General features: G+C 51.8%; 54 protein-coding genes, 2 tRNA genes and 1 pseudogene (1 of these 57 running past the window's edge). 31 read left to right on the top strand and 26 right to left on the bottom strand.

The window, feature by feature from the left end; translation table 11 throughout:
• The 11 genes from IPH59_10865 to bcp form a co-directional block, all read right to left on the bottom strand.
• Positions 1 to 1,272: the 5' portion of a lamin tail domain-containing protein gene (locus IPH59_10865; protein MBK7092197.1), read on the bottom strand. The gene continues 867 nt to the left of window position 1, outside the view; only the first 1,272 of its 2,139 coding nucleotides appear in the window; its start codon is at positions 1,270 to 1,272; the stop codon falls past the left edge of the window.
• A complete protein-coding gene (locus IPH59_10860) occupies positions 1,269 to 2,423 on the bottom strand; it encodes a lamin tail domain-containing protein (protein MBK7092196.1) in 1,155 nt (384 codons plus the stop codon). Before IPH59_10860 ends, IPH59_10865 begins: the two co-directional genes overlap by 4 nt.
• Positions 2,424 to 2,550: 127 nt before the next feature.
• A complete protein-coding gene (locus IPH59_10855; GenBank protein ID MBK7092195.1) occupies positions 2,551 to 4,128 on the bottom strand; it encodes a hypothetical protein in 1,578 nt (525 codons plus the stop codon).
• A 16-nt stretch (positions 4,129 to 4,144) separates the two neighbouring features.
• Positions 4,145 to 5,407: a sigma-54-dependent Fis family transcriptional regulator gene (locus IPH59_10850; GenBank protein MBK7092194.1), complete on the bottom strand. Its 1,263-nt coding sequence runs from the start codon at positions 5,405 to 5,407 to the stop codon at positions 4,145 to 4,147.
• Positions 5,408 to 5,413: 6 nt separating this feature from the next.
• Positions 5,414 to 7,579, bottom strand: a complete 2,166-nt coding sequence (rnr, locus tag IPH59_10845; GenBank protein ID MBK7092193.1) for a ribonuclease R — start codon at positions 7,577 to 7,579, stop codon at positions 5,414 to 5,416.
• 100 nt (positions 7,580 to 7,679) lie between these two features.
• Positions 7,680 to 8,708, bottom strand: coding sequence for a rod shape-determining protein (locus tag IPH59_10840; GenBank protein ID MBK7092192.1), 1,029 nt, complete (start codon positions 8,706 to 8,708; stop codon positions 7,680 to 7,682).
• A gap of 84 nt (positions 8,709 to 8,792) precedes the next feature.
• Positions 8,793 to 9,521: a gamma-glutamyl-gamma-aminobutyrate hydrolase family protein gene (locus IPH59_10835; protein ID MBK7092191.1), complete on the bottom strand. Its 729-nt coding sequence runs from the start codon at positions 9,519 to 9,521 to the stop codon at positions 8,793 to 8,795.
• A gap of 15 nt (positions 9,522 to 9,536) precedes the next feature.
• On the bottom strand, positions 9,537 to 11,450 hold the full coding sequence (locus tag IPH59_10830) for a BamA/TamA family outer membrane protein (GenBank protein MBK7092190.1): 1,914 nt from the start codon (positions 11,448 to 11,450) through the stop codon (positions 9,537 to 9,539).
• On the bottom strand, positions 11,447 to 14,992 hold the full coding sequence (locus IPH59_10825; GenBank protein ID MBK7092189.1) for a translocation/assembly module TamB domain-containing protein: 3,546 nt from the start codon (positions 14,990 to 14,992) through the stop codon (positions 11,447 to 11,449). The genes IPH59_10830 and IPH59_10825 overlap by 4 nt, the downstream gene beginning before the upstream one ends.
• Positions 14,989 to 15,591, bottom strand: coding sequence for a hypothetical protein (locus IPH59_10820; GenBank protein MBK7092188.1), 603 nt, complete (start codon positions 15,589 to 15,591; stop codon positions 14,989 to 14,991). The genes IPH59_10825 and IPH59_10820 overlap by 4 nt, the downstream gene beginning before the upstream one ends.
• Positions 15,592 to 15,725: 134 nt before the next feature.
• Positions 15,726 to 16,178: a thioredoxin-dependent thiol peroxidase gene (gene bcp / locus IPH59_10815; protein MBK7092187.1), complete on the bottom strand. Its 453-nt coding sequence runs from the start codon at positions 16,176 to 16,178 to the stop codon at positions 15,726 to 15,728.
• Between the two features lie 131 nt (positions 16,179 to 16,309).
• On the opposite strand from bcp, the gene IPH59_10810 reads away from it, so the two are divergent.
• From IPH59_10810 to IPH59_10795, 4 genes are all read left to right on the top strand, one after another.
• Complete coding sequence (locus tag IPH59_10810) at positions 16,310 to 16,744, top strand: hypothetical protein (GenBank protein MBK7092186.1); 435 nt, start codon at positions 16,310 to 16,312, stop codon at positions 16,742 to 16,744.
• Positions 16,745 to 16,984: 240 nt separating this feature from the next.
• Positions 16,985 to 17,557 carry a bifunctional pyr operon transcriptional regulator/uracil phosphoribosyltransferase PyrR gene (gene pyrR / locus IPH59_10805; protein MBK7092185.1) on the top strand — a complete coding sequence of 191 codons (573 nt, stop codon included), beginning with the start codon at positions 16,985 to 16,987 and terminating at the stop codon, positions 17,555 to 17,557.
• Positions 17,554 to 18,495, top strand: coding sequence for an aspartate carbamoyltransferase catalytic subunit (locus IPH59_10800; GenBank protein MBK7092184.1), 942 nt, complete (start codon positions 17,554 to 17,556; stop codon positions 18,493 to 18,495). Before pyrR ends, IPH59_10800 begins: the two co-directional genes overlap by 4 nt.
• A complete protein-coding gene (locus IPH59_10795) occupies positions 18,485 to 19,792 on the top strand; it encodes a dihydroorotase (GenBank protein MBK7092183.1) in 1,308 nt (435 codons plus the stop codon). The genes IPH59_10800 and IPH59_10795 overlap by 11 nt, the downstream gene beginning before the upstream one ends.
• Before the next feature lie 83 nt (positions 19,793 to 19,875).
• On the opposite strand, the gene IPH59_10790 is transcribed toward IPH59_10795, so the two are convergent.
• The 5 genes from IPH59_10790 to IPH59_10770 all read right to left on the bottom strand — a co-directional run bounded on the left by IPH59_10790 (position 19,876) and on the right by IPH59_10770 (position 25,415).
• Complete coding sequence (locus tag IPH59_10790; protein MBK7092182.1) at positions 19,876 to 21,705, bottom strand: glycosyltransferase family 2 protein; 1,830 nt, start codon at positions 21,703 to 21,705, stop codon at positions 19,876 to 19,878.
• The gene (locus IPH59_10785; protein MBK7092181.1) at positions 21,702 to 22,178 is read right to left on the bottom strand and encodes a hypothetical protein; all 477 of its coding nucleotides are present in this window, start codon (positions 22,176 to 22,178) and stop codon (positions 21,702 to 21,704) included. Before IPH59_10785 ends, IPH59_10790 begins: the two co-directional genes overlap by 4 nt.
• 4 nt (positions 22,179 to 22,182) lie before the next feature.
• Entirely contained in the window at positions 22,183 to 23,886 is a 1,704-nt protein-coding gene (locus IPH59_10780) for a hypothetical protein (protein MBK7092180.1), read from the bottom strand.
• A gap of 144 nt (positions 23,887 to 24,030) precedes the next feature.
• Positions 24,031 to 24,717 (bottom strand): glycosyltransferase family 2 protein, encoded by a 687-nt coding sequence (locus IPH59_10775; protein ID MBK7092179.1) that lies wholly within the window; start codon positions 24,715 to 24,717, stop codon positions 24,031 to 24,033.
• A 35-nt stretch (positions 24,718 to 24,752) separates the two neighbouring features.
• Complete coding sequence (locus IPH59_10770) at positions 24,753 to 25,415, bottom strand: class I SAM-dependent methyltransferase (GenBank protein MBK7092178.1); 663 nt, start codon at positions 25,413 to 25,415, stop codon at positions 24,753 to 24,755.
• A gap of 296 nt (positions 25,416 to 25,711) precedes the next feature.
• On the opposite strand from IPH59_10770, the gene lepB (IPH59_10765) reads away from it, so the two are divergent.
• The 17 genes from lepB (IPH59_10765) to IPH59_10685 all read left to right on the top strand — a co-directional run bounded on the left by lepB (IPH59_10765) (position 25,712) and on the right by IPH59_10685 (position 40,306).
• Positions 25,712 to 26,461 carry a signal peptidase I gene (lepB, locus tag IPH59_10765; protein ID MBK7092177.1) on the top strand — a complete coding sequence of 250 codons (750 nt, stop codon included), beginning with the start codon at positions 25,712 to 25,714 and terminating at the stop codon, positions 26,459 to 26,461.
• Positions 26,462 to 26,469: 8 nt separating this feature from the next.
• The gene (gene lepB, locus IPH59_10760; GenBank protein MBK7092176.1) at positions 26,470 to 27,198 is read left to right on the top strand and encodes a signal peptidase I; all 729 of its coding nucleotides are present in this window, start codon (positions 26,470 to 26,472) and stop codon (positions 27,196 to 27,198) included.
• A 211-nt stretch (positions 27,199 to 27,409) separates the two neighbouring features.
• Entirely contained in the window at positions 27,410 to 28,030 is a 621-nt protein-coding gene (locus IPH59_10755) for an ABC transporter ATP-binding protein (GenBank protein ID MBK7092175.1), read from the top strand.
• Entirely contained in the window at positions 27,978 to 28,682 is a 705-nt protein-coding gene (locus IPH59_10750; GenBank protein ID MBK7092174.1) for a heme exporter protein CcmB, read from the top strand. The genes IPH59_10755 and IPH59_10750 overlap by 53 nt, the downstream gene beginning before the upstream one ends.
• Positions 28,675 to 29,334 (top strand): cytochrome c biogenesis protein CcsA, encoded by a 660-nt coding sequence (gene ccsA / locus IPH59_10745; GenBank protein ID MBK7092173.1) that lies wholly within the window; start codon positions 28,675 to 28,677, stop codon positions 29,332 to 29,334. The genes IPH59_10750 and ccsA (IPH59_10745) overlap by 8 nt, the downstream gene beginning before the upstream one ends.
• A gap of 7 nt (positions 29,335 to 29,341) precedes the next feature.
• Positions 29,342 to 29,455 (top strand): CcmD family protein, encoded by a 114-nt coding sequence (locus IPH59_10740; GenBank protein MBK7092172.1) that lies wholly within the window; start codon positions 29,342 to 29,344, stop codon positions 29,453 to 29,455.
• Positions 29,452 to 29,820 carry a cytochrome c maturation protein CcmE gene (locus IPH59_10735; protein MBK7092171.1) on the top strand — a complete coding sequence of 123 codons (369 nt, stop codon included), beginning with the start codon at positions 29,452 to 29,454 and terminating at the stop codon, positions 29,818 to 29,820. The genes IPH59_10740 and IPH59_10735 overlap by 4 nt, the downstream gene beginning before the upstream one ends.
• 1 nt (position 29,821) lies before the next feature.
• A complete protein-coding gene (ccsA, locus tag IPH59_10730; protein ID MBK7092170.1) occupies positions 29,822 to 32,077 on the top strand; it encodes a cytochrome c biogenesis protein CcsA in 2,256 nt (751 codons plus the stop codon).
• A gap of 122 nt (positions 32,078 to 32,199) precedes the next feature.
• Entirely contained in the window at positions 32,200 to 33,027 is an 828-nt protein-coding gene (locus IPH59_10725) for a DUF885 family protein (protein MBK7092169.1), read from the top strand.
• Positions 32,939 to 33,841 (top strand): DUF885 domain-containing protein, encoded by a 903-nt coding sequence (locus IPH59_10720; protein MBK7092168.1) that lies wholly within the window; start codon positions 32,939 to 32,941, stop codon positions 33,839 to 33,841. Before IPH59_10725 ends, IPH59_10720 begins: the two co-directional genes overlap by 89 nt.
• 53 nt (positions 33,842 to 33,894) lie before the next feature.
• A complete protein-coding gene (trxA, locus tag IPH59_10715) occupies positions 33,895 to 34,221 on the top strand; it encodes a thioredoxin (GenBank protein MBK7092167.1) in 327 nt (108 codons plus the stop codon).
• On the top strand, positions 34,218 to 34,631 hold the full coding sequence (locus IPH59_10710; GenBank protein ID MBK7092166.1) for a CoA-binding protein: 414 nt from the start codon (positions 34,218 to 34,220) through the stop codon (positions 34,629 to 34,631). Before trxA ends, IPH59_10710 begins: the two co-directional genes overlap by 4 nt.
• Positions 34,632 to 34,826: 195 nt before the next feature.
• Positions 34,827 to 35,654, top strand: a complete 828-nt coding sequence (locus IPH59_10705; protein ID MBK7092165.1) for a rhomboid family intramembrane serine protease — start codon at positions 34,827 to 34,829, stop codon at positions 35,652 to 35,654.
• On the top strand, positions 35,651 to 36,661 hold the full coding sequence (locus tag IPH59_10700; protein MBK7092164.1) for a response regulator: 1,011 nt from the start codon (positions 35,651 to 35,653) through the stop codon (positions 36,659 to 36,661). Before IPH59_10705 ends, IPH59_10700 begins: the two co-directional genes overlap by 4 nt.
• A 67-nt stretch (positions 36,662 to 36,728) precedes the next feature.
• On the top strand, positions 36,729 to 38,651 hold the full coding sequence (locus IPH59_10695) for a thioredoxin family protein (GenBank protein MBK7092163.1): 1,923 nt from the start codon (positions 36,729 to 36,731) through the stop codon (positions 38,649 to 38,651).
• A gap of 141 nt (positions 38,652 to 38,792) precedes the next feature.
• Positions 38,793 to 39,563, top strand: coding sequence for a DUF2064 domain-containing protein (locus IPH59_10690; protein MBK7092162.1), 771 nt, complete (start codon positions 38,793 to 38,795; stop codon positions 39,561 to 39,563).
• On the top strand, positions 39,563 to 40,306 hold the full coding sequence (locus IPH59_10685) for a creatininase family protein (GenBank protein ID MBK7092161.1): 744 nt from the start codon (positions 39,563 to 39,565) through the stop codon (positions 40,304 to 40,306). Before IPH59_10690 ends, IPH59_10685 begins: the two co-directional genes overlap by 1 nt.
• A gap of 63 nt (positions 40,307 to 40,369) precedes the next feature.
• Here IPH59_10685 and IPH59_10680 read toward each other — a convergent pair whose 3' ends face one another.
• The 4 genes from IPH59_10680 to IPH59_10665 all read right to left on the bottom strand — a co-directional run bounded on the left by IPH59_10680 (position 40,370) and on the right by IPH59_10665 (position 43,855).
• Positions 40,370 to 41,623 (bottom strand): outer membrane protein transport protein, encoded by a 1,254-nt coding sequence (locus IPH59_10680; protein MBK7092160.1) that lies wholly within the window; start codon positions 41,621 to 41,623, stop codon positions 40,370 to 40,372.
• Between the two features lie 25 nt (positions 41,624 to 41,648).
• A complete protein-coding gene (locus IPH59_10675) occupies positions 41,649 to 42,209 on the bottom strand; it encodes a hypothetical protein (GenBank protein MBK7092159.1) in 561 nt (186 codons plus the stop codon).
• Between the two features lie 22 nt (positions 42,210 to 42,231).
• Positions 42,232 to 43,050: a YjbH domain-containing protein gene (locus IPH59_10670; protein MBK7092158.1), complete on the bottom strand. Its 819-nt coding sequence runs from the start codon at positions 43,048 to 43,050 to the stop codon at positions 42,232 to 42,234.
• 265 nt (positions 43,051 to 43,315) lie between these two features.
• Positions 43,316 to 43,855, bottom strand: coding sequence for a nitroreductase family protein (locus tag IPH59_10665; protein ID MBK7092157.1), 540 nt, complete (start codon positions 43,853 to 43,855; stop codon positions 43,316 to 43,318).
• A gap of 171 nt (positions 43,856 to 44,026) precedes the next feature.
• Between IPH59_10665 and IPH59_10660 the strand changes: the two genes are divergently transcribed.
• From IPH59_10660 to IPH59_10650, 3 genes are read left to right on the top strand one after another with little or no spacing between them, the layout of a single operon-like run.
• Positions 44,027 to 44,629, top strand: coding sequence for a sigma-70 family RNA polymerase sigma factor (locus tag IPH59_10660; GenBank protein ID MBK7092156.1), 603 nt, complete (start codon positions 44,027 to 44,029; stop codon positions 44,627 to 44,629).
• On the top strand, positions 44,586 to 45,326 hold the full coding sequence (locus IPH59_10655; GenBank protein MBK7092155.1) for a zf-HC2 domain-containing protein: 741 nt from the start codon (positions 44,586 to 44,588) through the stop codon (positions 45,324 to 45,326). Before IPH59_10660 ends, IPH59_10655 begins: the two co-directional genes overlap by 44 nt.
• Before the next feature lie 55 nt (positions 45,327 to 45,381).
• Positions 45,382 to 45,765, top strand: coding sequence for a Rieske 2Fe-2S domain-containing protein (locus IPH59_10650; GenBank protein MBK7092154.1), 384 nt, complete (start codon positions 45,382 to 45,384; stop codon positions 45,763 to 45,765).
• Here the strand turns inward: IPH59_10650 and IPH59_10645 are convergent, their stop codons facing one another.
• The 6 genes from IPH59_10645 to IPH59_10620 form a co-directional block, all read right to left on the bottom strand.
• Positions 45,766 to 46,803 carry a hypothetical protein gene (locus tag IPH59_10645; protein ID MBK7092153.1) on the bottom strand — a complete coding sequence of 346 codons (1,038 nt, stop codon included), beginning with the start codon at positions 46,801 to 46,803 and terminating at the stop codon, positions 45,766 to 45,768. It abuts the gene before it with no gap.
• A 24-nt stretch (positions 46,804 to 46,827) separates the two neighbouring features.
• Positions 46,828 to 47,781, bottom strand: coding sequence for a hypothetical protein (locus tag IPH59_10640; GenBank protein ID MBK7092152.1), 954 nt, complete (start codon positions 47,779 to 47,781; stop codon positions 46,828 to 46,830).
• 131 nt (positions 47,782 to 47,912) lie between these two features.
• Positions 47,913 to 48,890: a hypothetical protein gene (locus IPH59_10635; GenBank protein MBK7092151.1), complete on the bottom strand. Its 978-nt coding sequence runs from the start codon at positions 48,888 to 48,890 to the stop codon at positions 47,913 to 47,915.
• Between the two features lie 18 nt (positions 48,891 to 48,908).
• Positions 48,909 to 49,808, bottom strand: a complete 900-nt coding sequence (locus IPH59_10630; protein MBK7092150.1) for a hypothetical protein — start codon at positions 49,806 to 49,808, stop codon at positions 48,909 to 48,911.
• 1,840 nt (positions 49,809 to 51,648) lie between these two features.
• On the bottom strand, positions 51,649 to 52,170 hold the full coding sequence (locus IPH59_10625; protein MBK7092149.1) for a 4Fe-4S dicluster domain-containing protein: 522 nt from the start codon (positions 52,168 to 52,170) through the stop codon (positions 51,649 to 51,651).
• On the bottom strand, positions 52,167 to 53,150 hold the full coding sequence (locus IPH59_10620; GenBank protein ID MBK7092148.1) for an NAD(P)/FAD-dependent oxidoreductase: 984 nt from the start codon (positions 53,148 to 53,150) through the stop codon (positions 52,167 to 52,169). The genes IPH59_10625 and IPH59_10620 overlap by 4 nt, the downstream gene beginning before the upstream one ends.
• Positions 53,151 to 53,317: 167 nt before the next feature.
• On the opposite strand from IPH59_10620, the gene IPH59_10615 reads away from it, so the two are divergent.
• The 7 genes and pseudogenes from IPH59_10615 (at position 53,318) to IPH59_10585 (ending at position 57,336) form a co-directional block, all read left to right on the top strand.
• Positions 53,318 to 53,394 (top strand) — tRNA-Pro (locus IPH59_10615).
• A gap of 20 nt (positions 53,395 to 53,414) precedes the next feature.
• Positions 53,415 to 53,930, top strand: a complete 516-nt coding sequence (locus IPH59_10610) for a hypothetical protein (protein MBK7092147.1) — start codon at positions 53,415 to 53,417, stop codon at positions 53,928 to 53,930.
• A 37-nt stretch (positions 53,931 to 53,967) separates the two neighbouring features.
• Positions 53,968 to 54,041 (top strand) — tRNA-Arg (locus IPH59_10605).
• A 268-nt stretch (positions 54,042 to 54,309) separates the two neighbouring features.
• A pseudogene (locus IPH59_10600) lies at positions 54,310 to 54,986 on the top strand (NAD(P)H-binding protein).
• A 112-nt stretch (positions 54,987 to 55,098) separates the two neighbouring features.
• A complete protein-coding gene (locus tag IPH59_10595; protein ID MBK7092146.1) occupies positions 55,099 to 55,542 on the top strand; it encodes an SRPBCC family protein in 444 nt (147 codons plus the stop codon).
• Between the two features lie 377 nt (positions 55,543 to 55,919).
• Positions 55,920 to 56,642 (top strand): hypothetical protein, encoded by a 723-nt coding sequence (locus IPH59_10590; protein ID MBK7092145.1) that lies wholly within the window; start codon positions 55,920 to 55,922, stop codon positions 56,640 to 56,642.
• Positions 56,643 to 56,862: 220 nt separating this feature from the next.
• Complete coding sequence (locus IPH59_10585; GenBank protein MBK7092144.1) at positions 56,863 to 57,336, top strand: VOC family protein; 474 nt, start codon at positions 56,863 to 56,865, stop codon at positions 57,334 to 57,336.
• Positions 57,337 to 57,671: the final 335 nt, after the last annotated feature.

The raw sequence follows: 57,671 nt of genomic DNA, 5'->3' as shown, positions 1-57,671 counted from the left end.
TGCGACCGTTGTCGTGTCGCCGGACTCAATCGATCCCGTCTCGACAGTCGTGAGGAGTTCATCGTCATCCGGCACGCCGTTGTGATTTCTATCATCAAAGATGTCAATCGACGTTCGTTCGAGCTTCAGATAACCGTAGTTCGCTACATCGATTGTGAAGTGAATGAGTTCTGCGTCGAGAGAGTCCTTGCGAATCGTCATGCCATTCTCGACGAATCCTGCGTCGTGTGCCGCCGGTGCCGGCAATACCGAATTTGCTCCGCATGGCGTCGACCCGGTCGTGCTTCGCGACGGATTCCAATGGGGAAGCCCCGGCACTGCCGCTTCATTTAGCTCGAGCGATCGATTCTCCCCTGCACCGCCTGAGTAGCTCACACTGTCGGAGATCGTGCCGAATTCGTCGCGCAGGACTATGCAGTCGCCGCCATTGTTAAGACTGCTCCAGCTCTTGCAGAAAAGCGGTTGACAGGAATTGCCATAGTATCCGGTGAAGGCAATCTTATCTTGTGCGATAACGCAATATTCTCCCGGCTCAAGAATCGGTGCAGCCTCCATCAAATTCTGATGCGACAAATCGCCGACTTTCCAGCCGCTCAAATCGATTGGATAAGCTGCTACATTGCGGATCTCAATCCACTCGCTTTCCAATTCCCCCGTTGGGTCGGCGAGAAACTCGGTGATGACAACTTCGCGCGTTATTGGGCCCACAGTGATCTCGCCAGTCGCGATGTTGTTCGCCAGTACCTCGTCATCATCGAGTTGAAAGATGATTCTGTGACGCCCAGTGTTCGCCGAGATTGAAAGCGTAACCTCTGCCGAATCACCACCAGCTAATGCTTCACCCTGATAGTCAAGCATCCATTCACTCGCCGAACCGACTCCATCGCGGTCGGCATCATCAAAGACATGCACTGCTGCTGCACCTGATTCGCGATATCCGTAATTCACCAGCCAAAACGAGGCAGCAATGGTCGTTACACCCACACTGTCGCATTCCAGTCTCAAGCTCCCCGGCACAAACGCGATATCGACCGCCACCGGCACCGGGCGAGCCGAATTGTCGTTGCAAGGTGTACTTCTGCAAATCGCAGTTGACCGATAGAACAGCGACTCGAATGCCGTGCCGGTCGAGTCGAAATCACGCTCCCAGCTTCGACCAGCTTCGATAGCGCCGCGATATTCGACGCTATCCGACAGCGCGCCAAGATGCATCCGTAGTGCAATTGCGCCTTGAGTATTTCCAAGCGAACGCCACGTCGCCGGCTGAATCAACCGGCAACCCGTACCGGAATAGCCTGCGCGAAAACAAACGCTGTCCTCGCACAGTATGATTCTCTCTTCGGCTCAACCTCGCCGAGACTGTCCAGTGCCGTTGCTCTGCCGTCGATTTCCAGTGACCAGCCCTTGAGCGATATGCTGTACGCAACGACGTTCTGTGCCTCAATCCACTCACAACCCGACGAATCTGCACTTACATTCATGATCTCGCTGATCAACATCTCCCGCGCAAACGCGCCGATCACACACTCGAAGCGAACCTCGTTATTGGTGTTGTCGTCGTCATCGGGCAATCGAATGATGTATGAATGCCGCCCCCTTTTTTCTGCGAACGAGATTATTGCAATAAGCTCCGAGTCCGGGAGAAGCGCTTCAATCTCAAACTCCGTCACTGAATCCGCGATACTGTACTCTCCGTCGAAGTCCAAATCATGAACGATCGTACCCGCCTGCCTCTCAAGAATCGACTGACCGCAATTGCGAATCGCCAGGCGAATCTCAATCGGCGTCTCCGAATTTGGCGGCACGAAGATTTCGCAGTCATCCTCGTTGAATCCCCAATCGCGCATCTTGGCAACGACCGAATTGACCCTGCCGGGAGTCGAATGGCTTGCGGCATTGCATTGTTTGAAATTCTTCGCTGTGGCATCGGTGCCGGAATTGACTCGTTCGAGACTCACACCGTCGGGTGGAGACGATGCCCACTTGACACTTTCCGCTCTTCCCGTCGGCAGCTCGACAATTGTCACCGAGTCGTTGGAATTGCGCAGCGACATCTTGGCAGGCAGAAGCAGGTAATTTTCGAGCGAGTCGTCGCCCCACACATTTGACCCGTTTCCCCATTGCTGCTCAAATGACGCCGTCCCATCAGCGGATACCGGCTTGCGTGCAAGCACCACAAACTCACGCGATTGCAGCCAACGCTTGGCGAAGCGTGTGGTGTCGGCGGCTTCTATGAAGATGTAGTCCTTAAGATCAAGCGAGTCGGTGCCGGCATTAAACAACTCGACCCACTCCAGCGAGGTCTCGCTCCCCGGCTCGTTGATCATGATCTCATTGATGACCAGTCGCCCGGCGCCGACCCCTACTGCCGGTGACAGGAGCAACACTCCGATCAACAGCGACAGGCAACATCCCAAATCCATGGAGAAACATCGGCACAGTTTTGCCGGCATTCTTGAAAACACAATCTGCCTTGAAGTTAAATATCTACCTTTTTGCCCACGTAGATTACAAAGCGCGGAGAATGGTGTCAAGGCGAATTTGCAGGAATCAGATGATGACTTCGAGATTGATGCGTAGTTCCCAATTGTCGAGCTTCTGTGTCACGAATCGATATCGCGTTTGCACCCGGCCTGCAAAACGCATGTCACGTCCGGTATCAATCTCTTGACCAACTGCAAAGGTCAGTTGGTTATCGTTCGCTGAATTGAGGTCGCTGTCGTAGTAATTGATCATGGCAATTGACTCGAGGTCTTCACTGATCTTCCAAGTGAGATCGTGGCGACTTCGAAACGGGTACTTCTTCGATGAATCCAGCACCCTCTGTTCGATCTTGTGCTGATTCTCGTAGATGAATACCCCGGAAGTCATCAATTTCGTCGTGACGCTGATTATTTTGCGTGTGTCGGTGTCATGCTCAATGTCAAGATTCTGGTAGATAGCTTGAATGCGTAGTCGATTCAGAATTGGGAAGCGACTGAATTGCTCAATGGTGAAGCGCCCTGCTATGCATTGGCGGTCATCCAATCGGTTCTCCCAGCGGACAAGTTGGGCGGTAAGCTTTTCGGTCGTGAAACGAAAAGTCTGTTCGATTGCTACACCTCGTCTCCCTGCCCGTTTCTCGCGATATTCGAGGCCGACCCCGTCAATCGCGGCATCATCGTAGTCGGAATACGCGTACCCACCAGATTCGAGATTCTGGTAGTTCGACCCGTAGCTGAAGAGGATGTAGGATTGCGATTGCTTCTTGGAGCTGAATTCGTATTGCAACACATGTGCCGCTGCGCCGTCGATTTGAAATGATGATTCGGCTGTGAGACTTCGAGTAAAGCGACTTTTCCGAAAATGCGGCGCTAGAAAGTGAAGCATACGCGAACTGGAACCAAATTTCCCAATCTTCTGATGGAGAGTTGCGAGGCCGAAATCGGCCCAACCCTCTGTCATTGTGAAGTCACCGCCAACGCTCTGAATGTAAAATCTATCCCCCTCTAATCGCGAAACAAATGCCGCAACAGTGGACCTGTGATATTGTTCTGTGATCGCAATACCATTCTTCTGATGCCGAATAGGAAATAGAATACTCGAGCCAAAATCCCCGTTTTTGCGAAGATCGCGATGGTATCCAGAATTCCCGACAGTTACCCCACTGGCATACTGTGGGGAGATTCCTCCGAATCGAATCTGCAGAGCCCTACGTTTGATCAAAAACGAATACGAATGGACCAGATATGACTCCCCAGTCCTCTTTTCGGTTACTAGTCCCCCCTTTGTGACTACTCGGCCACGAAAGAGACTTGCTTCAACTCGAAGGCGATCATATCGCGTCGAGTTATATTCGGATCCAAATTCCTGTCTATATGCAGCTGAGTACCTCCATTCTGGAAGGGATCGATTGCCTTCTTGCATCGGTACGGTTTGGGGAAGCGAGTCCCTTGGGAAAACGTTTGATCCAAAAATCGTTGCAAACACATCCACCGCCTCATCATAGTACTCCTGCGTTATCTCGCCATTGGCCAGAGCCTCATCAAGCTGCTCCAGCGAGCGGTACGACTGGTCGGTGAAAAATATCGGAAAGCTGTTGCCCGTGGCGAAAATCACAAAGACCATCGCCACTACCCACTTTGTCATCTGATCCTTCTTTAGATCATGTCAGATTATACTTCTTCAATTTGCGATACAGTGTTCGCTCGCCGATACCCAGAATGTCGGCGGCGCGCTTGCGGTTGCCGTCCACGCGATCCAAAGTATCGCGAATCATCTTCTCTTCCATCGCTTCAAGATCGCCGCTGTCATGCGACGCCTGCGCAACTTCGTTAGTTGGACGAACATGTCCATCAATACGTTCAGTAATCAGCCGCTTTAAGTCAATCACTTCGTTGGCAAGATTCAACAAAGCCTGATAGATCAGCCGGTATCCCGATTCTTCCGCGGTTATTCCGGTCACCACCGGCAGTGAGCGGTCATCGACACGGTGCTTGTCCAGAAGCGCCGCCACTGTTTCACGCGAAATCTCCCCCTGCGGTGCGGTGATCAACAAACGCTGAAGGAAATTGGTCAACTCGCGGACATTGCCCGGCCAACCGTACTTGAGCAGCAGTTCCGTTGCCTCCGGCGAGAAATGCACCTTGCTCTTGAGCCGCCCCATCAAATGGGCAACTATCGGCAGTATGTCCTCGGGCCGTTCCGACAAATCAATCGCCCGCAGCAGCTTCGCCTGCAGGTGCGGATGCAATTCGCCGATTTCGTCAAGAAACAGCGTCCCCTTATGTGCCTGCTGCAGCAACCCCGGCTGTGTCCTGTCTGCGCCGGTGAAAGCGCCCTTCTCATAGCCGAATAATTCCGACTCAAGCAGATTCTCCGGTATCGAAGCGCAGTTTATTGAAATGTACTCATTATTCCGGCGCGGCGAATTCGCGTGAATCGACCGCGTTATCAGCTCCTTACCGGTGCCCGAAGGACCCATCACCAGCACGGAGATATCGGTCGGCGCTACTTGCTTTATGCGCGTCGCTGAATCGCGTAAGCTCCGCGAATGTCCAAACATTCCAGCATCATCAAGCAACTTGCGACGGTCAATCGCTTCGATTATTTCGGCGTGAATCTGATCGTTAGGCAAATTTTTGTCAATGACGCAGTCAATGACCAGTTCATCAAACGTCGAGTCTTCGGAGAAAAGAACTATATCCGTCAAAGGCGAAATCCGATGGAGCCGCTTCAGGAATGGAATTGCCTCGGAACCCAGCGCTTCAAAATCCAGTGCAATAAAACGAATGCGATTCGCCGCGAGTTGCTGAAGCGCCTGCGATATGCTGTCGGCATAGCTGATCTCGACATCGCTAATATGTAATCCTTCAAGAATCTCACCAAGTCGGTTGTGTGATGTGACCGCGAGCAGACGATACTCCATTCGCGCCTACCTCCATCTCTTGCGATTGCGATATGAATGCGCTGAAACGCGCGGTTTGATATGATCCTGTATCAAACGAAAATCAATCTGGCCGTTTTCCGTGGAAACCGTTGCGACTTGCACGCGCACCTTGTCCCCAAGATGATACTTGCGTCCGGTGCGTTTGCCGGTAATGAGATAGCGATTGACATCAATCGAATAAAAATCGTCTTCCAGACTCGCCAATCGCACCATCCCTTCAGCACCGACGTCATTCAGGCGCACAAAGAATCCGAATCCCAGCATCCCGCTGATAACGCCCTCGAAAATCTCGCCCAGTTGCCGCGACAAGTACTCCGCTTGCTTGATCGAAATCGTCTCGCGCTCGGCTTCCATAATCACCATTTCCTGCTCAGTGCAGTGCTTGCCGATGCGCTCAAGCGAACCCTTCAACGCTCCGCCCTGTGATGACTTGAATTCGCCGTTGAGAACCTGCCGCAGAATTCGATGCACGATCAAGTCGGGATAACGACGAATCGGCGAGGTGAAATGCAGATAGTGCGGAAACGCCAAACCGAAGTGCCCGATGTTCTCAGGTGTGTAAGTCGCCTTTTGCATCGACCGCACCAGCAGTTCGTTAAGCAGATCAGCTTCGGTACGGCCTTCCAAGCTCTTGATAAACTCGGCAATGAACTTCGGCTTTGGCGGCGAACCGAACGAAACCGTGTGCCCAAAACTCCTCGCAAACTCCGTAAAGTTCGCCAGCTTCTCCTCATTCGGCGGCGGATGCACACGATATAGCGTGGGGATATTCTTAGATAACATCTCCTGCGCCACCAGTTTGTTCGCCAAGAGCATGAACTCTTCAATGATCCGGTTCGACATCTTCCGTTCACGCTTGGTGATCTTCGAAACCAGCCCCATCTCGTCGACGAAGACTTTGTACTCCGGCAGATCGAAGTCAATCGACCCCTGCTGTTCGCGCTTCAGAATCAACAGCTTTGCCAGCTTGTGTATGATCGGAATCGTCGCGGCGACTTTTTTCTGCTTTTCCAGCCCCTCGCCCGAATCGATGTAGTGCTGGACTTGTTCGTACGACAGCTTCGCACAGGAGCGAATCACGCTCTCGTGCAACTTGTACCGGATCACATTCCCCGAATTGTCCAGATCGATCATCGCACTCATCGTCAACCGGTCGACCTTTTCCTTCAGTGAGCACAGGTCATTCGACAATCGCTCCGGCAACATCGGCAGTACGCGGTCAACCAAATACGCCGAAGCCGTGCGGGATCGCGCTTCCTTGTCCAGCTTGCTCGCTGTGCGCACATAGTGGCTGACATCAGCAATATGCACGCCAAGGCGAAATCCTTCTTTCGTCTCTTCAATTGAAATGGCGTCATCGTGATCTTTGGCATCTTCAGGGTCGATTGTGAAAGTCACGACCTTGCGCAGATCAAGGCGTCGTCTGACTTCCGATTCCGGAATCTCACCGGGAATTGACTCGGCTTCCTCAACCACGCTTGGTGAAAATCCCATCGGCAGACGAAACTTGTAGATTGTCGACAAGATGTCGACATCCTTGTCGCCCGCCATTCCGAGGATATGCAAAATCTTCCCGCGCGGATAATCCTTGGGATCAATCCACTCCATCAAATGGACAACCACCTTGGTGCCATCTCGCAGTGGTGTGCCCTTTGGCGGGTCAACACGGATCTCTATCTTCAACCTTTGATCATCCGGAAGCACAAACGAGTGGAACCGGCTTTGGAAATACTTGCCGACGATGTCGCGGTCGACGCGCTCAATGACTTTGACAATCTCCCCGCTCAGTCGCATATCGCGTTTCTGCGGCAACAAACGAACTTCGACCTTGTCACCGTGCAAAGCCGTGTCGAGTCCCCAGTCGCCAATTGCGATATCATCGCCGCCAGCTTCGGGTACGACAAAAGCCCGTCCCGATTTAGTCATCGTGAATTTGCCGACAACCGTATCCCGAACGGCGACGTCCCTTCCGATCTTGCCGCCCCGCATCTTGGCAAGTTTGCCGTTATGGATCATGTCCTTGACTGTGCGGCGAAAGTCGCCATAGTCTTTTTCACTAATCCCAAGGAACTTGGCAAACTCGCGGATTTTTAGCGGACGAAAACCCGGCTGGTTAATCCCCGCCAGGACTATTGATTCAAACTTCTTCATACAGATATTCTACACGCGAAGTGAATTGAGGTCAATCAAAACTGTCAAAAAATGCAGTGAGGTGCCAAATTGGCAGAATAGGCTAAATTCGGAGATAAACTTAGTCGCGGCGGCTACGCATCAGGACTTTTTCGAACTTCTGCATATTCTCGAGGACATACCCCGTTCCGCGAGCTACGCAAGTCAGCGGGTCATCTGCGACAATCACCGGCAAGTTCGTCTCTTGGCGGATACGTTTGTCCAGTCCGCGCAGAAGCGCACCGCCTCCGGTTAAGACAATACCCCGGTCAAGAATATCCGAAGCCAGTTCCGGAGGTGTCTGTTCGAGCGAAAGTCGGACGGCATCAATAATAGAGGAAATCGGCTCGGAGAGAGCCTCCCTAATCTGCGTCGAGGTAATCTTGATATTCTTTGGCACACCTGCAACCAAGTCGCGCCCCTTGATTTCTATGGTCTCTTCGCGCTCCAACTCGAACGCCGACCCGATCTTGATTTTGATCTCTTCAGCAGTCAACTCGCCGATAAGCAGGTTGAAATTCTTCTTGGCGTAGGTGACTATCGCATCGTTCATCTCGTCACCGGCAATTCGAATCGAAGTGTTATTGACGATACCGCTCAGCGCGATAACCGCGATTTCAGAGGTTCCACCGCCGATATCGATGATCATGATGCCCGAAGGCTGATCAACCGGCAGACCCACGCCAATCGCAGCCGCCATTGGCTCTTGAATCAAATAAACATCGCGCGCTCCGGCGTTTTCAGCCGAGTCGCGCACTGCGCGTTTTTCGACTTCGGTGATGCCAGAGGGCACGCAAATCACAACACGCGGCTTCATCAGGAATTTATGGCGAACCACCCGGCGGATGAAATCGGAAAGCAGACGCTCGGTAATTTCGAAATCGGCAATTACACCGTCTTTGAGCGGACGAATTGCAGTAATCTCGCCCGGTGTCCTGCCCAGCATCCGGCGAGCTTCTGAGCCAATGGCGAGAATCTTGCCGGTGGAAACTTCGACAGCTACAACGGACGGTTCATTGAGCACGATCCCCTGTCCCCGCACGAATACCAGCGTATTGGCGGTCCCGAGATCGATTCCTATATCATTTGAAAATCTACTAAATATCGACATTGCCTGACTATATCCTCGAAAAAATCGTTGCAAGTTATCAAGTTAAATCTGGACTGCAAGTGATTTATCACTGGCCGGGACCGACTATTTTCTGGCAGCCGCCTCGCAGAAGCCCCTAAATATACTTCGGCTGATCTCATCTTGTCCCCAAGCCTCCGGGTGCCATTGGACGCCCAAAGTGAATCCTTCGGCCTCTACCGCCTCAATCACACCGTCCCCTGAAACCGCCGAAACGGTCAAACCATTCCCTAAACGGTTAACTCCCTGGTGGTGCGCCGTATTTGTCTCGAAGCTGGACTTGCCCGTCAATCGATGAAGCAGCGTATCCGGCACGACTTGTACAACATGTCTGGTCGTGAAGTCCAACTCGCCAACCTGTGAGTGATTGCTGGCGGCGTTGCGGTAGGACAAGTCCTGATGGAGCGACCCGCCAAACGCGACATTCATGATTTGGGATCCCCGGCAGACACCAAGAATCGGCTTTTGTTTTGTATACGCAGCTTTCATCAACGCCACCTCGAAATGGTCGCGCCTCGGCATCTGCGGTTTACACAGCGGATCAATCTTCTCACCATACAACTCCGGGTGCACATCATCACCGCCGACGAAGAACAACCCGTCGACAATCTCGCAGTAGCGATCGACAAACTCGAGATGCTCAGACAATGGAATCGCCACGGTGACGCCGCCTGCTGCTTCGATTGCTTCATAGTAATGCTGCTTGAGAAACTCGAATCGATACGCGGGCAACGCCCTAAACTCGTGATCTTCTGGCGTGAGCGCCAGAACCACTCCAATAAGCGGCTTGCTCATGATTGCCCACCATGGTTAGAATGCATACAATATCCCGATGTGGAAATGCCCTCCGGCGTGAATGTCATTTATCCCGATACGATGCCCATAGTCAAGTCGAATGGGACCAACCGGGCTCATAAACTGCACACCAACTCCGGTGGTCACGGCCGCTCGGTGAAAGTCGACTTCGCGCAATTTCGAGGCGATAATGCCGGTGTCAATGAAATACGAACCCCACAGTTTACCAACCAGCTGCTTGCGGATCTCAAGATTGAGCATGGCAATCGCCTCACCACCGACGAAGACCATCGACGTGTCATCGTCTTCATCAACCACGATTGCCTGCGGACCAAATTCGTTTTCGGGGAATCCGCGAATTGTATAGGCTCCGCCTAGATAGAATCTTTCAAGAATGGGGACATCATCGGACGTGCCAAACTCATTTACATATCCAAAACGTAGCCTCGTTGCATAATTCGTTGTAGAGTTCCACTGGTTGTACTTTGACCAATTCCACACGAACTTGATGAAGTCATTGTCGCCGCCCAAAATGCCGCCGACATATTCGAACCGATAACTCGTATACGATCCGCTCGACGGATTGAATCGGCTTTGTATCGGTCTCGCGTCTCGTTCAAGCAACAGAATGATTCTGCGATTGATATTTATACCGGCACTTTGTCGGGTTTCCGCATCGACTTCTTGTCCCGCCGTGTCAAGATTAACTTCCTCGTAGTTCAAGGACGTTGACAGCTTGGTCTTTAGCGAAAACTCCCTGATCGCTGTCGCGTCAAAGCTGAAAGAACGAACGCGGTAATTGCTGAGATTCGAAGTCGCTCGCGGCTCATACTCGAATGTCAGAATCAGCGGCATCCGAATTCTGAAAAAGTAAGGTTCGGTGTACGAAAACTGAAAGTTTGGCCGGACAATCAACGAATCTTTCATCGTGAACGATGTCGTTACCGACAATCCAATCTTCCTTGCACTCCCTCCGATGTTTCGGTCGCCAAATCGTCCCAACGCATTCAACGCAATGCCTGCGTCTTTGTCCTGCCCGGCGCCGACGCCGAATCCCGCATAGCGCGGCGGACGCTCAACTGCCCGTACATAAAAGTTGGGCTGCAGGCTGTCAAGACTGCTCATCGAATCGGGAAGCTCCAACGTCACGAAATTGAACAGACCGGTGCGGATCAAACGCTGTTGCGACTCGAAGTACTTGTCGCGCGAGTAAACATCATCACGCTTAAAAGTAATCTCGCGATGAAACACTCGCGGCTGCGTGATCAGGTTGGTATCGACTACAAGATTACCGAAAAGAACGAGCTGATTTCGAACGACGTTGAGAGTCAAATTGGCAACTGCGTTCACCGTGTCTTTGTTAACTGTCATGGTGATTACGGCGTAAGGGTAACCCTTGTTCGCGAAAATCGTCTTGACTGCGTTCTTGGCGTCGTTAATGGCAAAAGTATTGAAATACGTTCCGGCGCGAATCGGATGCGTCACCACCGATATTGGATACTCTTCTGCACCAATATCTCCGGTCAATTCGAGCTTACCGACTCGATAGCGCACACCCTCTTTGATCTTGATTTGAACAATAATCTTTTCCGGGTTTTTCGCCGGTCGCAGTTCTATCTCTACTTTGGCGTCATCATACCCTTCACTCTTATAGAAGTACTCCAAGAGCACCCGATCGCGGGCGTAGCTGGCCTTGGTATAGCGGTTAACCCGCATCAACTTCACGCCCTGCCAGAATCCGTCTTCATTCGAGTATAGCTTGCTTTTAAGCACCTTCTCGCTGAACGCCGTGTTGCCTTCGATGACAATCTTCTCAATCGGCAGACGTTTGGTGAGTTGCTTGCGCAAAGCGACTTCCTGTGCGTAGACTCCGCTCGCGAGCCCCATGAACATCACGATCGCGATGACAAATCCCAGTCTTCGAATCATCTAAATTCCCAATCGAGAACGAGATTCAAGCGCCAAAGACGATCGCGGTCGTATTGCCCGCCGATCGTGAAGTGCCTTCCAAGACGATACTCAGCTCCATAGTCAGCCCGGCCGTCGCCGGATAGCGAAGAAACATAAGTGTAGACATTGGGTAGCGTGTATAGCCCGACCGAAATCGTCGCACCCGCAATAGCGTTCTTCTCATCATAGGTCGGTTCTAATTCGAATGTCTCCAAACCAAGCGTTCGCCTCAGGGCCTGCCCCGCTCGACCCGAAACAATACCGGCAGCTCCACCGGTAAGTCGATTTTGGAAGTCGGAACCGAATTGCGAGTTAGCCTGCCCCGAGGCAGATTGATTCATGAACAACAGCGTGGCAATATCCTCGTCGGAATAGCCCGAACCAGATTCCGCGCCCAACGAAGGCTCCGTTATCGTCCCGCGAATCTGCAACGGCACATCCGTCACGGATGCGCTTGAGATATCGCCCGACATATTCCGAACGCGCCATGTCGCATCGATAAACAGCTGCGGATCCGGTTTCTCAATATTGTCAAACTGCAGATAACTGCCCGGTTGTATCCGAAGATTTACGTCGCCGAAGTACATTGTTCCCCGCACGATGTTCAAAGTCCCGATGTAGTTGTCGAGCGCATTTTCGCGCAAAACACGCAGTCTGCCATCCACCACCATGTTCATATCGGAGTTCTTGACGCTGACCGATGCCGGCAACATATCGACATTGATATCATAATCCCAAAGCGCAATCGTATCAGCCGCGGCGATCGCAGCCGCGGTCAAATCATCATCGAACTCCTCGAGATACTCCGCCTCGAAAACAGTAACATCGCCGCTAATCAACGGCGGGTTGGCACCACGGATCGACAGATCGAAGTCGGCACGCCCGTAAATGTCGCCGAGATCATATTGGAACGGCACATCGTCGCCGACGAGCGCCATTGAGTAGTCGAAGATATCGCTGCTGATAATATTGATTTCACCGGCGGCGCGCACCGATCCGGAACGGAAACTGCTTCCGAACAGTTTCTTCCGCTTATGATTAACCCGGCCCTCTACCCACTCGACAATGATTTGTCTGCCGTGCGAGGAAACCTGCGCCTCAATATTCTCAATTAGGTTTGCCATCTGGTCGACTTTGAGTGTGCCGTTCTTGAGAGTGAACGTCCCTTCAGACTGTGGATGTTCCGGCGTTCCATATACCCTTAAATCGAGCGAGAAGTCACCTTGAAGGTCCTCGACGCTTGAATTGAATGACGAGACGATACTCAGATTTGATCCCGCTGAGCGCAGATTGAAAGCCATCGGTTCCTCGGGCACATACACGATGCCCGAATCGAGGTTCATCACCAGTGGGTAGTTGCCGTCAGCGAAGATTTCATAACCGCGAAATCCCAGAACCACATCTTGAAATGTCAGAGACGAGTCGGAGAATTGCAGCTTGCCGGTGAGATTGCCAAGTGTATCAGCCGCAAACATCAGGTCGCTAACACCGCCATTGACTACGATCGTAGGATTGGTCAGCTTGCCGTTCATGCGGCCATCGAGACTCAATCGGCCCGTAAAGGACGAATCCATGTTGAGATCGCGCAGCCAGGTAGCGAAATTGAAGTCCTCCGTAACAACGTGAAGATCAATTGTAGTATCGTACCCATAGTCAACATCGAATCTGACTGCCCCCTCGTTGCCGCGCAGCATCATGTTATTGACGACAATCTTGTCAGCCAGAAAATCCACTACTGTCGGATAATCGTTTACGTACTTGAGCGAGTCAAACTGGAAAAGGAAATCACTGATGGTCACGGTCGCCGTGCTGTCGATGATAACTGCGTGGGCTTTGGCATCAATCAGCATCCGCTCCTGATACTGCGTTGCGCGCGTGATCGCCACCTGATTAGAATCGACATCCACCGAAATCTTCACGCTATCGGCAGGTAAGTTCCAGACATCACTCTTCCACGCCATGACATCAACATTGCCGCGCTGGCCATACAGAAAGCTGGCAATATCAAAGTATGCGAACAGACTGTCGGTTGAAAATCCGTAGAAACTGCACGAGTCGCCGATGAAATAACCGCGCAAGTCGGGATCAAGCACCGGACCGGTAACTTCGTAAGTCGCAGACCCGTGGCCTGACAATTCTTTGATAAACAGATCGCCCCAGAAATCTGCCAACTGCGTCGTATTGAACTCTCCGGCAAGCGACATCTCGCCGTCGTAATTCACGACGCCTTCGGTGGTAAACTTCGAGTTTTCGTACCATAGCGTGAAACCGGGCTGAAAGTACATATCCTTGACGTTGATGCTGATATCACCTTCGATAGAATCGAATCGCACGAAATCGAACTGCCCCGGCCCGAGATCGCCGTTCAAATCCATATTGAAAGTGTTCTCGCTCAAACCCGACCCATTGACATTGAAGCGTCCGTTAAGTCGCGATTCGAACGTTTTCGGCAATACCTTGTTGAGATTAAATCCGCGAACTTCCAACTCCGCACTATAGGCTTCCGGACGCGCCAGGAAATTGATATCGATCGAGCCATTCATCGTCCCATCAAACATCTGGCCCTCAAAATTCGTGAGAGTCAGAATACCATTGTCGAATTCATAATCCGACTTGAATGGCCCAAGTTCGCGTTCGAACAACACACCCCTGCCATCCGTCTGTCCGGAGAATTTGGCCAAAACTCCTGTCAAGTCGGCATTAAAGTCAAACCCGCCGCGTATTGTCGACCCGATTACATGCCCAATCTCAGTCAGCGAAACGTGGCTATTGCGAAGTCTAAACTGGAATGGCGTCGTCTTGTCGAGCGGATAGAGCCCGCCGCCAATAATGCGCGATGAATCGGTTGCGATGTACAGCGAATCAATTCCGATCGCCGTGCTCGACAATGCAAGTCCGGCATGCAGCTCTCTTAACCGGAATCCCTTGAGCGGATAATTCAGAGCCAGTGAATCAATCTGCGCGGCAAGGACGCCATCACGCAGAGTCCCATTCAAATTGACAAAGATGCTGTCAATCGACAAAGACTTTGTGCCTTTGTTGATCTGGAATCGGCCGTCTTCAAGCACGAAGTTTTTCACTTCAATGTTGGGGAGCGGCTTTGGCGCGTCAGTACTGGGAGTGCCGCTTGACAGCTTCGGGAGCATAATTGCGCCGCTTGAATCTGAACGTAAGATCACTGTCGGCGAAGCGATAAACAGGCTGTCCACGACCCACTGGCGCTTAAGCAGCGTCCGGTAGTCATAGTAAATTGCCACCTGCTTGATGCTTGCCAATCGATACTGCTGTCCTGGCGTCTTGGTGTCGATGCGAACATTGTCGATCACAAGATTGTCGCTCAGCGAGCCGCCGATATGCGCAAACTGGATGCGTACGTCGTACTTGGCTTCGATATAGCGCGCTAAGATGAAGTTGATTGCTTTGTGGGGAAGATTCGTTTCCGTTACCAAATAGAATGTGAGTGCAACCGCAGCTACAAACACCAGGATCAGTGCGATCGGTATGTGGAAGAAATATTTCAAAACGTAAATACCTTGTCGATGGTCCCCTGTATCAATTCCTTTTGCGGTTTCTTCAAGCCCGCTTCTTCTACTACTGATACCAAGAACTCACGGGTTGCGCCGAGATTCCTTGCACCGCGCACATGAGAAAATAACTGTACCGGATGACCGGAGATTGCCAGAAACACGATACTGGCGACTTCCCGTTCCATACCGGTTGGTCCCGGTCGCGATAACACCTTTCCGTATCCCTCTTCCACCATCCAGTGCGACAACTCGGGCGAAACCTCCGCCATGTTTGCGACCAGTCGCTCGAAATTTGGCGCGTAGATACTCCGGCAAAGCTCTTCGCCGCGCTTGCGAAGTGACGCACTATCGAATGCGATGTCGGGAGAATGCGGAATCTTCAGCCCTCGCTTCGTGAGATTGCCGAAGAAAATCTTAGCCGACTCGATTGCCTGCGCATATCCAAAGAATAGATAGCTCTGCAATACGATCTCATAGGCGACATCAACCGGAAGCGATTCCGGCACCAAGGTCGCCAATGCTTTTTCCAATTCTTCTGACTTCCCCGGTGAGAGAGCATTGGCCAGCTTCCCAACGAAGCAAATTCTATCCATGAATTACGCGAGTCCCTCTTCCAACGGATATAGCTTCACTGATAACAATGTAACCCATTTTTAATTCAAGAATAGAAGAAAATGGCAGAACGAAGGTCATTCGCCCTGCCATAACCTCAACGCTGGGCAAGCAGTTACAGGATTTCGAGCAATTGCTCCGAATGTCCCTCAGTATTGACCTTTTTGATCACTTCGGAGATCTTGCCGTCGGGTCCGATAACAAACGTCGTCCTCGCAATCCCCATCGATTTCTTGCCGTAGTTGTTCTTCTCCACCCAAACTCCGAACTTATCGGCGACCGCATGTCCTTCGTCGGCAAGAAGAGGAAACGGCAGATCGAATTTTTCCGTGAACTTCTTGTGACTGCCGACATCGTCCGGCGAAATGCCGTAGATGAGTATCCCCTTCTTCTGGAATGCCCCGTAGCCGTCGCGAAGCGAACATGACTCCTTCGTACAACCCGGCGTGTCGTCTTTCGGATAGAAGTACAAGACCACCGTCTTTCCAAGCCAATCAGATGATTTCACTGTCGCACCGTCAGTCTGCTTGAGACTAAATGACGGGACCTTATCGCCAACTTCCAACATCGATACTCCTTTCAACTTCAATTCAGTTCAGATAAACAAAACGCATCACCATGCTTCCGAGTTTGCGCGCTTATGGCTCCGATGGGAAAGTTTTAATTGCGAAGCGTAGTTGTGTTACCGATTCTCTGTCTGTGCAGGAAGAATTACGAAACATCCTCAAAGACGCCTTTATGCGCGAGCGGAAGCTGAATCTGCTCTATACCGGCTTGATCGAGCAGGAAAGCACTCATTCCGAGACAGATCAGTTCTTCGAGAAAGCCCGCGAGGACCAAGGCGGCGACCTGCAGGTTCTCCACGAAATCAACCGCCGCTATGGAAATGACGACATCGACCCCAGCGTGCTTGAAAAAGTCGGCGAAGGGATATTGACTCTGCGCGCCGGACGTAAAGACCGCGACCAGCTTTTGCGGCAAGTCCTCGAATGGGAAACTGAATTGGTCGAAGTCTACAAACAGTCGCTGCGCTATCTCTCCAACGACGACGAAACCCGCAAACTGGTAAATCGAATTCTCACCGTAAAACTTGCCCATCGACGCGAGTTGATGGACAAGCTCTCGATGTTCTGATTTCGTCTCCTCACTGAGTAACCAGACTCTCGTTTGCGAAAGAGCTTGACACTCATCTCCCAATTTCTACATTAGCCGTCAGCAACCACCTTTAATCTGGTCCTGCGAGACCGAAAGGATGGCTGACAAAAAGTATGATCTGTCCTGTAACTACATCCACGACCAAACCCAACATCGTCACTTACATCTATTTTTCAATAGTTAGGAGTAACCTTGCCTGAGAAAGAATTCGCTGTTCTCATGGACGCGAAGCAGATCTCGCATGCACTCTCGCGAATGGCTCATGAAATTCTTGAGTCGCTCGAAGATGATGCCAAGCTTGCGGTGATCGGCATTCGCTCCAATGGCGATTTCCTCGCCGACCGGTTGGCGAAGGAGATTCGCAAAATCGATGGCCGCAAAGTCGAAGTCGGCTACATGGACATCACGCTTTATCGCGATGATTTATTGACCAACCCCGAGCATCCGGAAATCAAAGCAACCGAGATTCTCTTCCCCGTCGACAACAAGATCATCGTCTTGGTGGATGATGTGCTTTTCACGGGCAGAACAATCAGGGCAGCCCTCAATCAGATACCCGACTATGGTCGCCCCCGCGCCGTACGTCTCGCAGTTTTGATTGACCGCGGCGGCCGCGAGTTGCCGATACGCGCCGATTTTGTCGGCAAGAACATTCCCAGCAGTTCCAACGACGATGTCCGAGTCTCGCTGGTCGAACGCGGCGGCACCGATCAAGTGCTGCTGAGCCGTGGAGCCAAACCCTCTGCCGCCAAGGCTGCCAAACCGGCTGCCGGAAAAGCGAGAAAGAAATGACATTCAAACGCCGTCATTTACTCAGTCTGGAAGAGCTGGATGCCGCCGAGATGATGAAGATACTGGAAACTTCCAAGGTCTTCCGCGAGGTCCTCGACCGTCCGATCAAAAAAGTCGCGCCATTGCGCGGCTTGACCGTCGCCAACCTCTTCTTCGAACCGTCAACCAGAACACGCGTTTCATTTGAATTAGCCGAGAAACGCCTCTCTGCCGATACTGTGACATTCACTGCCGCTACATCTTCGGTGAAGAAGGGCGAGACGCTGAAAGACACTGTCCGCAATCTCGAAGCCATGAAGATCGATATGGTGGTAATCCGCCATTCGTCATCGGGTGTACCCTACTTCCTGACCCGCTTTTGCAGTTCATCCGTCATCAACGCCGGCGACGGCCAGCACGAGCATCCGACACAGGGTTTGCTTGACATGTACACCATCTGGATGAAGTACAAAAAAATCAAAGGCCTTCGCGTTGTGCTGATGGGAGACGCCAAACATTCGCGCGTTCTTCGCTCGAATGTCTGGGGATTGACCAAGCTCGGCGCTTCGGTCGCCGTTTGCGGACCGTCGACTCTCCTGCCGGTCGGTCTTGAAAACATGGGTGTCGAAGTGTACACCGATATCGACAAGGCGCTCGATGGCGCCGATGTCGTCAACGTCATGCGCATCCAGCTCGAACGCCAGCAAGCCGGACTTCTGCCGTCGCTCCGGGAATACACCTCCCTTTTCGGCATCACTAAGGAACGCTTAAAACGTCTCAACAAGAACTACACCATCATGCATCCGGGTCCGATCAATCGCGGTCTGGAAATGGCGGATGATATCGCCGACTGTGAACAGTCAGTGATCTTGGAACAAGTAACCAATGGCGTCGCCGTACGCATGGCTGTGCTCTATTTGCTCGCCGGCGGTGAGGGGAGAAAAACTGATGAAGATTAAACTTATCAAGAACGGAATGATCGTCTTCCCGGAAAGATCCGAACCGCTTCAGGGAGACATCTATCTCGATGGCGAAAAAATCAAACGCATCGAACTCAAAGGCGACAAGAGCAAGAAGCCGGCCGCCAAAGCGACATTCAAGAAAGATGAAGTCATCGACGCCACCGGAATGCTGGTACTGCCGGGACTCATCGACATGCACGTGCACTTGCGCGAACCGGGCCGCGAAGACACCGAGACTATCGCCACCGGCACTCAAGCTGCCGCCGCCGGTGGATTCACCGCTGTCGCTTGCATGCCTAACACTTCACCGCCGCTCGACAATCAGGAATCTGTGTTGTTCGTCAAGCAGCGCGCTTCCGGCTGCAAAGCTCGCGTCTATCCGATTGGCGCCGTCAGCCGCGGTCGCGCCGGCAAGGAAATGGCCGACATCGGCGAAATGGTGCAAACCGGCGCTGTCGCCGTAACTGATGACGGCTCTCCCGTTCACGACGCCGGCATGATGCGTCGCGCGCTTGAATACGCCGGCATGTTTGGTATCGCTGTCATCAGCCACGCCGAAGACATGTCGCTCTCAGGCAAGGGCGTGATGAATGAAGGCTACGAATCGACGCGCCTCGGAATGCACGGAATTCCGCCGTTCTCCGAAGAAGTCTGCATCGCCCGCGACATCATTTTGTGCAAGTATATCGGAACACCGTTGCACATCGCCCATGTCTCGACGAAAGGCTCTGTCGAGCTTATCCGTCAAGCCAAGGCCGAAGGTGTCAATGTCACTGCCGAAGCGACCCCGCATCATTTCACGTTGACCGATGCGGAAATCGGCAAGGAATTCAGCACCAATCTCAAGATGAATCCGCCGCTGCGCACGCAGGAAGACGTTGATGCGATTATCGAAGGATTGAAAGACGGCACTATTGACGCCATCGCTTCCGACCATGCCCCGCATGCTCCGGAGGAGAAGGAAGTTGAATTCGATCAGGCGCCAAATGGCATCATTGGCCTGGAGACTTCGCTCGGACTAGTCGCGACTTGCTTAGTCAAACCGGGGCATCTTACTTGGAACGAAGTCGCTCGCAAGATGTCCGCCGCTCCCGCGAAGATTCTTCGCACTCCCGGTGGCGACTTGCGTGCTGGAGCAATTGCCGACATCACGATTGTCAACCCCAAAGCCGCCTGGACGGTCAAGGTCGACAAGTTCTATTCCAAGTCGCGCAATTCCCCCTACGACGGCTGGAAACTGCAGGGAAAAGTGAAATACACGATTCTCGGCGGTGAAATTAGCTTCGAAGGATAGCCCCATAAGAAAAGTCGGGTTCCGGCAACTGCAGGAACCCGACTTCATTTACTCAACTGTCAACTGATACTCAGCTCGATAATCTAAGCATCCTCACCCTTGTTGTCGTTATCAACCGGCAACTCACGCACTTTGATTGTCGTCGGTCGATCCGGAATGTCGGCGCCATTCTGACGCGGTGCATTCGCGTCTGATGAGCCTGACGGCTCACTGGATGACGACGGCGTGTTCATCGGTCGAACCCGGCGCGCACGGCGGCCACTGCGGTATTGATGACGCTGTGCCTGCTCACCCTGCGGCTGGCGATCTTCCGAAGATGACTTGTCGCCAAAATCCAACTCCTGAGGTTCGTTGCTGGCAACTTCAGGCGAAGCTTGCGGCTCAGAAACGGGAGTTTGTGGAACATACACTTCCCGCTCGACACGCGGCTCTGGTGTGAATGTCGGAGTTTCTCTCACTTCCGGTTCAGCGGCGATAAACGGCGGCTCGACGTTTTCCGTCGGTGGTGCTACCTGCCGATTGTCGGGGCGTGCTTCGCGATCCGGTCTGCGGTCGCGGTCTCCGCGTTGCGGGCGGCGATCATCGCGGCCACGGCGTCCATCCGGACGATTGTCGCGACGATTCTCGCGTGGTGGGCGTTGCTCGCGCGGCGCTTCAACTGGTGCCGCTTCGCGCGCTTCTTCCGGTTTTACCTCGCGACGCTCTTCACGGCGTTCTTCCCGGCGTGGTTCTTCGCGACGTGGTCCGCGAGCGTCTCGCGAATCTCGCGAGTCACGGGGGTCGCGACGGCGCGAGTCGGGACGCGAATCGGTTCGTGTATCACGGCGTTCAGGACGGCGACCTTCTTGACGTACTTCCGGTGTCCGCTCATCGACGCGGTCATCGCTTCGTTCATAGTGGCGAGTTTCGGAGTCATCCGGAATGGCGTTCATACGAACACCTGACCGTCGTGCCAATTCATCCAACAAACGTTGATTCTGCGTTCTCATTTCGCCGAGCGAATCGCGCAAGTAGACCAACGCTTCGGTGATAATACCCATTACGAATGTCACCAATGCGGCAAGTTCAAATAGTATGACCGCATACAATAACGGCCGTGGTGAAATCACACCCGGGACTGGGTAAAATCGTAAGACGACAGCGCCAGCGCCGATGAGAAAGCCAATGAAGAAGAACCACAGCGCCAGTCTGCCGAACAAGTGCATCGGATCACCGAATACCGATACTTGAAACTTGACGGCGATAAGATCCGTCAGTCCCTTGAGAATGCGCGACTTGCCGGCGAATTTGCTCTTGCCGGAATGGCGCTTCTGCAATGTGACCGGCACCTCGCGGACAACGTAGTCCTTGGTGGCGGCAAAGGCGGCGAGGTAGCGGTGCCACCCTTCACGCATCGTCGGAAATTCATTGTAGACTTCGCGAGTAAATGCCTTTACCGAATTCATGTCGCTGACCTTGAGTTTCGGGAATAGCATCCGCGTCATCATGTTGTAGATTCCCGACACCAGCCACTTGCCGTAATGCCCCTGCTTCTTGCCGCAGACCATATCGGCGCCGTTGTCGATCGATTCGATCATCTTGGGGATGTCGCGCGGATGGAACTGGAGATCGGCTGGATAAAACACCAGAATGTCTCCCTTTGCCTGCGCGAACCCCTTGGTCAGGGCGCTGGTCAGCCCCAGTCTGACACGGTTCTTGACAATCCGCGCCCAGCGATAGCGGCGCACCGCTTCGACCATTTTCTGTTCGGTCCGATCGGTCGATCCGTCATTGACGTACACGACTTCAACACCATACTTCATCGAGCTGATAACTTTCGCCAGTTCCTCGGTGAGCGGATCGATGTTGCCCTCTTCGTTGTGAGCCGGGATTACAATCGAGACCTTGGTATAATTACTGTGTCTTCCGTTCATTTTTTTCGTCTTTCGAGTTGGTTGATCATGTCTGCCAGGCGGGAGTCATTCGGAAATGCCCGACCTGCAGTTTCCAGGTATACAAGCGCAGAATCGAAGTAGGCAGGATTCTGTTTAGATCCGCCGAGATTGAGGAAGCAAGTACCCATATTGAGCGCGCTCACACCGTCACCGGGAGAGAATGCCTGCGCCTTGCGATAGCTTTCAATCGCCCGCTCATGTTGGCTGGCGGCATTAAGCGCATCGCCGACGAGCAGGTTGGCCGAATAGTTCGGCACGTTGCTATCAATGTACTTCTTCAAGTAGAACTCTGCCGAATCAGCCTGATTCGCGACAGTGAACACCTGGGCACGTTCAAAATCGGTCGGCTGATAGTTGCGCGCCTCGGCATTTGGCGAGGCCGCAGTGATGCGGAAGAGTTTGATCGGAAAACCGCGGACAAAGTAGCGAGTGACGATCTCTGCGCGGCTCATCACTTCAGGGGTATTGCTCGCGCGCGGCTTTCTCGTTGCCCTCGTCCATAATCAAGTGAGTTATGGGGTAGGTGGCAAAAAACTCCGGATCGAATTTCATGCTAAACATGTGATGCACATATTTGAGTCGATTCTCCAGCGTGAGAGCGACAGCATACGATCCAGAAAGAACCGCATCCTTATTCAGGATGGCGGCAAGATCACGGTCGGCAGTGATCAAACTATATTGCCGGGATTTCGTCCAGCTCGTGAACTGCACAACACCGACCACTACTATCGTCGCAAGCATTGCAACGGAGAAGTATTGGCCCGTCTTGCGCCAGTTCATTTCGAGACTGCCTAACCAGCGGGTCAGGTAAACCAGGGCAACACCGGCGCCAAAGAACAGCAATGAATACAGAATGACAGAATTCAAAACTGTATCGCGGGTGTTGCTTGTACCGCCCGAAGCGGTAAGCTGCAAAAATCCGGCGCCGATCAAAGGCATCAAGAAGAGTCCGCAGATCAGCACGAAGTATATAACCTTCGGCGAGGTGCGCGCCTTCTTGTCACGCTTTTCGCTGTTTTTCACCCAGTCCCAGGGAAGCGCAATCAGAAGTCCCGCCAGTGCCATGAGCGGAAACATCAGCGCCGTCTGGTATCGCAACGGGCGATAGTTCCAGGGGAACAGCGTCAAATAGCCAAACACGAACCACAGGAATAGAATCAGCCAGCCGACATTGAACGACTGAAGCATCTTCCGGTCACGCAAACTTCTCAGTATTGAGAATAGCACTACTACTCCTGAAATGGCTCCAAGCACCACTACGAATGGCAGCTTCTGTAAAAACTCGCTTTCCCAGAGCAAGCTGATCAGATGCCACAGGAAGTACTGGACATCCTGGAAACCGCGCGGTGCGCCGTAAAGCCCCAAGCCTTGTTCGTGGAGATAGTATTTGACCTGTTCGGTGTAAGGCAGATAGCTGAAGAACAGCCAGAAAAGTGCTACCACAAGATAACCACCGCAGAAAATCAGCCCCAGCCGGATGGTGTTCTTGCGCTCTTCGGCGTTGACGAAGAAGAGAACCAAGAATGCCGCGATGTAGGCCCCGCCGATGCCGAGTGCCAGCATCTTGCCAAAAAACGCGGCCGCGCCGGCTGCAACACCGGCAAGCCCATAGAAAATGGTTCGCTTGCTGCCCAACGAGAAGAAGTAAAACGCCGCCGCCAACCAGACATTCTGCGATGCCTCCAGGAAAGGCGTTCGGCCAAAGAAAATGAGAATGAAACTAACCCCGGCGATGGCGGCAAACGCAATCGCTCCCAATCGAGAACCAAAGTTCTTGATTCCCAGAGCAATCATCGTAATCGCCAACATATTCAGCAGCACAGCCACAAGATTGCCTGCCGTCCTGCCGGTGCCTGCAAAAGTATAAACGATCCGCGCTGCCAGCGTTTGTGTCGAGCGCTCGTAGAGAATCCAGCGCTGGTCGTTGTACGGGTTGGCATTCCCGACATCGACGCTGTTCTTGGCGAACATGGTATACGCAAACGGATCGGTTGAGAAATCCTGCGAGCGCGTTATTCCGGCCGGCGGATCGGCATCGAGGTAGACAGTTCTCACAATCAACCCCAGCAACAGCACGACGCCAAGGACGATATAGAAATTCTTACCTTCTACGAATTTGGATAGATTTGCCGGAAAATTTGTGAGTTTAGAACCGCGCATTTACTTCCTGCTGTCGCTTTCGCTAAGTCCGGCGACAAAGCCTCCATTTGCAACATACCGATTGTCGACTTTCCGGCAAGGCTGATCTGTTTGCTGGAGCTGTCGAGTATGGTTGTTCACGGAGGACATCATTGTCTTGGCGAATCAATCGGTGAAGCGGTATCTGATGAGAGTCCAGATTGCTTCAACGCCGTCTTTCCAGTTGATCTTCTTGCCTTCGCTCACTTTGCGCGGATAATAAGAAATCGGCAGTTCACGAATCTTGATCCCCCGTTTGAGAACTTTGGCCGTGATCTCTGGACAAAACTCGAAACGTTCGCACTTGAGTGGAATGCTTTGCAGCAACTCCCGCGAGAATACTTTGTAGCAAGTCGGCTCATCTGTCAGGTTCGATCCATAGAGAATGTTTGTCACCCAGGTCACGACCTTTCCCCCCGCATAAAACATCGCACCAGAGTGGAGCTTGTTTTCCTTGCGATCGCGTGAGCCGTACATCACCTGACACTCACCTCGAAAGATCGGTTCGATCAACTGCTTGTAGTCATTCGGATCATATTCCAGATCAGCATCTTGAACAATCACGACATCGCCGGTTACATGTTCAAAACCGGTCCGCAGTGCGTAGCCCTTGCCCTTGTTCTTCTCATGGAAAACTACCTTGTGCGGTATGCCGTTACTCTTCAGCAGCTCCCTCGTCCCGTCAGTGGAAAAATCGTCAACAATGACAATTTCCTTCTCGACTGGGCCAATATCGGCAGCTTCAACACGCTTGAGTATCTTGTTGATCGTCTCAATCTCATTGTAGCATGGAATGACTATGGAAAGCTTCATCGTTGCGTCTCGCTAATCGGTGCTTTCGGGGAGTGCTATTTTTTCCACGAAGAGATACGGAACAAAGTGACCGGAAAGTAGAGTCTTCTTGTTTCAATCCGCTTCATGCCCTTCTCTTCAAGTCTGCGCTCAATGTCATAAATCGTGCGCAGGTGATTGTCGGCATTGAAAGCTTGCGGATTCGGGCTGGAGTTGCGCGCCCACACACGGCCCAGACGATAGAATGCAGATTCGGTCGGACCGGATAATATAAAATGACCATCGTCAGCCAAATTGGTAATGATGTGGTCAAGCAGATAGTCCAACTCATCGACGTGCTCCAGCACATCCAGCGCAAATATGCGGTCATACTTCTCGCCCAGCTTGGTAACTTCTTCGACGCTGTATCTGATGTCAGCCTTGATCTTCATCGTCTCGACCACCTTCAAAGCGGCGGTTGGATCAAGATCACAGCCCCGGATTATCGCTCCCGACTTATACAGATGCTTCATCAATACACCGGAGCCGCAGCCAAAATCAAAGATCTTCTTCCCTTTGACGTCTCCGGCAAGTTCAAGCGCCACTTCTGGGCGCTTCCAAAACAGCCAGTGCATCATCGGATTTTTGTGCATGTATGCTGCAAAAAACATCGGATCGGGGCATTCCGCCCAAATCTTCTTATATTCCGCCTGGTAGGCGGCATCTATCGCTGGTGCCATGTCTTTCCTTAATTCAAGCCTCTTTGACAAGGGCCAATTACACTATACCCGAAGCTTCCAGAGGATTTGTTCGCCCCATCTTAAGTCACATCTCCATTTTTGTCAAGGAGATAGGAAGCCGCGACAGCCAACTATTTTACTGGTAACGAGATGACTCCGTTTGACTGTATGTCGAAATGCGCCTATTCCCCTCGACGTTTCGTCGCCCTTGCGAATCATTTGAAACTTGCCCGGCAATGGGTCGTTATAAAAGCTGGTTGCAAGAGGATTTGGAATATGTTAGAGTCTCGTCCACGATGAAGATAAACAACAACGACTTGCGGAAAAACGACTTCGCCGACTTCAAAGGGTCCGTTCGAACGAAGTTCAACAAATTCCTTCGTTACTTTCGCCTCGTAATTCTGGCTGTCCTACTTGCCTTAATCATAAAGAGCGTCTTGGTTGAAGCGTACAATATTCCCTCAGAATCGATGGAAAATACCCTGTTGGTTGGTGACTTCCTCCTTGCCGACAAATTTACCTTCGGCCCGGAGATACCATTTACTGACATCAGAATGCCCGCCCTGCGCGATCCGCAAGTCGGTGATGTAATCGTGTTCCGCTTCCCTGACAACCCCACGAAGAACTTCATTAAGCGGGTAGTCGCGAAAGGCGGAGATGAAGTCCACCTGCTCGACAAGATCCTCTACGTCAATGGAAACCCGATAAACGAATCGCGATTCGCAATTCACTCCGATTCTATCATCATTCCGACCGGGACATCGCAGCCGCGCGACAACTTCGGCCCGATCACGATTCCGGTTGGTCACTACTTCGTTTTGGGCGACAATCGCGACAATTCGTCAGATTCTCGCTATTGGGGCACGGTTCCACGCGACATGATTTTCGGAAAAGCGCTGTTGGTTCATTGGTCGTGGAAACCTGATAGTGATGCTCCACAAGTAACATGGTGGAATCCTATTTCCATTTTGGGCGGTCTCGCGTATAATGTATATCACCTGCCGGAGCGCGTCCGTTGGAGCCGGCTGTTTCATTCAATCAATTAGGAGTCTAAATGTCGGATACAACGAGGACACGCAGAACCAGTGCTCGCAATTCGCGCCAATCGGTGTTGGCATCTACCTTCGGTACGGTCAAATCGCTTGCCTTTGCGTTCATCATGGCGCTCGTTATCAAGCACTCGGTCATTGAAGCGTATAACGTCCCGACAAGCTCCATGGAAGACACCATTCTCGTCGGTGATTTCCTGCTCGCCAACAAATTCATCTATGGAATCCACATCCCGCTGACAGGCATTACCGTTCAAGGATTGCGTGATCCCAAACCCGGCGACATCGTCGTGTTCAAATTCCCTGGAGACTCAACCACCAACTATGTCAAACGCTGCGTCGCGGTCGGCGGCCAATCTGTGGAAGTCCGCGACAAAGAACTGTATGTTGACGGCGTCTTGGTTCCACATTTCGAACACCAGAAATTCAATGATCCGGGTATCGACCGTCGGCGCGATTTTTTCGGACCCTACCGTGTGCCAGCCGGACACTTCTTCATGATGGGTGACAATCGCGACGACTCTTACGACTCTCGTTATTGGGGACCTGTACCGAAGAGATTCGTACTGGGAAAGGCGTTGGTTGTACATTGGTCGTGGGGCGCGGCACCTGATCCCGATGCACCAAAATTCGAATGGACGAATCCGTTGTCGTGGCCGAGCGGTTTCTGGTACAATCTCATCCACTTTCACGAGCGCGTTCGTTGGGAACGTTTGGGTCAGGTCTTAAGCTAACCGTCGAACACACCCACTTCTTTCAGCCGGACCAATAATTCGGATTTGATTTGTCGTCTATAAGTCCAGCTTGGCGCTCCACTTCAAGACTTAATCTATCTTTTCGGGTGAGTTTCGGCGTCATCTTGTGAAAAATTTCGCAAAAAAGGGTTGACTTTCTCTTATATATCAATAAGTTTGTCGATAAGATATGGGGCATCTTGGAGAAGGTGTGACGACCGTCATCGAAGTGAGTGGAATTCAGAAGAACTTTGGCGACCGTAAGGTCCTCAAAGATATCAACTTCACTATAGAAACGCCTAATTCCATCGGAATTACCGGCCACAACGGTTCCGGTAAGTCTACTCTCATGAAAATCCTCGCCCAGATCATCGCTCCGACGAAGGGTAAAGTCACCATCAAGCACGACGGAAAAGAACTGCCCGCCGATCGTCACCTCGAAGTTATCAAAATGGTCGCTCCCGAAATGGCTCTTTATGAGATGCTGACTGCCTACGAAAATCTCGAATTCTTCGCCAAATTGGCTTCCGTACCGATGCCCAAATCTGAGCAGGATCGCCTTCTCGATCTGGTCGGTTTAGCCGGTCGCGGCGATGACTTTGTCGGCGCCTATTCTTCGGGGATGAAACAGCGCCTCAAATACGCTGTCGCCCTGCTCGCCAAGCCCGAGATTCTGCTTCTCGATGAGCCGACTTCAAATCTCGACGATGAAGGCAAACAGATCGTTGTCAATATCATGAAACAGCAACAGAACGAACGCATATTGATTATCGCTACCAATGAACAAGAGGACCTCAACCGTGTCGCAAGCGTCATCCGGCTGGACAACTAAAGCCATCGCCGTCCTGGTCAAGGACATGCGCACGGAACTGCGTACGCGCTATGCGCTGAATGCCTTGTTCATGTTTGCATTCACGACTCTTGTAGTCATCAGCTTTTCGCTGGGACAAACATCATTGACAATATCTGTCCACTCTGCCCTTTATTGGATAGTGATATTCTTCTCGGCAATGTCCGCTTTAGCTGGTGTGTTCATCAAGGAAGAGGACACTAAGACCGCACAGACCTTAAGGTTATATGCCCGACCGTCGATAATCTATACAGGCAAGTTGATTTACAACATTGTTCTACTGTTCATCCTCTGTTTGCTGATAACACCGCTGTACATTATTTTTATGCATATAGCGGTTCCTGATCCCGTACTATTCGGGGTGATCGTGGCGTTGGGCGCGATCGGTCTTGCAGGAGCAACAACCATCATTGGCGCGATAGTCGCTAAAGCGAATGTTCGCGGTGCACTGTTTGCTGTACTTTCATTCCCGGTGCTGCTGCCGCTCTTAGTCGCTGCAATCTCCGGGACGAACGCCGCCCTGAGCAACGAAGGTTGGGCCGGAGCGGAAAACGATGTAAAACTATTGACTGCCTATGCGGTTATAATGATTACGGCATCGACGGTCTTATTCGATTTTGTGTGGAATGGGTAGACAAGTACTTCAACTCGGTTTGTTTCTGATTCTGACCGGAGTCATCTGGTTCAGCTTCTCAACACCGGCCCCGCAGCAGCAAATTGGCGAGGCCTCGCGCATATTCTATTATCACATCCCGGTCGCGTGGTTGACCGTGGTAGCGTATGCCGTCAATCTGGTTTATTCGATTCGCTTTCTGAAGACCAAGTCTGAGCTTGATGACTATCGCGCTCTTTGGGCGGCAGAAATCGGCACGATGTTCTGTGTGTTGGCAACGATCAGCGGATCGTTATTCGCCAAGGTTACGTGGGGAATTTACTGGAACTGGAGCGAACCGCGCATGCTCTCGATTTTCGTCCTGCTGATGATCTACGGCGCCTACCTTGCGTTGCGTGGTGCGACATCGAGTCCGGAACGACGCGGCACCATGGCTGCAGTTTATTCGATCTTCGCATTTCCGACGGTGCCGTTCTTTATTTTCATCATGCCGCGGATGATGGCATCATTGCACCCTTCTGATTCGGTCGTCGATGCCAATATGAAATTCCAAATGTCCGGCGGAGTCGGCTGGATTTTCTTCACTTCCCTCGCCGCATTTACGGTGCTGTTCTTCTGGTTGTATGGATTAGGTGTCAGACTTCATAAGATTAAAATTTCCCGTTCGGAGTAAGTGATAAATGGAAACCTCGAATTACACGGTACTGTTCGCGAACTTGATAATCTGGGCAGGCATATTCCTGTTCCTTTTTAGGCTGGATAAGAAAGTTAAAGATATGGAGAAGATGAAATGAAAGTGAAACTGATCCTGGCGACGGTCATCGTCGTGTCAGTGGCAGCGTGGGGATTTAGTTCCTTCACAAAGTCAATGACATCGTACGTTGACTTCGGCGAAGCGCAAAAGCGCGCCTCACGCGTTCAGGTGATGGGCGCGGTCGACCACGAACACGTGGTGTACGATGTCGACAAGCAAGTGCTTGAATTTCCGATTACCGACGAAGGCGGCGTCACAATGACGGTTCGCTACGCTGGAACAATGCCGGGCAATTTCAGCCAGGCGACTCACGCAGTCTGCGTCGGCAAGTACAACGGCTCTCAATTTGATGCCGAACAGCTTCTCATCAAATGCCCGTCAAAGTATCAAGGAGAAGAGAGTTAAGATGCCAATTGGAAATACTCTTCTTGCAATTGCCTGCGCCACTTGCCTGGTGTCGCTGGTTGGATACGGCATGACCCTATTCAACCGTGAATCCATGGTAACCTTGGCGCGCAAGTCGTACTATATCTGCTCTGCAGCAATCGTGCTGATGTGCGCTTATTTCCTGATGCAGATTCTCAATCACAACTTCGCCCTCGAATACGTTCACGATTACTCATCGCGCGATCTTGGTCTGGGATTCCTGATTTCGACGTTCTGGGCCGGCCAAGTCGGTTCATTCACCTTGTGGCTATTCCTCATCACCATCATCGGTGTCTTCCTGATTCGTCGCGAAACGGAAAACCACTCGGCGGTAATGTTCTTCTACATGCTGGTTATCACCTTCTTCCTGACACTGCTTGTGGCACGCTCGCCATTTACCTTGATTCCGGCACAATTTCTGGCGCAATTCCCCGGTGGCATACCGCCGGACGGACAAGGACTGAATCCGCTCCTGCAAAATTACTGGATGGTTATCCATCCGCCGATTGTGTTCATCGGATTCTCCTTGTTGGCAGTGCCGTTTGCTTACGCGCTCGGAGCCTTGGCCAAGAACAACTACCGCGACTGGGTGAAGAACTCATTCCCTTGGACGGCTATTGCCTCCTTCTTCCTCGGCACCGGTATCTTCATGGGCGGTTATTGGGCGTATGAAACCCTCGGATGGGGTGGCTATTGGGCTTGGGACCCGGTCGAAAACACTTCGTTGATTCCGTGGATGATCAATCTCGCATTGATGCACGGCCTGCTGATCGAACGCAACAAAGGCGTGTTCCGCAGATCAAATCTCGTCATGGCGATCTTCGCCTTCCTGTTGGTCGTATACGGAACCTTCCTGACCAGATCCGGTGTGCTGGCTGATTTCTCGGTCCATTCGTTCACCGACCTCGGCATCTCAGGATATCTCGTTTTCTTCATGCTGTTCTTCCTGATACTCAGTACGGTTCTGCTCGTCGTCCGCGCAAAGGCAGCCAAGACCGGCTTCGGTATCAAGGACCCCTACTCTGTTGATTTTGCAATCGCAGTCGGGATATTCTTCCTCACACTGCTTTCGGTACTTACACTCGTTGGCACTTCCGCTCCGCTGATTACGCGAATTTTCGGCGAGCCGGCCAACGTCTCGATGGATTTCTATAACAAGACTGCATTGCCGATGGCGATAGTGCTGGCGCTGCTTGCCGGAATCTCGCCATTCCTCGTCTCAAAAGACCGTTCGTGGCCGACGCTGTTCAAGCGCCTGTCGCCGGCTTTGGGATTAGCGCTGGTCGGGACGGTTGTCTCAATCGTCTTCGGCGTAACGCAGTTCATGTATCTGCTGATGATCTTCATGGCGCTGTTTGCATTGTTCGGGAACATCTTTGTGATCTTTCTTCAGCCGGGCAAGATTGGCCTTCGCGCCGGCGGATTCGTTACCCACATGGGATTCGGCGTGATGATGGTCGGCATTGTCATTTCCTCCGCCTTCTCGCAGACGGAAATGGTCAACCTCTATTCGGGACAAGCCCCGGTCAACTCACTTGGTTATGACATCGCTTATTCCGGCATGGAGGGCGATCTGATGAACAAGGACAACGCTGTTCACCTCAAGGTCCAAGACGGCCACACCGAGTACTTGGCCGATCCGAAAATGTTCATCGCCAAGGAAAACCAGGGCATGATGCGCAAGCCGTTCATCCGGAAGTACTTCTTCCACGACCTGTATCTCTCGCCGCAGCAGCAGCAAAATGTCGGCGACGGCGACAAGCTGGTACTCACTCGCGGCGAAGCCAAACGCATTGGCGAGTTCGATGTGAAATTCACCAGCTTTGACATGGGCAACCACAGCGATCCTAACACGATGCAGGTTGGCGCTAATATCGAAGTTACGCACGCCGGGCAAACTCAGGTTATTACTCCAGTCATGGCATTCACGCAGGAAGGCAAACGCTTCTTCAAAGCAGATATGCCGAATGGCCAGGGCTCGGTGATGTTGAGTGATATACAAGCCGATGCCGGCATGGTTTCGCTTCAGTTTGCCGGAGTTCCGGGCATGGATGTGGTGGATCTGCTCGTACTTGAAGTCTCTACCAAACCGCTCATCAACATGGTGTGGCTCGGTTTGATCATGGTTTGCGTCGGCACATTCGTTTCGTTCATTCGCAGGCGCAAGATGCAATTCGCTGCTGTGCCGAACTATCAGGTTGCAAACGATAGTCCGACACGATCACTTACCGAATAAGCGCATCCAGCGCATTCACTGATTGTCAGGGCGACGGCTTGTGCCGCCGCCCTTTCTTTTCTCCAAAGTCTCGATTAAGCGTTTGGCGCTCGACTCACAATTCCCTATTTTCCCCAACCACTATGACTGAATCACAAACCTTTCAGAAGATTGCCGATGCCGCAGTCGACTACCTGTTGCAAAGTTCGCCGGTGCGGGCTACGCAAGCCGGGATTCACGACTATGATGCCCAACTCGATCGCATCGACCGCGCATCTCGAGCAGCAAGAAACCTTCAGCTTGGCGTGTTTATCGATCAGCTGAATCGCATCGACCCCACCGCGCTTTCCCGCGATGAGCGCTTCGATCTGCAGATACTCACTGGTAATCTCAATGCAGAAGTCATCTCCGATACTGTGTATCGCCGCTGGGACCGCGATCCGTCGCTTGCTCTGGAAGTAGCTCTCTATGGCTGTTTGGCTTTGGTGATGCGCGAATTCGCTCCGCTTGAAGAACGAATCGCCAACCTGATTGGGCGAGTCAAAAGCGTGACGCGCTTGCTCGATGAGTCCAAAGTTAATCTCGGTCTACAGGAAGATATCCCCACCGTATGGGCAGAAATGGCCGAAGACCTGTGCGCTTCGGCAGGGCCGTTCCTGCAATCACTTGTCGATGACATCGCTAAATCGAGCCCGCAACGCGATAATCTCGAGGTCGCTGTCGAGGCTGCAAAGTCCGCCGTCTCCGACTATCAGACATTTTTGAAATCGCAACTAACGCGTCGATCCCGTGGCTCTTACGCTTGTGGCTGGCCGACATTTTCGGCGCTTCTGAAAAATCTTCATGGCATCGAAACAACCGCCGAGGAGCTGATTGCTTTTGGTGAGTCAGAAATCATTCTCGTCAAGTCGCAGATCGAAGCTGTCGCGAAGAACGATCGACTCCGAAAAGACTGTCCCGGAACTCCTTGAAGAAATCAAATCGACTTTACCACCTGTCAAGAATCTTCTCGAAGTCTATCGCGATTACGTGAAAATTTCCGAGCAGTTTATCCGGCATAACAAGCTCATAACACTACCGGATGACATTGCTCTGGAAGTCATCCCGACACCGGAATTCGTCCGCCACACCTTTCCGTATGCGGCCTACTCGCCGCCTGCGCCTCTTGATAATAGCCAGAGAGGTCAATACTGGGTAACTCCGATTCCAGTAGACATCACGCCGGAAGATCGAGCATTGCTTCAGCGCAACCATAATCCCTATCAGGCGCACCTGATCTCGCTTCATGAGGGATTCCCCGGTCATCACGTTCAAATGACATTGGCAGCCAGCCTTTCGTCCCGCGTCCGTAAACTATTTGATTCCAACGTCTTTCTCGAAGGCTGGGCGCTCTATTGCGAAGAAATGATGTGGGAACAGGGCTACTTCAAGGACGTGCGCTACCGCCTTATGCAGTTGTATCTTGAATTGTGGCGCGCCTGTCGCGTGGTTATCGATGTTAAACTGCACACGGGATTGATGAGTTTCACCGAAGCGGTTAATCTTCTTGTAGAAACGGCACAATTGGATAAACTGAGTGCAATAGCGGAAGTGAAACGCTATTCGCAATCGCCGACCCAGCCGCTGAGTTATCTCGTCGGAAAAAGGCAGATTTTAAGTTTGAGAAGCGATTGCGAAAAGCTGTGGGGAGATCGATTTTCACTCTGCGAATTTCACGACCGTCTGTTGGGATTAGGCTCTGTGCCGATGAATTTGGCGCGAACCGCCCTGCTGGAACATTTGTAACAATGCATAGTTTTAGTCTTTGGATATTGTTTAGTATTTAGGAAGGAGTTCTCATGTCGAACGCAACCGCAGTATCAGATGCGACCTTTGAAGCCGAAGTTGTCAATAGCAGTGTTCCCGTGATTGTAGATTTCTGGGCCGAATGGTGCGGACCCTGCCGTATGATCGCCCCGATCCTCGACCAAATCGCCGAGGAATACAAGGGCCGTGTTAAGGTCGTCAAAGTAGACGTCGATTCCAACAGCCGGACCGCCTCGCAGTTCAGCGTAATGTCGATCCCCACGTTGCTCTTCTTCAAGGGCGGCAAGGTACAGGATCAGGTAGTCGGCGCGTTGCCCAAGAAGATGCTTCAAGAGAAGGTCGAGAAGTTTCTGGCATGAGCGAGTTTCAGAATCCGACCAATTCGGAAATCGACGAAATCCTCAAGAATTCCAAGAGGATTGCAGTCGTTGGAATGTCCTCCAAACCGGAACGGGCATCGCATGGCGTATCCAAGCGACTCATTGCCCGTGGGTATGAAGTCATTCCAGTAAATCCGACCGAAGCCGAAGTCCTCGGACTGAAGTCGTACGCCAGCCTCGGCGAAGTGCCGGGACAAATCGATATCGTCGATGTTTTCCGTCGCTCGGACCAGACTGACCCGATCATTGACGAAGCGATAGCCATCAAGGCAAAAGTGCTGTGGCTGCAGGAAGACGTTATCAATGACTCTGGAGCCAACCGTGCCAAGCAGGCTGGGCTGCAGGTCATCCAAGACCGCTGTATCGCCAAGGAATTGATGCGGTTATAGGCGGGCAGTAATAGAACTTCAAGCCGCCAGTTGGCCTTGTTGGCCGTGGCGGCTTGTCTTTTTTCAGTTGAGCTAAACTATTGGACTCAAACGCCGTTACTCCAGAGTAGAACAAATAGGCGCACACTACTTGCCAATTTTGACGTAAGTTGTTATACTCAAGCACGTAAACTACCGATACGTATTACAGGCACGATGATGATTCGCAACAGTACTTATCAGGAAACTTCATTCGGATTTCAGCAGGGAATCACTCCGGGGATTAAATATCTCCTGATTGCCAATGCCGGCGTGTTCGTGCTGCAGTACTTGCTGCCTGCATTCAATCTCGAACGCAATTTCGGTTTGGTCCCCTATGCGGTGTCGCACTCATTTGCCATTTGGCAATTGGCGACCTATATGTTCCTGCATGGCGGGCTGATGCATATATTCTTCAATATGTTCGCGCTTTACATGTTCGGCACCGACCTTGAACGTCAATGGGGCACGCGCGAATTCCTGAAATTCTATTTCGTTACCGGTGTCGGTGCGGCTATCATCACGACCCTCTTACAGGTCAATAGCACCATTCCGGTCATCGGCGCTTCCGGCGCTATCTACGGTATTCTCGTGGCTTTTGCCGTGCTTTATCCAAATCGACTGGTCTATATTTGGTTTCTATTTCCGATAAAAGTAAAGTACCTTGTGATGGTGCTGATCGGCCTCGGTGTCTTGGCTTCCTGGAGCCAGCACAACGACGGTATCGCGCACTTTACTCACCTCGGCGGAGCCCTGATCGGGTACCTTTATTTGAAAGCCGACTGGCGGCTCGTTCGCTGGCTTTCGCCGGTAAAGAACTACTTTCGTCGATTCAAGAAAGGACCAAAACTGGTTCAAACTAAGCGTCAACCGGATGAATTGATGGACGAAGTTGATCGTATTCTGGATCGGATCACCGAACTGGGCGGTTACGAAAACTTGAGCGAGCGCGAGAAGAAGATTCTTGATAGCGCTTCCAAGAAACTATCGGAGCGTCAAAAATGACCATACGCAAAAAAATCCTCGTCGCCGACGCCTCGGAAACCATCATTGCCGTCTGTCGCAAGTTGCTCACTCAACACGGCTATGAGGTCAATCTCTTCCAGGACGGCACCAAAGCGCTGGAAGAACTCAAGCGCACCGACTACGATTTAGCGGTAATCGCAACTGCCACTCAGACCGTTACCGGTTACTTCATTGTTGAAGAACTAAAGAAGGACCGCGTCAAAGCGCAGATGCCGATCTTGATGCTGCTCGGCAGCTCAGAACTGCTCGATACAAGAGAACTCGTGCAAATTTCTCCCAACGAAACACTCAGCAAACCGTTTTCGCCCCAAGAACTGCTGTTCAAGATCGACCGGCTTATCAAGCTCGGATCAACTGATAGCCAGAGCCAGCAAGAGCCGGATAACGACATCGAGAGCCTTTTGGCTGATGACGAAAACAGCTTCGAGAAGAAGATCTCCAGCGCTACTGATAAGATATTCCTGAGTATGCTCAAGCAGAGCACCAACGACCCGCCGGAAAACAAGCGCGAACGCCCCAAGCTGGATAAACTCGATCTGACCGAAGACCAGTACGATGTCGAAGCTTCGCGGCCGGAAGCTCGCTATGAAGACACCCCGCACGACTACGACTGGTTCATCCGTGAAATGGGCGGCGAAGAGCCGCGCAAGATGGAAGCCAAGCCGTTTATACCGCCCGGAACAACCGGCAAGTTTCAGATCGAAGAAATCGGCAGCACAAAGATTTCGCTCGATCAACTGAAGAAAATGCAGTCGACTGAAGAAGACAGCAAAACTAAGGTCTATATCGAAAAGCTCAACGCCCCGCTTGAGCCCGATACCGATTTGCGCGGTCCCGCGCGAGACGGTTCAGGTAAGCCCGACGTACGGGCGCAATTCCTCAAGTTCTTCGCCGAAGCTTTGGCGAAGGAAATCGTCAAAAATGTCGACTTCGGCAAGATCATGACGAGACTTGAAGAAATGACCAATGTCAAGCAAGAGAAATAGTCTTGATTCTTGCGTCTTTCCCGTGTTTAATAATCCCCTAAGAATGTATAACCCAGAGATGAGACCGATGCGACGCTTTCATATTGGCCGAATAGTCCTAACTAATCTGACACTTCTGCTCATGCTGTGCGGCTTGGCATCCGCGCAGGAGAATCTTGAGTTTTCCGGATTCGGCAATCGAATTGAAGACAGCAAAATTGTCCAGGTCCGTTCGGTACTTTCGGTTTCTTCAGTCGCAGCAGGCAGGACCTACGAAGCCGCAGTAATAGCCGAAATAGCACCAGAATGGCATATCAACTCCTCGCAACCCCACGAAAGCTTTCTAATCCCTGCGAAAGTTGCATTTGACACTCTTCCCGGAATTACACCGCGAACCGTGCTATATCCGCCCGCCCACGATGTACAGCTTATCGGCGAGTTGATGTCGGTATACGAAGGCAATGTTGTATTCAAATTCAAGATCGATGTCGCATCAAACGTCGCCGCCGGTAACTATGTCGTTCCGGTGCGACTCAGATTTCAGCCCTGTGACAACAATGAATGCCGCGGACCACAAACGGTCAGCGTTGACATTCCACTCTCAGTTGGCGAGTTGGGCGCCCCGTTACACGAGGACATATTCGGCGCGCCCGTTCAATCTTTGACAACAGCACCGCAGAAGACGGCTCAAGCGGCACAAACAACTGAATCGGTTCAAGACGACAACGAAATTCAGAAGCTGATCGATAAGCACGGATTCTGGGGCTACTTGATTGCACTCGGGTTGGCATTCGTAACCGGTCTGTTACTCTCGTTTTCACCCTGCACCTATCCGATGATCCCGATTACAGTAAGCATTTTCGCCGGTCAACAGCGCTCATTGTGGCGCGGCTTCGTGATGTCGCTCTTCTACGTCGGCTCCATGGCCGTGGTCTACGGAATCATGGGACTGATCGTCTCGCTGGTTGGTGGTGTATTCGGGGCGTGGCTCGCAAGTCCGGCAGTGGTGATCGGTATCGCCATCGTGTTCGTCATCTTCTCGCTGTCGATGTTTGGCGTGTACGAGCTTCAAGTTCCCGCATCACTACGCAACCGCCTTGGCCGCCAGTCAGGCGGTGGCATCGGCGGCGCGATTGTGCTCGGTGTTGTTGCAGCACTGGTGGTATCGCCTTGCGTTGGTCCTTTTGTCGCAGGCATATTGCTCTATATCGCGACAGCTGGATCTCCTGTAATCGGATTCCTCGTTCTCTTCGTTTTCGCAATTGGTCTGGGAACACTGTATATCATCATCGGAACGTTTTCATCAGCTATCAGTGCCCTTCCCGGCTCAGGCGGCTGGATGGAGCAAGTGAAGAAGTTCTTCGGCTTCGTCCTCTTGCTGATGGCCATTTACTTCCTCAAGACCATCGTCTCTGCTGAAGTCACCGCTCTTGTCACCGCTCTGTTGCTTCTGGCACTCGGCGTGTTTGGCGGCGGACTCGACCGGCTGACTCCGGAATCAGGATTCTTCCTTCGCCTCAAGAAGTTCGTCGGCATTCTCGCACTCATCGTCGGCGTGTACTTACTTGGCGGTACGATCTTGCGTCAGGGACTAATTCTGCCTCCTGCATCGGAGTGGCTGCCGACTGCAACAGCCAATTCGACAGCGAGCGAATCATCGTTGATAAGTTGGAGCACCGACATGGAAGCCGCTCTGGCACAGGCCAAAAGTGAAGGCAAGCCGGTGTTGATCGACACCTGGGCAACCTGGTGTGTCAACTGCAAGATTCTCGAGAAGAAGACATTCGGCAATCAGGCGGTTGCCGATGAAGCACAGCGCTTTGTTGCACTCAAAGTTCAATTGGAGAATTCCGACACGCCCATCACCAAAGACTTCATGGCGCGCTTTGGTCTCAAGCATTATTCACTGCCCACTACACTGCTGCTCGACTCCTCGGGAAACGTGAAACGAATTCTCCAAGGCGTGGTTGAGCCTGATGATATGATCGCGGAAATGCGCAAGGTCAGTTAGTTCTCTCAACTCTCGATCTCCATCTGTCAAGACATTCCTATAATTTATTTTCAGCTGTTCGCGAAAAATCTTTGTATTCGCCCGATTGCCGCAATATATTTTGATCGAGGAGCAGCCAATAATAACAAGCTGATTCTGGATATGACAAAATCAAAACCGGACTCCACAAAAAACGCCTTAGTCGTATTTCTCGAAGACAAGCACCGCCTGCGCGTTCAATCGCAGTTTTCTGAATCGGTTGAAGCCAGCGATGTGCAGTCGCTTTATCAGGCATTTATCGAAGACACCGTCGCCGCTTGCCTAACGGTTGAGAGCGCCGATATCTTCGTCGCATACTCCAGCGAACGCGCCAAGAAATTCGTACTCGAAGCAATCGAGAATCTCAAATCATCGATGAAGGGCAAATGTCGCGCACGGCTCGACCACGATGATATTGCTTTGGTCGCACAGACCGAAAGCGATGTCAGCGCGAATTTCGAGAGCACATTCAAACGTTATTTCGATGCCGGTTATGGCGAAATCGTCTTGATCGACTGCGTTACTCCGACCATCACCCAGCGCATGATTGAGAACGCGTTCAAGGTATTGAAGAAGAAAGATGTCGTTTTTGGTCCTACGCTCGAAGGCGCCTATTATCTGCTCGGAATGCGCAAGCTTGTGCCGCAAGTGTTTCGATTGATCGATTGGTCAAATAGCATCAATATCTACAGCCGCATGGTTGAAGTCGCCCGCGACATGCAATTGAATTGGGAAGAGATTGAACTGTGGTACGACCTGCGTCAGCCGGGCGATCTCGAATTCCTGGTGCGCGATATCAACGCCTTCCGCATCATCGGCGATGAAACTTCCGCAAAAGCCACCGAGGCCGTACTCGAATCACTTCTGCAAAAACTGCAGGACGAGGAACCGTAGTGGCTTGGTACAAACTTGAAGAGATGATCTGGCAGGAAGTGCAAGAGATCGTCCCTGCCAAGTGCGATTTGATTTTTCTCCCAGTCGGCACTATCGAAGCACACGGCTCAGCAGCTATCGGCACCGACAATATCATTCCCCTATCAATCAGCGAATATCTCGCCGAACGCTTTAACGCGATCATGGCGCCGTGCGTACACTACGGCATCACGAAATCACTCTATGGATATGCCGGCTCGGTGAACATTCGTCCCGAAGTTTTCACGCCATACATTCTGGATATTCTCCATTCCTTCGCCGACAAGAAATTCAAGCGTTGCGTCATCGTCAACGGACATGGCGGCAATAACAATGCACTGAAAGACGCCGCCTATCAGGCATTCACCGATTTCGGCATCAAGGTCGCAGTTGTTCATTGGTGGCAGTTGTGCGCCGATGTGACGCAAGAAGTTTACGGTAGTCCCGGTGGTCACGCGGGTCTCGACGAGACCGGTTTCGTGATGGCAATCAATCCCAAGTATGGCAACAAGGCGCGCTACGACAAGAAGATGGCGTACATCTTCAACAGCGGCGCCGACGTCTATCCTATCCCCGGTTCGGTACTTTTGTACGACAAGGATGGCCGCGGCGAACCCGACTTCGATCCGGAAAAGGGCAAGATATTAGCTGCCAAGGTGAAACAGAAGACCGGCGACTTTCTTGAAGGTGTATTCGAGCGCTGGGCGAAGTTTTTCCCCGAATAGACCGCAAAAAAAGAGGGACGAATTGCTACGTCCCTGCTAACTTCATATCAACAAATTCAAAAATTAGATGCGGTAGGCTATCGAGGCCATCAGCTTGCTCGATGTGTATTTCTGCGAGAGCGATAGATTCTCATCAATGATTTCATACGAGGCTCTTGCGAATCCGAAATCAAGCATCGCAACGCGGTCTATCAAATAGCTGAATCCCAACGAAAATGAGTTACGATCCTTCTCAACTTGGTTGGAAGGGAAGAAATCGCTCATCGGCAGTGGATCGTGCTTGAATCCTGCTCTCAGCACCAGTCCGTATTGCGGCAAGATTGCCTCGGCGCCGATGCGAACATTGACCGCTTCTTTGTATGAATTCTGAAGCGCAATATTGTCTTCGTCGAAAAAGACGTCGCCGTCATATTCCATTTGCGACCAATCGGCGTATCCGAGATTTCCTTCGATCAAAAATGTCCGGCTGCGAAACGCCAGACCGGCATTGAAGATGAACGGATGCGAAAGATCATATTCATAGTAACCGACGGTTGATTCTTCCGAACCGTCTTCAATCGTTCGAAGAATGTAGTTCTCTTCGATTCTGTACTTGGTCGGAGCATCAATCGTGATTGCCGCACTCACGTTAGGACTCATTTCGACTAACATCCCAAGACGTGCGCCGACACCGGAATAGCTGTCCTCGATATTGTCAACATACTCGAACGCGCTCGAGACTGTAGATTGATTGTAGTTCCAGAAATAGTCCTCGCCGCCGTGGTAGTAGATCAATGTCGCGCCGGCAGAAATCTTAGAGGACAATTCAATAGCACCAGCCGCAGCGTATTCGCGTATGCCGCCGGTCTCCTCTTCAAATCCGCTGGAGTACAGATCAAAATCATCGATTTCGTACGTAAACGTCCGGTCAAATGACTTGGTGCGATTGACACCAAACGCAACTACCAAAGCGCCGCGATATGTTGGCACCGGCACGGTGAGATTCATTGAGCTGAAGCGCGTCTTGGTGACATCATTTTCTGCAAATGATCCGCCGCCACCCGGGCCGGTCGATTCATTGCGGAATTTTTCATGCGACATCGCCAGATAGAATTCAGGGCGCTTGATTTTAGTCAATGCCGCTGGATTGTAAACGATTGCTGTACCATCCTTGACCGAGACGATAACCGCTTCACTCATTCCAACAGCGCGGCCGCCAACGCCGAAGTTGTTGGCTGCTGAAGCTTCGGTCACAAATGTCTGTTCGTCTTGTGCAAATGAACTTGTCGATCCGAACGCAAGTGTAGCGAGAACGCAAAAGAGTAGGAGCTTCTTCACGAGATAGCCCTCCAATGGTTGATGTCTATTTTCCTCGACGGCGCGGTGGTTTCTGCTCTTCCTTCTTGCCGTCATCTGTATTCGTTGGGGGTGGTGTCACTGTGCCGCCGCCACCGGTGGTTGATCCGCCGCTTCCGCCGACAACCGGCGGTGTGCCCGGTGTTGGCAATGTCGGTGGCGGATTGAAAATCGGATCGACACCGCGAGAATACGGCGGAGTCAGTCCCCGACGTTGTTCAGGGCGGGCAATTTGATCTACCGTATCGGCAACGATCTTGTCGTTATCGTAGTAATCTTCCCACCACCAGGGATATGCATAGTAGCTGCCCCAATTGGGATTGGACCAGTAATAGTCGGGATAGTAGCCATAGTAGTAACCATATGGATACGTGCCGTAGTCGGTATGACAGCGCATGCAGTCGCGATCGGCCTCAACGTGAGTGTATGTTTCAGAAGTGCCTTCGCCCTCATCGCTGTGAGTGGCAGTCATCGTGGGATGCTTGATAATAGTGTAACACCCGGCAGAGGTGATCGCCGCCGCGATTAACGCCGCGATGCCGATTATCAGATTTCTTGCATTCATCATATCACCTCTCGGTTATACACCTCTAGAAGAATTCCAAGTACGTAATTCTCAATCCGCGTGTCGGGTTCTTCGTGTCGTTGCGGTTACCGATTAGGTTCTCCATATCAAACCCGATTTCGAGCCGCTCGGAGAAGATCCATCGTATACCCACATTAAGATAACCCCAACCCTTACCGGAGTGTTCCGTATCGTGGTTGTCGGAAAGCGCTAAATCGTACTCGGCGACCAGCAGAAGATCATTCTGAAGCTGCAGATCGGCGCCGAGGAAGATCGACACATCATCGTCCTGATCGCCATCATCTTCAAGCGAGTAATAAACACCGGCGTGAAGACCCGACGACCACTTGTAGGTGCGGTAACCCTTGGACGCTACCGCGTAGAAACCTTTCGACTTGAACATATAGCGTTCCAAGTCGTTGAAGTATCTGCCGTAGCCCTGACCCTCGTAACCGAGAGCGAGTGCCGGCATGTACAACGTCTCCGTGATCAACTGGTACTTCACCAGGAATTGCATCTCGTTGTACCAGTCGGCTTTTTCATCGCCGAGAACGTTCTCACCGCCGTAGGACATTCCGAGCATGAAGCGCCGGTGAAGTCCGACGGTTGTTTGCCCTACCAGCGAACCATTGGACGATGTCCGTACCTGAAAATCGAAACTCGCTCGCGGTAACGTCGCGGCCGTTGGACAATCTACCAGTTGTCGAGGTGGAAGGTTGTCATATGAATAGATTCGTTGGACATTGTCATCCGAATCCGTATCACGGCGACTCACGCGTTCCGATTGCGCAAACAGGCTTACAGAACAGAGCAGTAACGAACAAACTAGAAGTAGACGCGGCATCCGTGCCTCCTTGGATTAGCAGCACTCATTCTGCTCTGAATCTACGGCATTGTCCGGGCGGGTCAATAAAAACATTGACGCGCCTGAGATATGACAATACTCAAAGCAATAAACTTGCCGTCAATTCATCAGATTGCCAAAACCAGCTAAATGCCATCGATTTGCAGATTGTCGAATATTCGCCCCTTGCGATTCTGCCCACTTTTGATTCATTCGTCGCCCTCACAGGCACAATCTGTGTGCGCGCCTCGAAAGACGACTTTCTCTACCCGATTCGCTCTTCATCCATTGTGCGAGGGAATTCCTCCGAACGAACGATCTCGCTGAGTGGTTTGCGTTCGGTTGCAGGCGGAGTATAGTGAGCATATCCTAACGCCAAGAGCGAATGAATTGCCACATTATCCGGAATTCGCAGAAGGCTCTTCACTTTGCGTTCGTTGAAACTGCCGATCCAGCAACTGCCCAGCCCCAGCGCGGTCGCTTGCAACATCATGAAGGCATTAGCGATAGCGGAATCCTCGTAACGAAGTACCCGATTCTCATCGGTAAGCAGGTCGGTGTCGGGAATACAGCAGCAAATCGTAACATCTGATTCGGCAACCTGTTGTTGGCTATCGCAGGCGAAAGCCAATTTCTTCAGCATATCCGTCTGCTTTATCACGATAAACAGCCGCTGTTGCTCGTTTCGTGCGGATGGCGCTAAACGGGCGGCTTCTAAAATTGCGGCCAGTTTTTCCGCTTCAATTTTCTGCTTTCCGAATGATCGAATCGAGCGCCTTTGCGCAATTGCTTCTGCTACATTCACTTATGAATCTCCCTGCGTTTAGTTCAACAGCCTTCAATCTACGCTATTTCGCCCAATTTGCAAAGGGATTCGAAGATTCTTGAAATAGGCAAATACAAAAATCGTGGAACTATCACGATACTCGTATTGTATTTTAGGATAGCAGTTGTCGGGCTGGATAACGAAAGGATAATGATGCTGAACAGAGAATCACTCCCTGATCTGGAGTTAATGAAGCGGGTACAAGAGGGCGACATGGTGTCGTATAATACTCTTGTCAACCGTTACAAGGATCGTTTGTTCAACGTCCTTAATCGCATGCTCTCATCGGAAGATGAAGCCCAAGACTTGTTGCAAGATACGTTCCTGCGTGTTTGGCAGCATAAGATGTCCTATGACTTCCGCTTTGCATTTTCTACCTGGATCTATACGATCGCACTCAATCTTGCGCGCAATGAACTACGCCGCCGCAAGAAGATCAAGTTCTTCGACATTTTCGACTTCGCCGAGAAACTGCCGGCCAAGGAAGAAAAAGTCGAGAACAACAGTGCGCTGAAAACTCTGCTTGATACGGAAATCAAACGCTTACCGGAAAAATACAAAACCGCGTTCTTGTTGCGTGATGTGGACAATCTCTCCTACGAGGAAATTGCCCAGGTGTTGAGCGTACCGCTCGGTACCGTTAAGTCACGTGTCAATCGGGCGCGGGCGATCCTACGCAATCGCCTGAAACCGCGTATGGAGGAGACGTATGAATTGTCAAAAGGTTCGGTGCTACCTATCAGCATCCTGTGATGGTTCATTACAATCAGATCTCTGTAAAGAGATGGAGGCGCATATAAGAAATTGCAAAAGTTGTGAACGAGAAAAGCTTTACATAGAAGAAATCTTAGTCGCCGCAAAGTCTCTGCCGCAAAAGCAAGTTGCGGATGATTTCAATTTGCAATTGATGAATCGCATCTTTGCAGAGCAGAATCACCAGACCGAGAGCTATCTCCCCTTGCGCGAACCGTCTCTATTCCGTCGTCCGTTGGCGTGGATGTCCTCGCTGGCAACCGTCGGCGTAGTCGCGGTATTGACAATGGTTTTCCTGCGTTCGGACAAGGCTCCGGAAATGCTTGACGATCAGTCGGTCATTACGGCTACAATCGTCCCGCCTGCTGAGCAGACGGCGCAATTCGCCTCGGTGACGACTTCCAAAGAATCTCCTACGGTTTGGGAATACATCCTTGGTGTCTCCGGAGAACGCTCCAACTATCGTGCCACGACCGTGTCGAACGCACGCTCGCTTAAACTTGCTGATGCCAAGATCGAATCGCTCTATGTCGAGCACATGCGTCGCATGGGACTTATGAATCGCACCATGAATCGCCCGACCGCATCGTTTGCTTCTTCGCAATACCAAAGCTATCGCCCGTATGTGCGCCCGGTAAATCCTTACCAGCGCAACTCGCCCGATACGCCGTTGTTGCGAAATGCCTCCTGGCGATAAATAAAATCTCACCTGAGCTTACGCATGACGCCGACTGGACACCAGTCGGCGTTTTTTGTTTGTCGCCCGAAACTACACTATTGCTTTTGGTGTCCAGATCATTTACTTGTGCGCGATGAATGAATTCACTGAAGTCTGCGCACTTAACGATATTCCCGCCAATGAGCCGCTGATAGTCGAAATCGACGGCAATCCGCTCGCTCTGTGCAAGGTTGGCGATAAAGTCTATACGCTCGATGATTGCTGTCCCCATCAGGGTGCCAGCTTTGAAGGCGGCGAGATTGACGACGGCGTCTTGATCTGCCCCCTTCACGGCTGGAGAGCAGACGTATGCACGGGACAGTCTCTGGAAGCCCCCAGTCTTAAGATTCCGATGTATGAAACGAAGGTGGAAGACGGAAAGGTCTACATCAAGTTGACTTCGGACAAATCAGTCTGACTACTTCATCAGTGCGGCAATCGCCAGTTTGCTGACCCATATCGAATCATCCGAATAAGCCAATAGATACATCACACCGTTGCGAACAACTGTCATCTTCGGAAGATATACCTGCACCGGAATCGCCTGATCCGATTGTTCGTGCGGAAATTTGTACTCAGTATTCGGCACAGTGGTCGTTGCTTTGGCTTCGCAAAGCCACTTATCCCGATTGAGCGCGAATAACACGATCTGATTGGCGCTTGCCAGGCTGGTCGCGGTCTTGGTTTCAGCCAAACCGCGCGTCCACGATACCATTTCACCTTTGTCATCGACAAACGCAACGAAATCGGGCGCAGGAGTGTCTTCGGCAGTCAAAGTCGCGGCAAGCTTGCCGTGACGATCAAGTACGCGAACAGGCTTGTCACTGCTGTAGGTAAATCCCGGGGAGTCGACGCAATTTGAGGCGACCTTCACGGTCGAGCTGTAGTTGCCCAAATGGTCGAAAAGCTGCCACTCGTCCTGTGCTATCCAGAGCCAGCCGAGCGCATCGCATCGGACATTCTCGATATTGTCGAGCGGAATCGGCGCGTCCTTCAGTTCATAGTGCGATTGCACAAACCCGTCGGCGTCGAGCTTGACCGCGATAGGTCGCGGAGTATCTCCGGCAACTTCCAAGAGTATCCCCAATGATGAATCGGGAAACCAGAACATGTCGATGTAGTTGATTTCGATTGGAGTGTCGTCTTCACTGCTTAACTTGAGATCGTCACCCGAGAGCGCCACAGTGTATGACCACTCGCCGGTTGGCGAGAAGCACTGTACGCGATTGAGCGCGCGCTCCAGAAAGAACAGTCTCCCATTGCTATCGACCAACATCCGCTGCGGCAGGATATCCTTGCCGACTTCGCTGAATTGATAGAGCAGTTTCCCTTCGTCGTCGCCTTGATCGAAATAGATCATTTCGAATTCTTGCGCGCCGTCAACCGTTTTCATGGCAGCACATCCTTGCATCAGCGGCAGCGCCGCGAGCATCACGACTATGATCCATTGCAGCACTACTGCATCCTCCTGACCGCATGACTAACTCCAGAAATAGATCCTTCCGATCTTGATATTATTGTCGGCAAACTTGATTCCCCACCACTTGAACGGCATCTTGATGATCTTACGGATAAACTTGTCGGTCGGGACCTTCGGACTTTGATTCTCGCGAGAGTCGCCTCCGAAAGCATTATACACCTGAAAATTGCGGTGGTTGTCGATTGCATCCGGCTCCTTGTCGCCGACCCAAACGATATGACCGGGCGACGTGATGATATCGGTACAGTCCAGCCACTGCTTGTTGGCGTTGGCCGGATCATACGTTATCTGACGTGCCCAATCGCCGACGAAATCCCGTGCCGGGATACAGCCGGTCCAGGGCCAGGTCTCGCCCGTCGCACCGGCGACGCGCCCGATGCGTTTCATGCGCGCTTCGGGGACAATGCGTTGATTGTCCGGCAGTAGCGCATAGCAAACGGTATTCTGTGTGAAGCCTGAGCAATCGATTCCGGTATAATTAGCCGTGTCGGAGTCGTTGCTGGTTTTTCCCGGCTTGTGAGTGTTCTCATAGAGATGCCAACAATCCAGAGTCTCGGGCTTGACCGGATTCGATTGCAAGAATGCCGTAAACTCCGAGGGACGATCCTTGCTACCATAGCTGTAGGCCACACCCGCCATCCCGAAGGTGCCGGCATTGTGTGCCGTAACGCGATCATTTGAAATTGCAGTGCAGTCAGCTTCTTTGATCCAGCCTGCGACACCATTCTTGTTCTCGATCTGGAACCAGCGCTCAGTCGGCGGTGTCTTCTTTTTCAAGTAGCTGAATTTCTCATCCTTGGCCGATGATTGGCTTGTTCCGCCCCAGCTCTTGACTGCCGCCCCGCTCTTATCGCCCTTGTCCTTGATTGTAGCAACTTTCGATGCTTCGAATTTCGCGTTGTTGCTGACCAGCTTTCCATCGTCTTCCGATAGCCAGCCCTCAATGGCGGACAACTGAATCTTGTACCACCACTTCCCTGCAACCTGCTTGCCCTGAATCTTCTTGGCGACAATATCCTTGGCGACAGAAACATCGTTATCGCGCGAATCCTTGACAGCATCACTTGATGCAGCGTGGCTCGACCTTAGCGTTGCACTAAGAATGTATTGCAGCCGGTGTACTCCTCTGCATACTTCAGCATCTCCGCAAAGAAGCGTTCGACTACGGCTACATAGATATCAAGCAGCCCGTCGATTGTGTTGACGGCATCTCCGGCTGCCCATTCTTTAGGTCCGACTAACAGCGAGCGGTCAACGATTTGGCCGTCCTCATATCCGCCATATTCCTTCTTGATATACTCCTTCACGAGATCATTCACCTTGACGTTAAACTGCCCCTTCGGATAGTCAAATCCGCCGGCGAATTTCTCAATGAATGACTTCACGGCTTTCTTGCACTTGTCATCGTATTTGCCGTGAGTCTCAAGGAACTCGAAATCGGTGACAGCCTTCTTGCGCGCTACAACCTGATTCAGAATTGTCTGCAGGCGTTTGATCGCGACCGACTCGACGGCATTGCTTTTCTGGTGGACCAAAAGCGACTTGCCTTCGACAACCTCCTTTAGGTCAGCCAACGTGTCGTTGTTGCGTCGAATCGAGAGATTGAGCTGATTGAATGTCAGGAATTGCTCGTCGAAACTTGCCTGCAGAAAGATCAACCCAGTTCCTTCCGGGGTCTCAGCCGGATGCTCGATTTCCATCTCGATACAGCCGTCACTGTCCGATGTGCCTTTGGTAAGGTTTAGCTTGGCTTTTGGAGCGCTTCCCGGCCCCAGTCGAAGAAATACTTCCTTATCCGCATGCGGCACCCATTTGCCATCTTTTTCGGCACAGACATAAGCCGTGACCGTGCGCTTGGTGCCCAGATCGACAAAGAACCGGCTTTCGAGTTTTTTCAGATTGTCGCTGAAGCCCTTTTCAACCGACGGGAAATCAGCAGGCAAAAGCGCTTTGACCTTCTGGTCAGACTCAAAGATGTTGGCTTTTTTGCGAGGGAACAATTCGATGGGTTTGAGTGGCGGTCCCCAGAAGAGGGCCTTGAGGCCGGATACTACATCTGTCACTGTGCCGTCATCTCCCCGCTATTCAAATTCCATCGGACGCATGCCGTCGCGATTGGGAAACTCAATTCGGCATTTGCCGGGCGGGATACCTTCGAGTTTAGCGTAACCATATTCGTCGAGTGTGGCGCGTTTCTCTGTGCCGTCGGCGAGGTAAGCAATAATATCTTCATTCGCCATGACTGCCCCATCGCCTTGATTTGCTTGAATCTCAAGCGAGTCCTTGAATGTCAGCAATCCGGAATCTTGTTCGCGGCCAAACTCCTGCTTATCAATCTCGATCACGAAGAAATACTCGGGCGGATTGTAGCCGCGTCCATAGCGCTGGAGTTCTTCTTCAGTCGGAATCTCATCGGTGTCTTCGTGGTACTCGTACTCCCAATCGAGAGTGATTTTGCTATTCTTAACGATTGTCTGAATTTCGCAAATCCTGTCGTGAGCGCCGTCCTGATCGGCTTCGAAGATGATCACTTTCGCCGGAACTTCTTCGTCAACATTTTCGATATCAGCTTTCAGCGTGAGCACGTCGCCGCGGCGGGCTTCCGACGCGCTCCAAGACATGTTCTTGACCTTGATCGGCGGCACAATGCTGATACGGTTCGATTCGCCTTGTAAGCTCAACGCAGGCAGTTTAACCTCGAAGTACGCCATATCGCCGATCTTGGCGTCGCCGGCAATCAGCACTTTTCCTACAAACTTGTTATTGTAGATCTTTTCATTTAAGGATCCGAGATTCTTGCCGTCTTGCGATTTGACCTTGATTTCGATGGCAGCGCCTAAGCCCACGAAGCTGGTGCCTACCTCGAGATATACCTCGCGGCCCGCCTGTGCCGTTCCCGAGAGCCAAACGGCGTAGACCAGGCTCGATTGCAGAGTAATCTGGTGGCTGGTATCGGCTGATTTATTAAAACTGGTTTCCATTCAGCTGCATTTCCTAATTAATACAAGAATCTGACGATTGTAGAATCTGTGCCGCTTATACTGTCGCCTGATTGCTTAATTGGTTCAACAACAATTCGATAGCAATTAAGTACGGAATATAGAATTTGGGGCGATGTTAGTCAATATACGTTGGTACAGCCCGGTATTCGCGCGAAGCCATGACAGTGAAAATTCTCCCGGGATTTGGCGTAAAAAAGTCGTCTCCGGTCGGCGAGTTATGTAATATAATAGGCTATAATCTGAAGAATCCCGGTTGAGCTAATTTGTTGAACATAAAGGAGAATCGATGAAGCGGCTGCTCGTCATTATAGTTTTGCTACTCTCCCAAATCGCGTTTGCTCAAGACAAAGAGCGCGATATTGAGAAGTTCTTCTTAGGATACGTCGAATACCTCAAAGCTGAGGATTATCACTCTGCGGCTAATGTCTGGGCTCTTCTGGACCGTACCATTTCGGAACAACTAAGAATCAGCTATGTCGACGAACCGCTCAAGATGGAGATGGACTCTCCACTTTGGAAGCATCTTACTGAACTTCGCAACGGATCAGCAACCCTGACAATCGACACGGTTCGGTTCAGTCGCGATTTCGCTCGAATCAACTACACGATTAAGTCGGGCGGCAAGTCGATCCCGGGACGCAGTTATGCAATTTCAGAATCGGTGCTAAATCCGCGATTGGTGTCGGCATTTCATGTCTATTGCGAATCGTGGGAAGAGATTTCTTCCCGCTTCCTGCGTCTGAAATATCGCGACCCGTCGCTATTTAAGCAGGAGTCTTTGGACGAAGCTGACGAGTTTATTGAAGCAACCGGCCGCAAAATTGGCTTGTCCGCAGAGCAGATGATTATTCTGGAGACGATCAAGTTCAATGCATTTCTCTGCGAATCGTACGGCGAAGTTGAGCAGGTCAGCGGCAAGATGGCTCTCGGAAGTTTCCAGCCCTCAATGGATGCCGTAATCAGCCGCTATATGCCACCCTACCACGAATTGGCACAGTTCCTCGTGAATTACTCGCTCAAGAATCCGCCTGCACACACGCATGCCTTGTTCAAGTATGGCACCGCAACGTTTCTCGGCGGTCGCTGGGGTCGCTCTGCCGAAGTGCAGTTGTCGATGGGAAGCTATCTCTATCTGAACGAATTGGCGGAGCTTGATACTTTGATGGTCAGCGAGTCATTCCCATCATTCGATGCCAATCCCGATTTCGCCTATCCGCTTGCAGGGCTCTTCTGCGAGTATCTTTGGACTCAACTTGGTCGCGTGAAGTACTTCGAAGTGTACCGTCAATTCTCCGGTTCTCGAGATCAGGTGAATGCTATCGACGCCGCCAAGTTCAAAGAAATGATCGCAACGGCCGTCGGTAAAGACTGGACGACGTTTTTAGCCGATTTCAAGAAGCACGTCGCTACCGAGAATATGGCGGGAGTCACTCCGGGTGGAGCCGACAAAGGTAACCTCGTATTTGAATCGGGTACGAAATCGTTCCTAGTGCGGGTATTAGAGGACAGCACACATTACCAGTTCGTTATCGACCTCAAGCAGGCTGATGCCGAAGGGACACTTTTGCTCTCAAATCTCGGCACGGTGCCTTACAAGAGCTTCCTGTATGGCGAGCACTTCGCCGACACCGCTTACAACAATCAAGTATACGGAGTGCGCTTCTCAGCCGCCGAAGTCGGCACTTACGATTACTACCGGAATCTGATCTCGGGCAAATACATTGTTGGCCTGAGTTCGCCGGAACCGCTCGTTGACAAGTCGGGCAAGTCGCTAAAATTCCGTGTTGAAAAGCGATTACTGGCAGGGTTTGAGACTCTGTCATCTGCAGGGATTGCCGTACTCTTCGACACAGATGGTAGCGCAAATATTCGTATCGGAAACTTTGAGGTGCGATGGTTGATCTTCGTCGTGATTTGTGCCGGAGTAGTACACCGAGTCGAGTTTGTTGAAGATGAGTTTGCCATCAGGCTTGGGACGCCACTGGTCCGGAGTTGGCGGAGTTCCGGCGAAGTGGACCTTGAGCTTGCGCATATTGAGATGGTCTTCGTGCATCTTCGGCATGGCGGTGAAACCGGTGAAGAGATGCTTCAACACAAATCCCGGTGCCGAGAGCGGACCGTTTTCGAACATGTAGTGGAAATTGCGCTGACTGTAGAGTTCGTTGTAGATGTAAGACGAGCGCCACTTGCGGTCATATTCTGAAAGTGATTTGTCGGTGCTGTCGCCTTTTTTGAGCGATTCGAAAATCGTGTCTGCCGCGAGCATACCGGATTTCATTGCGAGATGAATACCTTTGAGGCGGGCGGGATTTAAGAATGCCGTTGAGTCGCCGACGATCAAGAATCCATCGCCGTAGTTTTTGGAATCGACCAGTAACCACCCTCGGGGATGGCTTTGGCGCCGTAGCGAAGCATCTTCCCCTTCGAGAGAATGTCAGCAATGAACGGATGCGATTTCATCTTGGAAAACAGCGCCTGTGGTTCAGTAAACGGATTGAGATAGTTGAGTCCGACTACGAGGCCAATCGACATCAAGGTATCGGAGAGATTGTAAATGAATCCGCCGCCGAAAGTCTGCATGTCGAGCGGATATCCCATGGTGTGATAGACCTGCCCCGGTGTAAGCGTTCCCGCTGGGAATTCCCAAAGTTCTTTTACACCGGTGGTGTAATTCTGCGGATTTCGGCCCTCATCGAGTTTCAGCTTTTTGATCAGCTCTTTGGCGAGCGAGCCGCGGACGCCTTCGCCGAAGACGGTCACTTTGGAACGAAGATTCATTCCCGGTTCGAAGTTGGCTTTGCGATGACCTTCCTTGCTGATGCCTTTATCGTCAGTCTGAACACCAACGACCTGATTGCCGTCGAAAAGCAGTTTGGCGCCGCCGGTGCCGGGGAAGATCTGGCAGCCGCGGGCTTCGAGTTGAGCGCCCATCCACGATGATAGCTCGTTCAATGAGATGGCGTAGCAACCGTCGTGATGCATTGACGATGGTACCCACGGGACAATGAACTTGCCTTTGCTTGTGAGGTAGAGCATGGCATCGCTGGAGATTTTCGTTTTGACCGGCGAGCCGAGTTCCTGATGGTTCGGGATTAATTCATTGAGAGCGACGGGATCGAGGACAGCGCCGGAAATCGAGTGAGCGCCGACGTGGGCGGCTTTTTCGATTACCATGATGACGGCCTCGCCAAGAGCGCCGCCCGCGGCAGTGTCTTTTTCGATCAAGTCCATCAGTCGCCAGGCGCAAGCCAGATTGGCAGGACCGGCACCGACCAGCAGGACATCGACTTCCATTTCTTCGCGAACTACATCATCAGCCATTGCTTACCTCACTCCCCGAGAGCTACCGAAACAGTCATTCCAAGGGAATGATAATAGAAGCGCTGCTGGAGTGCGAAGGGAAAAATCACTGATTCGGGTCGAATCGGGGGTTCGTTTAGTCCTTGACTTAAGGGCCTCCGGCAGATTAAATAGGAGGCACGCTTAATCGGGGTGTGGCGCAGCTTGGTAGCGCGCTTGCTTTGGGAGCAAGATGTCGTAGGTTCAAATCCTATCACCCCGACCATTTTTCCGCAGAAGTCCAATATGAATTCAAAAGGTCTGCACATACGATTGAAGGTGGTTTTCTTATTGGCGATTGTCGTCGCCATCGGAATGCCGGCAGTTTCCTATTCAGTTGAACTTGGCGTCAATCTCTACGGACTATCATATCATCTCGATCGCCGCGATGTAACGGGATATCGGTTTAATGAGCGCAATCCCGGCATCGGTGCGACATTTACGATTCATGAGAAGCTCCGCAGCCGATACTATTTCGAAGCCGGTATCATGGAGGATTCCTACCGGCGTGCCGCCAAGTATGTGACGTTCGGGTACGGGTATCGAATCTACAAAGGCCTGTCGATTGGTGCGCTGTGCGGAATCTATGACAGCCGGTCGGTGGCAGAATCGGCGGTTGTGGTGGCGGCGCCGAAGTTGGCGTATCGTTACCGCGATGTGGAGTTGCATCTGGTGCATTTGCCGGAGTTTCCGGGAATCAATCCGTATCCGTCATTTGCGCTGTATGCGACGCTGTATGTTTGGGGTCAAAGTTTAGATTGACACATTTGCTTGGTGGACGTAGTATTGGACAGTTCACGCCCCCGTAGCTCATTCGGATAGAGCATCTGCCTTCTAAGCAGAGGGTAACAGGTTCGAATCCTGTCGGGGGTGTATGATTTTATGTAGCTCATTTGTGATAGATCATCCCGACAACGTCGGGAGGGTAACAGGTTCGAATCCTGTCGGGGTGTTGGGAGTAGTGTCGGGGTTGGTCTTGTGATAGATCATCCCGACAAAGTCGGGAGGGTAACAGGTTCGAATCCTGTCGGGGGTGTTTAAATCTGCGGGCCCCAACAACTTTCAGCGATTCACTTTACAATCACACTCTTGACATTGTTAGCTTGATTCATTCGGCGGAATTTTCGTTAACTCCCTTCGTATGAAAGTCTGCATCATTGGAGCATCAGGGAAACTAGGCCGGTACATGGTTCAGCACGCGCTCGACCGCGGGTATGAGGTCGTTGGCGTCTGTCGCGCTAAGAGTGTCGGCAAGCTTGATGCTTTCAAGGATCGTATCACGATTTTCCCGGCGCGACAAATGACCGCGAGGTCATCAAAAAGGCGGTTGCCGGTTGCCAAGGAGTGCTCGTCGTGCTTGTGCCTTGGGGTGTGCAGCAGTACTCAACCGGGACTGCGCAAGCGGTGCTCGATTTTGCGGAGCCAAATGCGCGGCTGGTCTTCTCCTGCGGCTGGCATATATCTAAAGATGGCCAAGACGTCTACCCGGGGTATTTCAAACTTCTCGTGCAAGTGTTCCGTTGGATCGGACGATTGACCCGATTTGCGGATATCGACGACCAGGTTGAGGCGTGCCGACGCATCTTTGCCAGCGATACCCGCTGGACGGTCGTGCGCGGCAGCGACCTTGAGGAGGGTGAAAGCCAAGGGCTCCCGGTATGGAGCCGGCACATCGGCGATCCGATTCTGGCGAGCAACATTACGCGGCGAACCGACTTTGCGCGCTTCATGGTAGCAGCTCTCGAAGACGAAGGGTTGATTCACGAAGCGCCGGCGATTGTCAGTCGCTTGTCGCCATCGGCAGTGGCTCAAGCGTGAAACGACCACAAGTCGTAGGACAAATTGGATAGAATTGTCGCTGCCAACTTGATTGGAGTCTGTTCGTACATGTATTAACAATGACGAAAGATTTCATCGGAAGGAGCGAATAATGCCGAGCACAGTTAGATTTCATCGTGTACTGAAAACATCACCCGAAAAATTATACAAAGCATTTCTGGATGCTGATGCGATAGCCAAGTGGCTGCCGCCGCATGGGTTTACCTGCAAGGTTCATCAAATGGACACAAAGGTTGGCGGTACTTACAAGATGTCGTTTGCGAATTTTTCGAGCGGCAAGAGCCACTCTTTTGGCGGGACGTATCTTGAATTGGTGCCGGGCGAGAAGATCAGGTATTCGGACAAGTTCGATGACCCGAATTTGGCCGGCGAGATGCAGACGACAATCGCTTTGAAGAAGGTGTTCTGCGGAACGGAAATGCAGATTGAGCAAAGCGGGATTCCAGACGTGATACCGGCGGAGGCTTGTTATCTCGGCTGGCAGGAATCGTTGATGCTTTTGGCGCAACTTGTCGAGGCAGAAATTCCTGATTAACAAGTATAGATGAGACCGACTGTGGTTATCAGAGCCACAGTCGGGACGTCGGCAGAATTTGCGCTTCATTGCGGCAATTCGGGGCTGTTCTTGATAAAAAAATCAACTCTAACGCACTCCCCTACTACGACTTAGCTTCATAGCTGCGATTGTTTCGGAACACTTAGGCTTCAAATTGGTAGAAGATTTGTACTCAATACGGACACTACTGCAGTAATTTAGATTCAGCTTTGGTCGCGGTTCAAATCATAGCGACAATTGAAGCAGGCACTTTTTATAGCAGAACTCCTCGCACCTTTCGGCCAAGAAAACTCGAGTACGAGAATCAAAAAGCGAGAGAAGAAGAGAAATCGTTCTATACCCATAGGAGGTAACAAATGAACAGGAAGATTACAGCAATTGCAGTCGCAGGAGCAGCGATTCTGGCTTTTGCCGTCGGCTGCACCGACAAGCAGATGGAATCGGCATATCAGGCTTCACTGACGCAAGTCGCGGCACAAGCCGATTCGATTAGGATGCTAAAAAACGAAATGCGCGTGAAGACGGACAGCCTGAACTACGCGATGGAAACGATGCATTCGGCGAGCTTCATCGCAGACAGCGTTTCGCAAGACTACCAGAAAGCCAAAACCAGAGCGGCAAATCTGTCGAAGGAATTGAAGAACCTGACAGCTGAGTACAACACTCTCCAGTCGGATTGTTCGAAGCGCGAAGCCGAACTGCTTGCGGGAATCAGCGAGCGCGATTCGGTTTTGATGGCGATCGATGCCATGTTCTCCGACACGAATACGACCCTGGGTAATGTCAGAAGCGAGTTGATCGATGAGAAGACGCGCACGGAATGGCATGCGGATCTTCTGGCAAAGATTAAGCCTTGGTACAAGAAGTGGAAGCATGACTCGAAGCGCAGTTTCTTGAAGGTACTATTCGCGGCGGGCAAGGCTAAGAAGCCGGATTTCGAAGAGCCGAACATCGACACTTTGATGCCGCCGATTCAGAAGCTGCAGCAGACTGTTCCGGCTGACACGAGCAAGATAGACGGCGTTTCGATGAACTTCGGCGAGCCGGCTGAAGCAATCGATCCTGTCGCCAGGCGTTAAAGCCCCTCCCCTCGGTGCCACGACGGTGAGTCTCGGAGTTTCGTAACTGTCTTACGAGTGATTGGGACCTTCCAATCATCTACAGGGAATGTAGCAGATACGATAATCTCTGATACTCGCCGCTGTGGTCATCGAATATCTCAAACACAGCAGACCAAGACAGCCGGATGTACGCGCGCGAAATCTACAATGAGACCATTGCTGAAGGACGAGGAATTCGATGCATCCAGAATCAAGAATCGGGCACGTTCACCTTAAGGTAAGCGACCTTGAGCGCTCGGTGATGTTCTACACCGAGGTGCTGGGGTTTGCGATTACTACCCGATTGGGAACGCAAGCGGCATTTGTTTCGGTCGGCGGGTATCACCACCATATTGGCCTGAATACCTGGGAAAGCTCTGGCGGCTCCCCTGCCCCGCATGGTTCCACCGGTCTGTTTCACTTCGCGATCCTGGTTCCGAACCGATTAGAATTGGCACGCAGCCTGAAGAGGCTGATTGACAACAAGTGGCCGATTGAGGGAGCCTCGGATCACGGAGTGAGCCACGCGATATATCTTCGCGACCCCGACCAAAATGGGATAGAAATCTACTGTGACCTTCCGCGCGACTCGTGGCCAAAGGACGCTGACGGCGTATTGGTGATGTATACGCGACCACTCGACTTGGAGAAGTTGATGGCAGAGGTCGTGTAGTTGACACCAACAAAGTGTCAGTGACTGAATCTTCTGTTTTCTAACTGACTTTCTTTAATTGACTCCTAAACTTTCTTGTCCGACTCAAACATTCATTAGTCAAAAATACGGCATCACCCGGGTTAATCGGGACAGCCAAAGCTATCACCGAAACCGGTGCTCGCTACAGAGACCATTTGCATCTGCAACCGGGGCTACCTTTTGCAGACTCGCCCCCGCAAGAGCTGACAGCGAGATCGAGATTGTTGAACCGCAACGGCCGTTGCGAACTCACTGCAAACACTTGTTGGGCCGGCAAAGCTGGCGCTTCTGAGCGAACATCAGTGCCTTCACTT

It is taken from the genome of bacterium, assembly GCA_016708315.1.
In the GTDB taxonomy this organism is placed as follows: Bacteria; Zixibacteria; MSB-5A5; order CAIYYT01; family CAIYYT01; genus JADJGC01.
This window is presented reverse-complemented; position numbering and strand designations above follow the sequence as displayed.

What these genes read in the sequence shown, in the direction of transcription:
- IPH59_10860 (MBK7092196.1), bottom strand. Translation starts at nt 2,423, where the DNA reads ATGGATTTGGGATGTTGCCTGTCGCTGTTGATCGGAGTGTTGCTCCTG.
- IPH59_10855 (MBK7092195.1), bottom strand. Translation starts at nt 4,128, where the DNA reads ATGACAAAGTGGGTAGTGGCGATGGTCTTTGTGATTTTCGCCACGGGC.
- IPH59_10850 (MBK7092194.1), bottom strand. Translation starts at nt 5,407, where the DNA reads ATGGAGTATCGTCTGCTCGCGGTCACATCACACAACCGACTTGGTGAG.
- rnr (MBK7092193.1), bottom strand. Translation starts at nt 7,579, where the DNA reads ATGAAGAAGTTTGAATCAATAGTCCTGGCGGGGATTAACCAGCCGGGT.
- IPH59_10840 (MBK7092192.1), bottom strand. Translation starts at nt 8,708, where the DNA reads ATGTCGATATTTAGTAGATTTTCAAATGATATAGGAATCGATCTCGGG.
- IPH59_10835 (MBK7092191.1), bottom strand. Translation starts at nt 9,521, where the DNA reads ATGAGCAAGCCGCTTATTGGAGTGGTTCTGGCGCTCACGCCAGAAGAT.
- IPH59_10830 (MBK7092190.1), bottom strand. Translation starts at nt 11,450, where the DNA reads ATGATTCGAAGACTGGGATTTGTCATCGCGATCGTGATGTTCATGGGG.
- IPH59_10820 (MBK7092188.1), bottom strand. Translation starts at nt 15,591, where the DNA reads ATGGATAGAATTTGCTTCGTTGGGAAGCTGGCCAATGCTCTCTCACCG.
- bcp (MBK7092187.1), bottom strand. Translation starts at nt 16,178, where the DNA reads ATGTTGGAAGTTGGCGATAAGGTCCCGTCATTTAGTCTCAAGCAGACT.
- pyrR (MBK7092185.1), top strand. Translation starts at nt 16,985, where the DNA reads ATGGACGCGAAGCAGATCTCGCATGCACTCTCGCGAATGGCTCATGAA.
- IPH59_10800 (MBK7092184.1), top strand. Translation starts at nt 17,554, where the DNA reads ATGACATTCAAACGCCGTCATTTACTCAGTCTGGAAGAGCTGGATGCC.
- IPH59_10795 (MBK7092183.1), top strand. Translation starts at nt 18,485, where the DNA reads ATGAAGATTAAACTTATCAAGAACGGAATGATCGTCTTCCCGGAAAGA.
- IPH59_10790 (MBK7092182.1), bottom strand. Translation starts at nt 21,705, where the DNA reads ATGAACGGAAGACACAGTAATTATACCAAGGTCTCGATTGTAATCCCG.
- IPH59_10785 (MBK7092181.1), bottom strand. Translation starts at nt 22,178, where the DNA reads ATGAGCCGCGCAGAGATCGTCACTCGCTACTTTGTCCGCGGTTTTCCG.
- IPH59_10780 (MBK7092180.1), bottom strand. Translation starts at nt 23,886, where the DNA reads ATGCGCGGTTCTAAACTCACAAATTTTCCGGCAAATCTATCCAAATTC.
- IPH59_10775 (MBK7092179.1), bottom strand. Translation starts at nt 24,717, where the DNA reads ATGAAGCTTTCCATAGTCATTCCATGCTACAATGAGATTGAGACGATC.
- IPH59_10770 (MBK7092178.1), bottom strand. Translation starts at nt 25,415, where the DNA reads ATGGCACCAGCGATAGATGCCGCCTACCAGGCGGAATATAAGAAGATT.
- lepB (MBK7092177.1), top strand. Translation starts at nt 25,712, where the DNA reads ATGAAGATAAACAACAACGACTTGCGGAAAAACGACTTCGCCGACTTC.
- lepB (MBK7092176.1), top strand. Translation starts at nt 26,470, where the DNA reads ATGTCGGATACAACGAGGACACGCAGAACCAGTGCTCGCAATTCGCGC.
- IPH59_10750 (MBK7092174.1), top strand. Translation starts at nt 27,978, where the DNA reads ATGAACAAGAGGACCTCAACCGTGTCGCAAGCGTCATCCGGCTGGACA.
- ccsA (MBK7092173.1), top strand. Translation starts at nt 28,675, where the DNA reads ATGGGTAGACAAGTACTTCAACTCGGTTTGTTTCTGATTCTGACCGGA.
- IPH59_10740 (MBK7092172.1), top strand. Translation starts at nt 29,342, where the DNA reads ATGGAAACCTCGAATTACACGGTACTGTTCGCGAACTTGATAATCTGG.
- IPH59_10735 (MBK7092171.1), top strand. Translation starts at nt 29,452, where the DNA reads ATGAAAGTGAAACTGATCCTGGCGACGGTCATCGTCGTGTCAGTGGCA.
- ccsA (MBK7092170.1), top strand. Translation starts at nt 29,822, where the DNA reads ATGCCAATTGGAAATACTCTTCTTGCAATTGCCTGCGCCACTTGCCTG.
- IPH59_10725 (MBK7092169.1), top strand. Translation starts at nt 32,200, where the DNA reads ATGACTGAATCACAAACCTTTCAGAAGATTGCCGATGCCGCAGTCGAC.
- trxA (MBK7092167.1), top strand. Translation starts at nt 33,895, where the DNA reads ATGTCGAACGCAACCGCAGTATCAGATGCGACCTTTGAAGCCGAAGTT.
- IPH59_10710 (MBK7092166.1), top strand. Translation starts at nt 34,218, where the DNA reads ATGAGCGAGTTTCAGAATCCGACCAATTCGGAAATCGACGAAATCCTC.
- IPH59_10705 (MBK7092165.1), top strand. Translation starts at nt 34,827, where the DNA reads ATGATGATTCGCAACAGTACTTATCAGGAAACTTCATTCGGATTTCAG.
- IPH59_10700 (MBK7092164.1), top strand. Translation starts at nt 35,651, where the DNA reads ATGACCATACGCAAAAAAATCCTCGTCGCCGACGCCTCGGAAACCATC.
- IPH59_10695 (MBK7092163.1), top strand. Translation starts at nt 36,729, where the DNA reads ATGCGACGCTTTCATATTGGCCGAATAGTCCTAACTAATCTGACACTT.
- IPH59_10690 (MBK7092162.1), top strand. Translation starts at nt 38,793, where the DNA reads ATGACAAAATCAAAACCGGACTCCACAAAAAACGCCTTAGTCGTATTT.
- IPH59_10675 (MBK7092159.1), bottom strand. Translation starts at nt 42,209, where the DNA reads ATGATGAATGCAAGAAATCTGATAATCGGCATCGCGGCGTTAATCGCG.
- IPH59_10670 (MBK7092158.1), bottom strand. Translation starts at nt 43,050, where the DNA reads ATGCCGCGTCTACTTCTAGTTTGTTCGTTACTGCTCTGTTCTGTAAGC.
- IPH59_10660 (MBK7092156.1), top strand. Translation starts at nt 44,027, where the DNA reads ATGATGCTGAACAGAGAATCACTCCCTGATCTGGAGTTAATGAAGCGG.
- IPH59_10655 (MBK7092155.1), top strand. Translation starts at nt 44,586, where the DNA reads ATGAATTGTCAAAAGGTTCGGTGCTACCTATCAGCATCCTGTGATGGT.
- IPH59_10630 (MBK7092150.1), bottom strand. Translation starts at nt 49,808, where the DNA reads ATGGAAACCAGTTTTAATAAATCAGCCGATACCAGCCACCAGATTACT.
- IPH59_10620 (MBK7092148.1), bottom strand. Translation starts at nt 53,150, where the DNA reads ATGGCTGATGATGTAGTTCGCGAAGAAATGGAAGTCGATGTCCTGCTG.
- IPH59_10610 (MBK7092147.1), top strand. Translation starts at nt 53,415, where the DNA reads ATGAATTCAAAAGGTCTGCACATACGATTGAAGGTGGTTTTCTTATTG.
- IPH59_10595 (MBK7092146.1), top strand. Translation starts at nt 55,099, where the DNA reads ATGCCGAGCACAGTTAGATTTCATCGTGTACTGAAAACATCACCCGAA.
- IPH59_10590 (MBK7092145.1), top strand. Translation starts at nt 55,920, where the DNA reads ATGAACAGGAAGATTACAGCAATTGCAGTCGCAGGAGCAGCGATTCTG.
- IPH59_10585 (MBK7092144.1), top strand. Translation starts at nt 56,863, where the DNA reads ATGCATCCAGAATCAAGAATCGGGCACGTTCACCTTAAGGTAAGCGAC.